The sequence below is a fragment of the Parabacteroides goldsteinii genome (assembly GCF_020091425.1).
Classification (GTDB): domain Bacteria; phylum Bacteroidota; class Bacteroidia; order Bacteroidales; family Tannerellaceae; genus Parabacteroides; species Parabacteroides goldsteinii.
In genome coordinates this window covers 346030-403700 of the sequence record NZ_CP081906.1, presented here as the reverse complement: position 1 = coordinate 403700, position 57671 = coordinate 346030, and the positions used below count along the sequence as shown (strand labels likewise).

Sequence of the window (57671 nt, the reverse complement as noted above, 5' to 3'; positions counted from 1 at the left end):
GCGGCTTTCAGCCACATACAGGGCGGGCATATCCGGCGACCAGAGGGTCGGGGTGTGAACAATGAATTCCTGGTCGACCGTACCATTATTATATATGATATCGTTCAGCGGGAGCATTGTTTCAACCAGCATTTGTCCGTTCGGGTTACGCAGGCTGGTTTTCACGGCATATTGTTTCGGATCGGCACCTTCAGGAAGGTTAACCTTTGTGTTGACATTCACTTTGGCAAACTCTTTCTTAACGATAGGTGTTGTAACAAAAGTCCCCCATATCGGAATATGGGCATCTTCCGTAACAATCACATGTACATTTCGGTACAAGCCGGCACCCGGATACCAGCGGGAGGACTCCGGCAGGTTTTCCAGACGGACAGCCAGCGTGTTCTTCTGTCCCGGTTTCAAGTACTTCGTAATGTCAAAATGGAATGAGTTATAGCCATAAGGCCAGTAACCAACCTCTTCGCCATTGATATAGACTTTAGCGTGGCTCATCGCCCCGTCAAACAGGATTGAAGCTTTTTTCCCTTCAGCGAACTGAGGTACTTCAAACTCGGTACGGTACCAGCCCACACCCACGAAAGGCAGACCGCCCGTACGGCCGGCATGTTCCATCGCCTCCTTTTGGCCGTCTTGCGAAATAGCCACTTCCTGCTTATCGTTCTGGGAACTGAACGGACCGTATATCGCCCAATCGTGCGGAACCGTCACCGATTGCCATTTACTGTCGTCGAAAGCGGGTTTGATAAAGTCGGGGTTATCCTCACGGGTGAACTTCCAGTTTTTCTCCAGAAGGAATTCACAGCGTACTTGTTGTGCCGAAAGTTTAGTCAGCCAACCGAATAACGCGACTAAAATAACAAAATTGAATCTTTTCATGCGCATTTTAAATGTGTTTGTAGTTCTTAGCGCAACAAAAATAACTAAATTTGCGACTTTATCAAACTAAATCTACAATAACAAGTTACAGAATATGTTGATTCAATTAGCCTTCGTTTTAGTTGCAATAATTATCGGAGCCCGTTTAGGTGGTATTGGTTTAGGCGTACTGGGTGGCCTGGGACTGGCAGTACTGACTTTTGTCTTCGGCCTCGAACCAACGTCCCCCCCTATCGACGTGATGTTAATGATCGTAGCGGTCATTGCAGCAGCCAGTTGTATGCAGGCTGCCGGAGGGTTGGACCTGATGGTGAAATGGGCGGAAAAGCTGCTTCGTAAAAATCCTTCCAAGATTACAATATTAAGTCCGCTGGTTACCTATCTCTTTACCTTTATTGCAGGAACCGGACATGTGGCTTATTCTGTTTTACCGGTTATTGCCGAGGTGGCGACCGAAACGAAGATACGCCCGGAGCGCCCGTTGGGTATCGCCGTAATTGCCTCACAGCAAGCGATTACAGCCAGTCCGATCTCTGCAGCGACCGTCGCTCTGTTAAGTATGTTGACCGGACAAGGATTCAATGTCAGCCTGTTCGATATCCTGATGATCTCAGTACCCTGCACATTGGCAGGTGTTCTGGCGGGAGCATTCTATTCCCTGCATGTCGGCAAGGAACTGGAAGATGATCCTGAATTTAAAAGACGTATCGCCGAAGGGGAATTCACAACTCAGAAATATGTACTGAAAGATGTCAAAAACCAGAAAGCGGCCGGCTGGTCGGTCATTATCTTTATCCTGGCGACAATCGGGATTATCCTGTTCGGTTCCATCGAAAGCATCCGTCCGGTATTCAACGGCCAGTCGTTGTCGATGGCTTACATTATCGAAATACTGATGTTATCGGCGGCTGCCATCATTTTGCTGGCTACCCGGACAGACGGGATCAAGGCGGTGCAGGGATCGGTTTTCTCTGCCGGCATGCAGGCGGTTGTCGCGATCTTCGGTATTGCCTGGATGGGCGACACGTTTATCGGTGGGAATATGGCTGAACTGAAAGGTTCTATCGAGCAGATCGTTACGGCTATGCCCTGGTTATTCGGGATTGCCCTCTTCCTGATGTCTATCCTGTTATTCAGCCAGGCGGCAACCGTACGTGCTCTGCTTCCTTTAGGCTTAGCGCTGGGGATCTCTCCGTATATGCTGATCGCCCTCTTCCCTGCCGTGAACGGATACTTTTTCATCCCGAATTATCCGACAGTCGTGGCTGCGATCAATTTCGACCGTACGGGAACTACGCATATTGGTAAATATATCTTAAATCATTCTTTTATGGTTCCCGGACTGATCGCGACCGGTGTTTCTGTATTGCTTGGTTTACTTCTTATCCAACTGTTTTAAGGGCGGCCAGCAGGCTTCCCGTCAGAAAAAAAGAGATTCTAACTACCTCATTCTTATCGTTTTTTTAAAGAAAAGGCTTATCTTTATCTCGAATTTATAGAAAACAGGTGTATATGAAATGGTAGACCTGTTATTATTTTAGTAAGGATTTTATATTATTGATTAAGCTGTAATACACGAAAAAAGAGTCAGAGGCTCAGAGGTATATGATGGTAGTGGAAAACTTTATCTTGCCGGATCTTTTAGAAAGCATGCGCATTTCAACATCTTCTTCTCAGGAAAACACCCGGAATTTCCTGACAGATTATTCTATTGTGTATGCAGTATCCGGTACGTTATGTTTGAAAAACAGCGATTCCAAACAAATCATTGAAGAAGGAGAATTAGCCCTTATCCCACCGGGAGCATACGTTTTTTCCAAATCTTCCAATGATCAGAATCATTCCGGATTTACCTTCTTCTTCAACCAATGGACAGCACAGTGCATTCTCAAACTCCCGGAAGTGATCAGCGCCTTGAGTCTGTACCAACCGCCTGTTACCAGACAAAAAGTATATATCATCCCCCGGCAAAAGGTCTTCCGGAACTTTTTCAACGCCGTCCAGCTATACCATAACCTGGAGAAAAAGCTGAAAAAGGAAATGCTCCCGGTCAAGTTTACCGAGCTTATCTATCTGTTACTGAATAGTCCTCATAGAGACGTTGTTTTATCTTTTCTCTCCGAGGCTACCGGTAATATGCCGGAGAAACGGTAAAGATATACCCCTGGGAAAAATTGACAAAAATATAAGTTATATTGCCATTCCGTTAGTCACCGAAGGAATGTAATTTTGCATTGTCAATTAAAACAATGAATATATGAAACCGATAGAACTAACAAAGACTGAATTCATTCAAAAAATAGGTAACGTCGAAGCTGCCCCGAAAGACTGGAAATATGTAGGAGACAAACCTTGTATCGTAGATTTCCAGGCTCCCTGGTGCGGTTACTGTAAACGTCTCGACCCGATACTGGAAGAGTTCGCCCAAACATATGAAGGACGATTGGATATTTATAAAGTGAATGTAGACAAAGAAGAAGATCTCGAAACGCTCTTTAATATCCGCACCATCCCTACCCTTCTTATCTGTAAAACGGACGGGACCAAAGAACTCATGCTGGGAACTATGCCCAAACACGAGTTGAAGAAGATCATCGAAGAGAAAATTCTGTAAAAAACCCCTATAACAGTTTATTTACGAACTGTAATATGGAAACATCCTTGCTTGCGTTCGTGCTTTATATAACAACGGTCTGCTCTTTTCAGGTCACGAAGCACTGACGCAAGTACCATTTTCAAGCGGTCGTTGTCGATATTCAGGGTATCTTTCTCATTGATCTTGGTATAACGCACCCAGGAAACGTCAAAGGTTGTACCATAACGGTGAGCCGAGTTCATGGAAGCATTGTAATTGCGTTTGCCCAGTTTCTTCACATCATCTACCGTACGGGTAACGCTGGTTACTTTTATTTTATAGAGAGATGCATTCAGATTATAAAGGGAGTCCTGAAAATTACGGCCGATATCTTCCAGTAAGGTTGCCGCTTCCGGAATCAGATAAGGGATAGAGTGTTTCAGTTCTTCCACTTCATAATAATCGCCGGTTTTGATCTCCTGCATCTTTTTGGAAGCATGTTCGGCATCTTCACGGTTACTGATGGGTTCTATCCCGATCTTTTGGGCGACAGCCAGCTGGACGTCATTCAAATCGTTAAAATCGCGATTATAACTTCCGTTATACCAGATGGTTTTCAACTCACCACGTTTTTCTTTACAGGAAGGGAACACACTGGTCGACACCAGTACAAAAAACAATATAATTGCATTAACAGCTATTTTCATCCTTTTCAATTTTACGGAGGACAAAAATAAGAAAATTACAATACTTTGTTGTATGAAGATCAAAAAGAATTACCTATTTTTGTGGTCAACACAATTAATTAATAAGAATATGAGTACTTTAGAACTAAAACTTTCACTGATCGAACAACTCACCAAAATCGACGATGAGCAGTTGCTGAACAAGATCAAAAAGCTGATCAGTCAGCATACAGAAAAGAAGACGGAGAGATATCCGGCACAAATGACGGTTGAGGAACTGAAAGAGGTGCTGAAAAAATCTATCGAAGAATCCAAACAAGGCTTGGGAATGACTACAGAAGAATTACGCAAAAGACATCCATTATGCAAATAAAACTAAAGTGGTTACCACGAGCCATCGCCTTACTTGACGACATTTACGAATATTACAGCGAGAAAAGTGAAAGATCTGCAATCCGCATATATAATAAGCTACTTGATTCTGCTGAACCTTTGAAGACATTTCCCTATGCCGGAATTTCCGAACCTTTATTGGAAGAATTTCCTCAGAATTTCCGCTCCCTGGTTGTCGAAAAACACTTCAAGCTGATTTACACCATCAGTCCAACCCTGATCGAGATACACGCCATATGGGATTGCAGGCAGGATAACTGGCGGCTAAAAGAAATGTTCCATCGGTAATATCAAAAAAAGACAGGAATATATTCATGAGATAAAGAATATTGCTAATTTTGCGTACCTAAATCAAAGGGAATAAAAACATAAAAAATAAGACAAGGAAAAGAACGGATGATAGAACGTATTTATATTCTTGAAAGTGTAGACCCGGTTATTTTTTACGGAGTGAATAATGCGAACATGCAGCTGATTAAAACACTGTTTCCCAAGCTTCGCATCGTTGCCCGCGGAAATGTGATGAAAGTAATCGGAGACGAAGACGAATCCGAACTGTTCCTTAAGAAGATCCGTGAAGTAGAAAAATACTGCGAGGAATTTAACTCCCTGAGCGAAGATGTCATCCTCGACATTATCAAAGGAAAAACTCCGACAGTCGTCAAACAGGAAAACCTGATTATCCACGGAATGAACGGGAAGGCAATCGTTGCCCGTACCGAAAATCAACAAATACTCGTAAAAGCTTTTGAAGAAAACGACCTGGTCTTTGCTACCGGCCCTGCCGGAACAGGTAAGACATTCGTTGCAATAGCTCTTGCAGTGAAAGCGTTAAAGAATAAGGAAATAAGAAAGATTATCCTGAGCCGTCCCGCTGTAGAGGCCGGCGAAAAGCTGGGATTCCTTCCGGGAGAAATGAAAGATAAGCTCGATCCGTACCTGCAACCTCTGTACGATGCATTGCAGGATATGATTCCGGGAGCAAAACTCAAAGAATACATGGAAAATAACGTGATTCAGATCGCCCCGCTGGCTTTTATGCGCGGACGTACGCTGAACGATGCCGTTATTATCCTCGATGAAGCACAAAACACAACGACGCACCAGATCAAAATGTTCCTCACCCGTTTGGGTATGAACGCTAAAATGATCATTACCGGCGACGTGACACAGATCGACCTTCCCCCTACCGCGACCTCCGGCCTTGTGCAGGCGATGCAGATACTGAAAGGTGTCAAAGGAATAGGCAAGGTGGAATTCGACAAGAAAGACATCGTTCGTCATAAGCTGGTACAGCGAATCGTTGAAGCATACGATAAATTCGATGAGAAAAAGAAAGCGGAAACCGCTGCAAAGAAAATAGAAAAGAACAACAAACTATCAGATAAATAATCAAAAATAAATTGGTCATGAAGAAGGCGTTAGTTAGAACAGATTACAATTTTCCGGGACAAAAAAGTGTCTATCATGGTAAAGTACGCGATGTGTACAATATCAATGACGAAGTATTGGTGATGGTCGCAACCGACCGTATTTCAGCTTTCGACGTAGTATTGCCGGAAGGTATTCCTTACAAAGGCCAGATGTTGAACCAGATTGCAGCCAAATTCCTTGACGCGACCACCGACATTTGCCCGAACTGGAAATTAGCTTCACCCGACCCAATGGTTACCGTTGGTGTACAGTGCGAAGGTTTCCCTGTTGAAATGATCGTACGCGGTTACCTTTGCGGTAGTGCATGGCGTGCTTACAAAAGCGGTGTACGCGAAATCTGTGGTGTGAAACTGCCGGAAGGAATGCGCGAAAACCAGCGTTTCCCCGAACCGATCATCACTCCGACAACTAAAGCTGCTATCGGAGCTCACGACGAAGACATCTCCAAAGAAGAAATCCTGAAACAGGGACTTGTTTCTGAAGCAGACTACGCCGTTCTTGAAAAATATACCATGGAGTTGTTCAAACGTGGTACGGAAATCGCTGCACAACGCGGCCTGATCCTGGTAGATACAAAATATGAATTCGGTCACCGCGATGGAAAGATCTACCTGATCGACGAAATCCATACGCCCGACTCTTCACGCTATTTCTACTCGGAAGGGTATGAAGACCGTTTCGCCAAAGGTGAACCGCAGAAACAGCTGTCTAAAGAATTCGTTCGCGAATGGTTGATGGACAACGGTTTCCAGGGCAAAGCCGGACAGCAGGTTCCGGAAATGACTCCGGCTATCGTTGAAGGTATCAGCGAACGTTACATCGAACTGTTCGAACATATCACCGGCGAGAAATTTGAAAAAGGCGACACAGACAATCTGTTGGCCCGCATCGAAAAGAATGTAACCGATTATCTGAACAATAAATAAGCATATATGAAGTACGGTTCGGAACAGATTTTACCTTACAACCAGGAGGAACAGAAGGGCACGCAAGTCAAACGCATGTTCGACTCTATTGCAGGCACTTACGATCTACTGAACCATACGCTCTCGTTCGGTATCGATAAAATATGGCGCAGGAAAGGCATTGCTTTCCTGCGTCCTTTTTCTCCGCAATCCATACTGGATATTGCCACCGGAACGGGCGACCTGGCCATTTCCATGCACCGGAAACTGAAAGCCAACCGGATCATCGGGGCCGATATTTCAGAAGGCATGATGCAGGTCGGACGCGAAAAGGTAGCGAAAGCCGGTTTATCGGAGTATATATCGTTCGAACAACAGGACTGTACGGCACTCACTTATCCGGACAATTCATTCGATGCCGTTACCGCCGCATTCGGAGTACGTAACTTTGAAAATATCGAACAAGGTATTGCCGAGATGTTCCGGGTACTCAAACCCGGCGGCCATCTCATGATTCTGGAACTTTCCACACCGGAACATTTCCCGATGAAACAGCTCTACCCTATTTATTCAAAAACGATCATTCCATTTATTGGCCGGTTATTTTCAAAAGAGAAAGCCGCTTACAGCTATCTTCCGGAATCCATCAAAGTCGTTCCTCAAGGTAAGGTCATGGAAGAATTGCTTGCCCGCCAGGGATTTGCCCAGGCGAAAGCACGCACCTTCACCTTTGGAATTTGTTCATTATACACAGGTTGTAAGGATGGTTCGCGAACCACCCCTACGAAATAAACAAATACTAGAAAAGGTTATGCAGAAATATGGTTTATTGGGATACCCACTCGGACATTCGTTTTCCAAAACTTATTTCAACCAGAAGTTTGAAGCGGAAAAAATAGATGCCCAATATGTGAATTTCGAGATTCCGAATATCAAGGAAATTAAAAATGTACTGAAAGAGAATCCCGAATTGAATGGTCTGAATGTAACGATTCCTTACAAAGAACAGGTCATTCCTTATCTGGACGAACTGGATGAAGACGCCCGCCTGATCGGAGCCGTGAACGTTATCAAATTCACAAAAGGCCTTTTCGGTAAAAAACTGAAAGGATACAACTCTGATATCATTGGCTTCAAACAGTCTATCGATCCTTTATTAAATGAAACACATCGGAAGGCATTGATCCTGGGGACAGGCGGTGCCTCCAAAGCCGTATTCCAGGGACTAAAGCAACTGGGTGTCGGAGCAACCCTGGTTTCACGCAAACCGAAGGAATTTTGTATTACCTATGACGAAATCACTCCGAAAACAATGGAGCAATACACCGTCATCGTCAATACGACCCCATTGGGAATGTTCCCCAATGTCAACAGTTGTCCGGATATTCCATACGATTTGCTCACCCCAAATCATCTGTTATATGATTTGTTGTATAACCCGGATGAAACGCTCTTCATGAAAAAAGGAAAAGAAAAAGGGGCTGTCGTTAAGAACGGACTCGAAATGTTGCTGCTTCAGGCTTTTGCGGCCTGGGAGATCTGGCAAAAATAACCCAACTCCTCTGCCCGGCATTTTCTCACGAGTGAGAAAACAAGCCGAAGCCATTTTCGGACTTTCCTACTGCTTTTCCGTCATATATTTCCAGAAACGAACCGGCAAATGTTGCCGGTGCAGTTTCGGATTGATTCTTTCTTTTATCGCGATCGTTTTAAAATATTCTTTCCACATCTGTTGGAAAAGTTTTTCGTTTTCATCCATCAGCTCCTCACTCAGAAAACCGGAAAGCAGATGTGCCTCCTTCTGTTCAAAGCGAACTTCGATCGTTTCCTTCAGATCATAATAATATCCGTATTCACGGCGCATGTCGTAGATCAGCCATTTCTGGTCACCGAAACGGTCGTTCAGATAAGGAAGTACAAGCGGTAATACATTATATATAGGTTCGACAGCCGAGAAATAGGTACCATCCACCGCCTTCTGGAAACGAAGAAACTGCATGATACGAAGACGCTCATTACTCACCTTCTTCCATATTTTGGACATCTGCAATACATCAGGATCGCCGAAATTCACCTCGATAGACTTGGAATAGTCGATCGCCTTACGGATATAGCGGAATAAAAGCATGTCGATCTCCGGCAGCTCCGACAACCAGGAGACTGTCAGTCCGGAAAGGGACAGTTTGGATATTTTCTTTTCAAGGCCTTTCCAGACACGGTCGGCTTTTTGCTTGTCGGAACAGATTGTCACCGTCTCCTCACAGAACAAAGGCAACGGTTCCCCTTCGGCCAGCAACACATCAGGAAACGACTTCCGGACGTAAGCGTCGAAGACGGCAGTCAGTAATCCCTCGAAAGTTTTGTCATATATAAAAGCAATCATCTTGTTTAGTCCCGGAATTGAAATGTTAGTTGCCGGTCGTCAAATTGTTTTCCCTTCTTTTGAATCAGGATGTGGCGCACATTCTCCGGCATCAGTTCGTTAACCGTCCGCATCGCCAGTTCATGACAGGTAATGAAATATTGCGCTTTCTTCATCACGACCCCAATCTTCTTCAATTGCTCCGACCCAAGACGGGAGTAACGGCGGGAAACGATGATCATTTTCGCCGATTTCACCCCGATACCGGGAACGCGCAGAAGCAACTCGTAATCAGCTTTGTTGATATCGACCGGAAACATATGCGGATTTCGCAACGCCCACGATAATTTCGGATCGACCTCCAGATCGAGTTCCGGATAAGCATCGTTCACGATCTCATCCACTTTAAATTCATAAAAGCGCAACAACCAATCGGCCTGATACAAACGGTTCTCCCGCACCAGAGGCGGCTGTTTCAATGCCGGCAGCCGGTTATCATAATCGTTCACAGGAATGAAACCGGAATAATAAACACGTTTCATCGTCGGACGCTGATACAGGGCCGACGACAGGCGGAGAATATCCTTGTCCGTATCGGCAGTCGCCCCGACAATCATCTGCGTACTTTGTCCGGCGGGAGCAAACCTCGGAGCATGACGGAAACGCTTCCGTTCCTCTGCACTCTGTAATACCCCCTGCTGGATATAACGCATCGGGGCAAAGACGCTTTTAAAGTCTTTTTCCGGTGCAAGCACCTGCAAACTTTTTTCGTTGGGAATCTCGATATTCACACTCAGGCGGTCGGCATACAAACCGGCTTCGTTCACCAATTCCTGGCTGGCACCGGGAATGCTTTTCATATGGATATACCCGTTGAAACGATGAACCAGACGCAGATCTTTTATCACGCGCACCAACCGTTCCATCGTATAATCCGGACTGCGTACCACGCCTGAACTGAGGAAAAGCCCTTCTATATAATTACGCCGGTAAAACTCGATCGTCAGATTGACCAGTTCCGTTACCGAAAGCGTAGCCCGCGGCAAATCATTGCTCCGGCGGTTAATACAGTAGGCACAATCATACATGCAATTGTTGGTCAGCATAATCTTCAACAAAGAAATACACCGTCCGTCCTCCGCAAAACTATGGCAAATACCCCAGCCAGCCGCACTGCCTATCATTCCTTTCTTTCCGGAACGGGATGTGCCGCTTGACGCGCAGGATACATCATATTTAGCTGATTCTGCTAATACTTTCAGTTTTTCAAGTACATTTTCATTCATATTTCACGGGGATATACCACACAAAAATAAGGAATTAAAAACTATCTTTGCGATAAAATAGAGTGAAATGTTCTTAGATAATATTCCCGTACATAACCTGGATGAAAGTGATTTCTTCGTCGCCGAACGCATCGAAAACTGCGCACCATTGAATTTCCGGGGATCACACTGTCACAACTTTTACGAACTTTTATTTTTCATGGAAACCGGGCCGGAGGAAAGTCACAGCATCGACTTCACCGAGCATCCGCTGCAATCCAACCAGATTTTCCTGATCCGTCCGGGACAGGTACACACCATGAAACTGAAAGAACAAAAAGGTTTTCTGTTTGCCATCAATCGCGATTATTTCGAACGGCTCTGCCTGCATATCGAGAGTTATGCCGATTATTCATTCCCGGACATTCTCACCCTTCCCGGTAGCGAAGCTCCTGCCGTCCGCCGGATAGCAGACCTGATTTATGCCGAACACGAAGGGTTGCACCGCAAAAGCCTGCTAAATTCTTATATGCATGCCTTTATCACCCACTTATTACTGCTACATACCGACACCCCGGGCAACCAGGACATCCGCGTCAACAGAGTGCTTTCCCTGATCGACACCCATTTTATCAGTGAACGCACAACCGACTTTTATGCCCGCGAAGTAAACCTCAGTAACAAACGGATGAACGAACTGACAAAAAAAGCCGTCGGTCACACAGTTAAACAACTGATCGACCAACGGCTGTTATTGGAAGCCAAACGCATGATAAGCCATGGCGCTTCGAGTTTCAAAGAAATAGCGTTCGATCTCGGATTCAGCGAAGCATCTTATTTCACCCGTTTTTTCAAGGAACAAAGCGGATACACGCCCAAGCAATTCCGGTCGCTGCTAAAGAAAGACCTGTCATGAACGGACCTTAATCACCGCCAGGCGACGACGCGTATCGACAAACAGCAGCACAAAAGAAGTCAACCCGCAAACAAATAATCCGCACATCATCGGTACAACCGAATCATTTTGTAAGAAACTGACTACTGCCGAAAGAACACCGGTAAAGAACAATTGCAAAAATCCCATCAATGCCGAAGCAGATCCGCTGTCTTCCTTAAAATAAGCCAAACCGAGCGATGTCGTAGCCGGTAACAATAATCCGATCGGGATCAGATTCAGAAATACCAGTACCAACAAAGGAATAACAGAGGTCGAAGCAAAAGCTGTAACAATCAGCAATGTCCCGATCAACAGTTGCACAGCCAGCGTATATCGTACCAGCTTCTTCAACGTCATATATTTCAGCATAAAATTAATAATATAAGTCCCGAACATCAATCCCAACGAATTGATCGCAAAAATGATTGCAAACGTATCACCCGACATACCCCCCTTCTCCATAATCAGAAAAGGTGCATTAGACACATAGACCATCAAACCTCCATAAGCCATACAACCAATAATAGTGTAAACCATGAACGGCCATACTTTCATCACCCTGACATATCCTTTTACCATCTCTTTCACCGAAGGCTTCTTCGCATTCATCTCTCCGGATAATGCCGCCGGTTTACTTTTCGGAAGAAACAACCAGGTCAGCAGAATAGTAAAGGCTCCTAACAGGGCCATTGTATTAAACACCCCGTGCCAATGCCACTGTTTCAATAACAAATTCCCGATAGTCGGCGCAATAACCGGTGCAATTCCGGAAATGATCACCAACAGGGAGAATACCTTCGTCCGCTGTTCATTTACAAACAAATCATTCACAGCAGCACGTCCTACCACCACTCCGGCACAACCGCCAAAGGCTTGCAGAAAGCGGATTACCCACAGTTGTTCGATCGAAGTCACATAGATGGAAGCAAACGAACTGATCGTATACAAAGCCGTAGCTGCCAAGATCGGATTCTTCCGTCCGTAATAATCAGAAAGCGTCCCCCAGAACAGTTGTCCGATAGCAAAACCTGCCAGAAAGATGGATAAGGATATTTGTACTTCACTCAAAGAAACTTGCAGGCTTTCAGCAATATCTGTAAAAGCAGGGAGATAAAGATCTATGCTCAAAGGTTCCAGAGCCGCTAATAAAGAAAGGACCAGAACCACGATTCCCATTTTTCTATTCATCACATTATTCCTATTAAAATTACCGCAGCAAAAGTACTTCCTTCTTTCCGGCCGCCTTTTACATTAATTGCACATTTACTGGTATAAACAGGAACTTCAGGATATTTCTTTTTGAATGTGGTAATTAGGAAGGAAACATGTACATTTGTACGTTTTTTAATTTACATCTTCAAGAATGAACGACTTACTTATTTTCAATCATATAGAAATGATACTGGCAGGCACGACTGCCGGTCTATTCATCATCCAGCTCTTATATTATCTTGTCACTTATGCCCGCCCGTTGAGACAGGCTAAAAGAAGACAAATGCAACTGGGACAGGCAAAGCCTGCCGTTTCCGTGATTGTCTATGCCAAGAACGAATCGGAGAATCTAAAGAAACACCTTCCGGCTTTGTTGAACCAGGACTATCCGGAATACGAAATCGTTGTTGTCAACGACGGTTCCACCGATGAGAGTGACGAAGTTTTAAAAACATTCAAGAACGAATATGATCATCTTTATCACACCTATATCCCGGAAGACGTAAAATACCTGAGCCGTAAAAAACTGGCACTCACTGTCGGTATCAAAGCCGCCAAACACGACATCCTCCTTTTTACGGAAGCCAATTGCGAACCTATGGGTAAAAACTGGATATCAGCCATGGCACGCAACTATACCTCCAGTACAAACATCATTTTAGGCTTTTGTGCATATGGGCATCACAAAGGATTTTTCCATAAGCTGGTCGCTTATGATAACCTGATAACCGGATTGCAATATATCTCGTCCGCCCTCACCGGAAATCCCTATACCGGCAACGGCCGTAACCTCTCATACCGGAAATATTTATTCTTTGCCCATAAAGGGTATTACAAATCGCTCAGCCTGCATGCCGGCGATGACGATTTATTTATCAACGAATCTGCAACTGATCAGAATACCTGGGTGGAATATTCTCCGGAAAGCATCACGGAAATGGCAAAGATAGACCGTTTCAGCATGTGGAAAGAGATGAAAGTATCACGTGCCGCCACCCAACGTTATTATAAAGGCTGGAACCTGACCTTTTTCAGGATGGAAAGCCTGAGTTATTTACTTTTCTTTATCGCGGTAATCACCAGTATCGTCATGGGTATTTTAGGCAACTGGCTGATATCCATACTGGCAGGATTATTATACATCATACGCTTTTCAACCAAAGCGACAATCCTGCACAAATCAGCCAAACTCCTGCAACAGAAACCTGTAACCGGCTGGCTGTTCTTCCTGGAACTGCTGCTGCCCCTGTTCAATCTATACGTAAGAATTTACAGGATATTCAGAGGAAAAAACGATTATACATTCCGCCTGGGAAATAAATGAATTGAAAATTACTCAAATCGTATGCTCTTGGCAGGATCGATCTTCGTGATAAGGTAAGACGGACCGAGCATCATCAGCATCGATGCGCATAAAGTCCCGATATTCAGGAGAATCAAGGAGACTATACTTAAATCAATAGGCACCGCATCCAGATAATAGATGGAAGGATCCAGTTTTATTATACGAAAATGAGACTGGATCAAACAAATAGCGATACCAACCACATTCCCCCAAAGCATCCCCTTCCCGATCAGGAAGAAAGAAATATAAAGAAATATCTTGCGGATACTGACATTGTTCTCACCCAACGCTTTCAGGATACCGATCATATTCGTCCGCTCCAGAATAATAATAAGCAAACCGGAAATCATGGTAAACCCTGCAACCGCAAAGATCAGGATAAGAATAACTACCACATTCACATCCAGCACATCGAGCCAGTTAAATATCATAGGATTCATCTCCTTTATCGAACGGGTAAAATAGGTATTCCCATGACGGTCCTGTTTCTCCACCAGATTGAAATACAGGTCTTCCGCAATCTGGTCCAGCTTATCGTAATCATCTACAAGCAATTCCAGTCCACTGACCTCATCCTTCTCCCAACCGTTCAACCGGCGGATCTGCTTAATGTCAGCCAAAACAAATAGCTTGTCATAATCCATAAAGCCGGTCTCGTAAATCCCTACGATATTGAATTTACGGGCACGAACATCTTCCTGCACAAAATAAGTCAGAATACTGTCGCCCAGCTTCAAACCCAGCAAGTCGGATAAATATCTGGAAATGATTACATCAGTCGAAGTCTTTTTGGGGTCTATCGTCAGCAACTCACCTTCTTTCAGGTTGTTCCGGAAAAAACTCCAGTCATAATCCGTATCGATCCCTTTCAATACGACACCCTGAAAATCACTATCCGTTTTCAAAATGCCCATTTTAGTGGCATATCCTTCTATATGCTTAATACCAGGAAACTCCCGGAGTGCCTGAAGCAAAGAATCGCTCACCGCAATCGGCGTCGTTTCATACGAACTGTTATTATCAAAATTGGTGATCTGAATGTGAGAACCAAAACCAATCACCTTATTACGAACCTCTTTCTTAAAACCAATCACAATAGCGACCGAAAGAATCATCACCGCCAACCCTAGCGCTACACCGACTATGGCAATACGAACAGCAGGAGGAGTAACCTGACGATTCCCCTCCTTACTGAAATGAATTTTTCGTGCTATAAATAGTTCTAAGTTCAATTCGATTCAGTTGATTAAATGACTCTTCCCGGATAAACCTCCAACGCCTTTGCCAGGACCACCAGTGCTTTTGCTAAATCTTCCTTTTTCAGGACATACGCAATACGCACTTCATTTTTCCCCAAACCGGGTGTTGTATAGAAACCGGATGCCGGAGCCATCATAACCGTCTGTCCTTCATATTCGAACTCGTCCAGACACCAGGCACAGAACTTATCGGCATCATCCACCGGCAATTTGGCAACCGTATAGAAGGCCCCCATAGGGATCGGAGAATAACAACCCGGAATACGGTTCAACCCGTCAATCAGGAATTTACGGCGTTCCACATATTCGTTGTAGACATCCAGCATATAATCTTCAGGCGTATCCAGTGAAGCCTCAGCAATGATCTGTCCGACCAAAGGAGGACTCAGACGTGCCTGACACCATTTTATAACATTTTCCTTCACCATCTGGTTCTTCGTAATCAGCGCACCGATACGGATACCGCATTCGCTGTAACGTTTGGAAACCGAATCCACCAGTACCACATTATTCTCGATACCTTTCAAATGGAATGCCGAGATATAAGGAGCCCCCGTATAACAGAATTCACGATATACCTCATCCGAGAACAGGAACAGATCATATTTCTTTACGATATCACGAATCTGATCCATTTCCTTCTGTGTGTACAGATAACCGGTCGGATTATTCGGGTTACAGATCAGGATCGCTTTGGTACGCGGAGTGATCAGCTCTTCAAACCGTTCCACCGAAGGAAGAGCAAAGCCTTCATCGATAGTAGACGGAACTGTTTTGATCACAGCTCCACAGGAAATGGCAAACGCCATATAGTTTGCATACGCAGGTTCGGGAACAATAATTTCATCCCCCGGATCCAGACAAGCCATAAACGAAAAGAATACAGCTTCCGAGCCTCCGGTAGTGATGATTATATCTTCAACATCGACATTGATATTGAATTTCGCATAGTATTTAACCAATTTCTCACGGAAACTACGAATTCCCTCACTCGGAGAATATTCCAATACTTTACGGTCAATACGGCGCATAGCCTCCATCGCGACCTCGGGAGTAGGTAAATCCGGTTGACCGATATTCAGATGGTACACCTTGGTACCCTTTGCTTTAGCCTTGTTGGCTAGCGGAACGAGTTTTCTAATGGGGGAAGCCGGCATATTGACACCCCGCTGTGAGATATTAGGCATTACTTTTTCTATATGTTAGTTTAAAGTTCGGCAAAGATAGGAAATAATTGAAAATTGAAAGTTGAAAATTGAAAATTAATATCGGTTTGCAGTTAATCTCCCCATTTAATTTTCAATTTTAAATTATTAATTTTCAATTCCTCAGATTCCCGGACGAGGCGAATCCTTGCTCGCATGCATAGTAGAAATAAAAGCGTTCGGATCGATCTCCTTAATTTCATCTTTCAGGCGCGGCATATCCTTACGTTCGGCAATGGTAAAGATGATCTCTTTTTCCTTTCCTTCATACATGCCCCGTCCGTGGAGGAAAGTACCCCGCATCCCCATCTTTCCGACAATCAGGTCTTTTATCTCCTGTGTCTTCTTCGATACGATAAAGACGGCACGATTCGGATTCTCCGTCTGGAACATTTCAACAACCTTTCCATACACGAAAATAGCGAACCAGGAATACAATGGAACCGCCCAGTCCTGGAATACGATCAAGCCTAACATCACGATCGCAGAATCCAGTATTATAATCATATTACTTACTTTCAAATTGGAATTATTGGCAATAACACGGGCCAACACATCTGTTCCCGCACTGGTACTTTGCGCCTTAAACACACAAGTCACACCGATACCCAATACCGCCCCTCCATAGAAACAAGCGATAAACGTATCATTTTCCACCAGCGGTTCCGTTCCGCAAAAATAGGATAATGTGTCCGTAAAGACGGAAATAAGCACAAATGTCACGATCGTTTTCGGTCCTGAAGCAAGACCGATCTTTTTCATTGCCAGCAACAACAATGGAACGTTAAAACATAAGGCAGTAGCACCCATCGGCAAACCGTCCGGAAAAATGGAGAAAACACCTTTCGTCACATAATGCAAAACGATGGAAATACCATAAACACCCCCCGGTACAATTTTAAAGGGAGCCAGGAAAAGTACATAACTCAATGCCTGCAAAAAAGCCCCAACCACAATCAGAGAATAATCGACTGCATTACTCTTCAATGTAGCATTAGAAGGAAAACCAAGTTGTTTCATAATTTAGATTCAATCATTATTTGTTTTCAATGCCGCAAAGATAGATAAAAAAAGAAGAGACTACACAAACAAATTGCGTAATCTCTTCCACCTGTTTTCAACAATCGCGATCCGGGGAACAAATCCCCCTCACCTTTTATATTAAAGGTTCAGTGCACGATTATTATTATTTGTCACATTCAACAATGTTACATATTTGCGATACTGATCGGGCGTCAGAACCTTTTTCATCAACTTCAGATTTCCATAAACAGCCTGATGCATCTTTTTTTGTTGCTGGCTTTCGCTGGCACGAAGACTTTCACGTTGTTTATCCAGGAAAAATTCATTTATATTTGCTACTTCACCCGTCTGAGACGGGGTTAATTGTAAATAATAACTCAGTTTCTCAAAGTTAATAGCAAACGGTTCTTTACTCACATTGTTCCGGCTCTCGCGTGCAAAACCTACCGTTGCACATAATAAAATGGCTGCTACAGCCATACCTAAACGTCTCATAATACCTAAACATTAAATTAATAAACCTAAACATGGAGGCCGCTGCCTCCGAATCTATCTCTCTTTTTTCTTTTTGCCTTTGTGTATATAACAATATGTTTTATAACATTGTTCACGAACAGATTTATTACTTCATCCAGACGATCGGATATCCCAAAGCCCTTTTTATTGCCTCCATCTCGGCACTATGCCACATCTCATGCTTGAAACACCAGGACAAGGCTTCGTACTTTATATCGGCAACGGGATGCTTAAACGGGATTGGTTCAAGGGGTTCTTTCAGAGTTTCATCGTTAAGAGTCAGTAGGTTTGCAAGGCAAATATCGTGTACAAAATCCAATTGTTCCTTTAATTCCGAAGCAGGGATAAAGTTCCTTTCAACGGAACGATGCAAAGTCCCCATACCATTAAAGATTTTATTATAACGGGCAATTGGTATCTGCCGTTTAATATCTTCATTTACCCCGGTTATCGTTGTAATGGCATGAAAATTCTGTGAAACCAGCAGATGCCCGATCTGCCAGGCAAAGTTTGAATCCGTACCTTCCGGAATTGTGTACCATAGCTCTTCGGGCATTTCCGAAATCAGACGGTTTACAAAATTCCGTGCTTCAATGATTTGTTCTCTCAAAAATTCAATTTTACTCATCATAATGTTACTTTTTAAGTTATACATTATAATTAGTGAGTAACAGTGTAGAGATTGTGACAACTCAGTCCAAAAATTTTTCCCAATAATTCTTCCGGGGCAAATCTTTTTCAAACTTCTGATACAGGTCGGCCAACCGTATCATTTTGGCAACTGTGGTATATTCTTTATCCAGGTCAATAAAAAAGACCTGTTTACAAATCCTGCATTTACAGGTTCCCGCAGGATTATAAAGCGGACAGGTATCGGTCAGGAAATGGCTGATCTTATCAATGGAACGGGAGTATATCTTACGGACATTCTCCACTGACATTTCCATAATCTCTCCGATCTCTTTATGAGAAAGCCCTATATTCTCCTTAAAAATAAAAATCAGCCGGGCATCATTATTCAGGCAATGATTCAAAGCCGTCAAGCACCAGTCACATCTTTCTTTGACCCACTCTTTCCGTTCCTCATCAGAACCGGTATATTCGATTTCCTGCAAGGCCCTGAATTGCTCCAGCTTCACCAAGGTCGCCACCTTTTCATTTTGAGCATACCGCGAAATAGTCCGCTTCGCAATCGTATAAATCCAGGTCGATAATTCAGAATCTGCATTGAACGAAGGCAGGCTCTTAAACACCTCATACCAGACTTCCTGAGCCGCCTCCTTCGCAATCTCCCTGTTCTGAATCATCCGGTTGGCAATGGTTGCGACCATTGTGCCATAATGCTCAACTATATCCTCTAACTTCATTCAAGCTTATTCAATTAAAATTTCTAACGACCCCAAACTCACATTTCCCTGTACCTAGCAGTCCCATACCATCGACACCCTCCGCTATTCCCACAAATCCGGTATTGATATCGGAACAATAGAAAGAAACTTCTGCCTCCCCTTTTTCATCCGTTATGACGGAAGGTTGCCATAACAAAGTATTACGGGCATCGGGAGTTGACAATTGCATATCTATTTCGTCCGGTTGGTAAAATTCACGGGCAGCGTAGTAGCCTTTGGCACGCCAAAGGTTGTTCCGGCGGAGAAGTTCTTCTTCCGAATAAATAGGACCGTGATAAACGACATATTGTTCGTCTTCCACAATAAACCATTTTCCTCCATCGAAATATTTAGGTTTAATAATTCGATACGTTTTACCCTCTACCGGTTTACTTCGTTCTTCAAGAGGAACGATATTTGCATTGGGACAATAACGGGGGTCATGATGTACCGTATATCCGTCTTTATAATTTTCCAAATGTCCATCCGGGCACACCCAAGGCATACCAATGTCCATCTGTGCCAAACTATCTAAACGTCCCATAAACTTATCCCTGAAAGGTCTACTTGCTTTACGGGTAACAACTACCTCATCCAGTAAAATTGTACTATCATTACTAACGACCGGCATATCGAGAATCTGTTCTTTTACAGACTGAGAAATATCCATAATAGGGTAATATCTCTGTTTCTTTTTCCTTAGACTATCGATTTGCGGAAAATAATCTTCTATTTCAAGTTGAGGCTTATGTTCATTCGACAACATCGGTTTCAAATACACATAACCACCTCGAAGTTCCTTCAATATATCCGTACCGACAGTAAAAGAACCGGTTGAGTCAGCCCATACATACAATGAATTTCCCTCAGCACCGGATATCTGAATAAGTTGTTCCGTCCCCTGCGCCTCTTTCCTCTTTTTCTTACTATGAATAGATTGTATGCCTATTATTTCATCAGACAAAAACAGATTTTCATTATCGGGGGCATATTCTATATTCCAGACATACCGCCTCCATCCCTGAGTCAGCAACAATAAATCCATTGCCTGCATACGATCTTTATTCTTTTCATCGAAATAATAAAGCGGATTATGAATCTTTCCGCGTATCTGAGAGGATAGATAACAATGCGTCAATATGTTTACCGGATCTGCCGGATTAATATATGCCTTATCAAATACACTAAGGCCCAGATTCGTTTTCACTGGTACTCCATTCCCATCCACCAGCTTCTCACTGACATAAACATGTCCGAATACCATACCGTTTTCTACCGGATATTTCTCTTGCCAAACGATACTATCCTTATTATTTATCATTTGCAGATACAATGTCTGACTTTGATTGGAGAATGCAAAAGATTGGGAATTCAACTGATATGCTTTAAACCAAAGGTCTTCTCCTGTCTCATAAATACCCTTGCTGGTTTGGAGATAGATAAGTTCGGAAGGAAAGGCGGCATATTCTTCATTAATAGAAGCAACCCAGGCTTCATCGACTGTTTGCTGGCAAAAACACGGCAAACAGGTATATGTCAGTAAAAAGATGGTTAACAGAATGTTTTTCATGTACCCGACATTTTAATTATCATTGCAGCCCCCAAAACAAGACCACAGCACAAATATAAACAAAAGAAACCAATCTAATCAGGCAAGTATAAAATTCAATCGACCAATTTATGCTTCTCATACGACGGTCTCACCCACCGCAAATAAACCAGGAGCGACACCAGGCAGCATCCGGCACCTACCAGATAGGCTGTTGCCAGATCGGCATGCGAAGCGATGAAGCCGGCTGCCAACATTCCGATTCCCACTCCGAAATCAAAAGAAGTCAGATAAGTGGAAGTTGCCGTTCCACGCATATGATGCGGAGCGACATTTACGAAAAGACACTGGATAGCCGGGACACAAACACCGAATCCGATGCCTATCGCCAGCGCAGAAGCAAAAAAGACAATTTCATTATGAAACAAAGCAAATACAGCAAACGAAAGTGTCAGAAACACCAACGCACTAATCGATACCAGATGTATCTTCCCGTGATCGACCAACCGCCCGGAGATAAGCCTTGCCGTACCGACCCCTATCGCCATAAAAATAAAGAAATAACCGGGATTCGACACATTGATCTCTTTTCCGTACAGCACGACGAAAGAAACAACCATCCCATAAGGTATTGCACTCAACAGGTAAGCCAATGCCGTCGGTAACGCTTTCACCAGAATAAAACGATCCAGCGAAAAAGGAGGCCGTTCCACCTTCTCCCGTTTCGGATAACGAATCAGGCAGACAGAGCCGACACCAACCAACGCTATCGCCAGACCTACCAGCACCAGCGGATGAAAACCATACCTATCATAAACAGCGACCGCCACCAACGGAGCAAGCGACATCGCCAGATTAATCGTCAAGCCATAAAACCCCATTCCTTCGCCTCTTCGCCTGGAAGGAATCACATCTATCGCAATGGTATTACCGGAAACGGAAGTCATCCCCATAAAGCCACCCTGAATGAAACGGACAGCCATTATCGTCAGGACCGTCGTTGCAAACAAATAACCGGCAAACATACAGGCAAAAACCGTAAAGGCAAAGAGATATAACGGTTTGCGTGAAAAGCAATCCACCAAGTATCCGGAAAAGGGACGGACGCACAGCAACCCTATCGAATAACTGGATAATGCCACACCTACCTCCGACGGATTAATCTTCAATACCTCCACCAAATAAACCGGCATAGTCGGCATCAGCATGTAAAAAGAGAAATTCATCAGGAAATAAGAAATACAACACTGGATGAAATTCCGGTTCCAAAGCACAGGTTTCGTTTCGTTCATATCTTTAAGCCAGCTCACTTAACTCCAGCCAGCGCATTGTCTTTTCATCTATTTCTTCAATCACTTTTGCAATGCGTTCCGACTTTGCCATCAACTCGTCGTTGCTCAATGTTCCGCTGCTCATAACCGTTTCAAGTTCAGCTTTTTCAGCTTCAAGCGCAGGTATTTCTTCTTCCAGCGCTTCAAACTCCTTCCGTTCCTTGAAAGATAGTTTCTTTTTCTGTTCATTCTGAGGGCGGTTGTTCTTTTCAGGAGCAGGAGCTTGTTTGGGCTGGCGGGCAGCTTCCGCTTCCTTCTCCAACTGATCCTGTACCTCTTTCCAGTCGCGATATTGAGTATAGTTGCCGGGGAAATCTTTTAGGTCGGCATTGCCACGAAATACCAGTAGATGGTCGACAACCTTATCCATAAAGTAGCGGTCGTGCGAAACAACAATCACGCAACCTTTAAAGTTACGCAGATATTCTTCCAGCACATTCAGCGTTACGATATCCAGGTCGTTGGTCGGCTCATCCAGTACAAGGAAGTTCGGGTTACGCATCAGGACTGTACACAGATAAAGACGCCGCTTCTCTCCCCCACTCAGTTTATAAACATAGCTATGTTGTTTTTCGGGAGTAAACAGGAAATAATTCAGGAACTGAGAAACACCCAGTTTCTTTCCGTCGCCCAGGTCGACATATTCGGCAATATCCTGTACGACATCGATCACCTTCATCTGTTCGTCAAACTTCAAGCCATCCTGACTGTAATAGCCGAAACGAACCGTTTCGCCCACATCGAAGCGTCCGCTATCCGGTTCCACTTCCCCCATCAGCATTTTAATGAAGGTAGATTTCCCGGTACCATTGTTACCGACAATACCCATCTTCTCGAAACGGGCAAAAATATAATTGAAATCTTCTACGATTTTAATATTACCAAAGCTTTTCGTCACATGCTCCGCTTCAAATATCTTCGATCCGATATAGGAAGCTTTCACATCCAGATTCACGTTTCCGTTATCCCGTTGCTGCTTGGCTTTCTTCTCCAGTTCATAAAAAGCATCGATACGATATTTAGCCTTCGTTCCACGGGCCTGCGGCTGCCGGCGCATCCATTCCAGTTCCTTGCGTAACAGGTTGTTAGCACGTTCCACTTCCGTATTCATCGCCTCCATACGTTCCTGACGTTTTTCCAGATAGTAGCTGTAATTACCTTTATATTGATAGATTTGCTGACGATCTATTTCAATAATCTCACTACAAACCCGATCCAGGAAATAACGGTCGTGCGTCACCATCAGGATACTGATATTGGCACGGCTCAGGTATCCTTCCAGCCATTCGGTCATTTCCAGGTCGAGGTGGTTGGTCGGCTCATCGAGGATGATCAGTTCAGGGTCAGTAATCAAAACGTTAGCCAATGCCACGCGTTTCAACTGTCCGCCGGACAGATGTTCCACTTTCTGGTCGAAGTTTGTGATCTTTAGTTGTGAAAGGATTTGCTTGGCCCGTTGTTCATAGTCCCAGGCTTTCAGGTTATCCATACGCATCAGGATATCCTGCAAGTTGGAATGATCGTCACTGGCCATAGCTTCTTCATACTCAGCGATCAGTCGAACCGTCTCATTCGGGGAATAAAAACAGGCTTGAAGAACGGTTAATCCTTCGGGATAAACCGGTGTCTGCTCCAGATAACCGACACGCAGGTCGTTACGGAACACAACCGCCCCATTGTCATAATCCTCCTTCCCGGCAATGATATTCAGTAAAGTTGTTTTACCTGTACCGTTCTTTGCGATAAGGCCCACTTTCTGCCCCTGTGCAATTCCAAACGTAATATCCTCAAAAAGAACCAAATCACCGAAGCTCTTGGTAAGTCCGTCTATCTGTAAATAACTGATCATACTGCCTTTTGTACTTTACTTTGAGGGGCAAAGATACAAAAAATTGGTGGAGAGTCGTTCCCCATAAACGAATGACCAAACTTTAGACAAAAATATTGTCTCCAATAGAATAAAAAGACAGCAGTAAATTCTTTTCACAAAGATATAGAAGAAAATATATCAATATACTTCCTATCCTTTAAAAACCACAATATTCAGCACCTGAGACTTTGACCTTTTTTATAATAAACATACGATCTAGGCCTTCAGAAGAACCTATAGTTATAACTTTTTTCTTAATATGATACCATGTCCCCTGATTAGGAGCCCCAGGTAATCTACTTATACGATTCTGGATATATTTCAAATGAATCAAATTCAGATTCTGATTATTCTCAGACAAATATTGTTCTTCAAAACGCAAATAAGCCGAATAAGGTTTATGCCCCTTATTCAAAGCAAAAGATAAGAAAGACTCAAACACCAACAAATCTTCAGCTTCCTGAGTCAGTTCAATTAATTCCATTCCTTCAACCTGTTGGGGAATATGAGCTTCCCGAATTATTCCATCCTGATCCATCACGACAAACACTGGTTCTAGAGATTCACGACGCTTACGTTTTTTCTTTCCTTTAAGTGTCCGTATTCTGTCTTGTTGACAAAATCCATACTCTAGCCAAAGCCCTGCATTATCCAAAACAAAACCTTCCTCTTTACCTGGAGACGGACGCATACAACGACCGACTTGTTGTAAAAAAATACTCTCACATCATTTCCTTTTTTTCAATATTAACCTTATCTTTGTCAAATCATAAAATTCAACACATGGAACCTGAATCTAAATACGAATCCGTCCCTTATGGTTTTGCTTACTGCCTGAATGAACAATGCAAGCACTCTACGGAGTGCCTGCGTTATCTCGTTTCGAAACAGCTTACGCCGGAACGGACTGTTTTCTCGATCGTAAACCCCGATTGCACGACGCCACAAGCAGATAGCTGCCCCTTTTTCAAAGCAGATCAAAAGGACAGGTACGCTTTGGGGATCACTCAATTATTAGAAGATCTGCCTCATAACAAAGCTGTTGCCATTAAGCGGGCAATGAATACTAAATTCAGTAAAGGAACCCTTTACCGCATCCAGAAAAAAGAACGATTGATTACCCCTGAAGAACAAAATATCATTCGTTTAATCTTTATTCGTCAGGGTATCCATACCGATCCGCTTTTCGACCAATATGTAGAGCAATACGATTGGTAAGAAATTGTAAACTTTTTAGGCCTTTATTACTTATAATCCCCACTTAAATGGGTGATATTCCCCACACAAGTGGGTAGTATTCCCCATAGTAGTGGGGGAAATTCCCCACATGAATAAAAATTGTGGGGAAAAAGCTCTATAACGAACTCTCAATAAATACTGAAATCCTGCGGCTTTATCACAAACCCGATCCGCAGCATACTCTTAAAGTGATTATATTCCAGCAGGTTCTCACCGTAACCGTTATAATATTGAAGGAAAAAATATTGGTTCTCGTTATTGTTAAACTTATAACTTAACTCGACCTGTGTATTAAAACTAAACCAGGTTTTACGTTTCGTCAGGATCACTCCGCAGTTAAACCGCTTATTGTCTGTCCGGAAATTGGCCGCCATCTGGAAAATACCGTTATACTTTAACAGGTCTTTATTATATTTTCCGTCGACGATCGGTATCCAGGTCTTGAACTGAGCCTCCCAGTTTTTGTTTAAAACAATGGCTGTTGCAAATGTCACCTTGTTCCAACTGCGCGAAGCCGTACTGTCTTTTCCGTTCGATTCATGTTCGAGCATCAGATAGCCTTTTCCGATGAATTTATTATGATGGATAATCAGATGCCCCAGTCCGATTCCCGGGTTGAAGTTCAGGTCGCGCATGGGCAGAGATTTCTGGAAAACATTCCAAAAGGCTTTCTGGGTGTACTGGATAAAAAGATAAGTGTCGAAAGGCAGCTTACTTTTCGTCAGGCGTTGGGCAATACTCAACTGGAACTTCACATCCGAATTGGCTGCGGTCGGTTTATGCCCGATCGTCGTTCCGCCGATGAAATAATTATCTTTGAATAAAGTGAAATAAGGCGCTTTGTCCAATACCGCACGCACACTGTCCGCGTTATATTCCAACTTCGGATCCTGCACCAGAACCTGGGCAGATACTGAAACAAAACAGGAAATGAATAAAACGTATAGAAATACTGCTGTCCTTTTCATAAAACATGAATATATAAACCTTATAAAAATAGAACAAAGGTAATATCCATCAAGGTTTAACAATTCTCCCCGATTTCATGAATTATGGTCAATTCAGTTACCTCTTCTTTATTATAACCAAATCTTAACTGGTATGTTCATTTTTTATATCTTTGCCCGCATGGAAAAAGTATATCAATATTACAGGGATACAATAGCCGCTTACACACGCCGCTCGGACAGTCTGAGAAAAAAAATGCATTTGATAGGAACAATACGCCTGCTGCTGGTCGCCGGGCTTATTGCTGCGATATGGTTTCTGAAAGCCGAAAACTGGATGGTGTTAGGCGGAGCAATCCTCTTATTCATCATTCCTTTCATCGGGTTAATGGTTTATCATACATTTTTATCATCGCAAAAGTCGTATGCCGATGCACTATCCGCCCTGTGTAACAACGAACTGAAAGGACTGGATTACGATTTCAGCGCTTTCGACGGGGCACCGGAGAAAAGTTCGGCCGACCATTCATTCAGCCTGGACCTGGATCTTTTCGGAAACCGTTCCATCTTCCAGTCCATCAACCGGACAGTTACTTCGATGGGAAAAGAAAGGCTTGCCAACTGGTTTATCAACCCGCTTACCGATAAAGAAAAGATACTCAAACACCAGGAAGCGATCCGTGAACTGAGCGAAATGACGCAATTAAGGCAACACTTCTATGTAACTGGTGTATTAAGTCCGGGAAATAAAGGAGATGTGAATACCCTAAACACACTAACAGATCATAAACCGGCCTTCATTAACAGCCAGCTCTGGAAAATACTGATATGGCTCATTCCTGCCATATGGGTGATACTGATCGCAGGAGCATCAAGCGGAATAATCAGTTTCACCGGCATAAGCATATTCTTCGCCATCTCGTTCCTAATTTCCTACATACGGGGAAAACAAATCACAGAACTTCATAACTCCGTGAACAAGATGGAGAAAATCCTGTATACGTATTCTTCACTGATCAAAAGCATTGAAGGCGACCTTTTCAAGTCAACCGAACTGGCAGCGATCAGCAACCAGTTTAACGGGACAGACGGAACAGCCTCGAAGGCTCTGAAAAAGCTATCCCGCAGCATTGGTGCGCTGGACCAGCGGGGCAGTATGATGGGATTCATTATGAACATCTTTATTCTCCGCGACACCCGGACAGCCATCCGTCTGGAACGTTGGATACAGATACACGCCGAGGATATTCCCCGATGGTTCGATGCCCTTGCCGAGTTTGATGCCTACAGTTCGTTGGGAGGATTTGCATTCAATCATACCGGCTATATCTATCCGGAAATAGCCGACTCTTATTTCAAGATGAGTGGTAAAGCACTTGGGCACCCCCTACTCCGCCGTGATGCTTGCGTACGGAATGATATTTCGATAGAAAAAAGTCCGTGGTTCCTGATTATCACCGGGGCAAATATGGCTGGGAAAAGCACCTACCTCCGTACAGTCGGAGTCAACTATCTGCTGGCCTGTATCGGTGCTCCGGTCTATGCAGACTCCCTGACTGTCTATCCGGCAAAGATGGTGACCAGCCTGCGTACTTCCGATTCGCTGGTCAGCAATGAATCTTATTTCTTCGCAGAATTGAAACGGCTGAAAATGATTATCGACCGTCTGCAACAGGGAGAAAAACTATTTATCATACTGGATGAAATCCTGAAAGGAACTAACTCGATCGACAAGCAAAAAGGTTCGATCGCCCTGATGAAACAGTTGGTAGCTTACCAGACTTGCGGTATCATCGCCACACACGACCTGGCACTGGGCGAACTGGAAAACGAATTCCCCAACCAGATAAAGAACTACCGCTTTGAAGCCGATATTACAAATGAAGAACTAACCTTCTCCTATCTGCTTCGTGAAGGGGTAGCACAAAATATGAATGCATGTTTCCTGATGAAGAAGATGGGGATAACGGTTTAAATACTTATATTTGCACGTAAATTAATAGAAAGGAGTCACTTATGACAACAATAGAACTTGAAGCCAGCAAAGCGGAATTGGTTCGTGAGATATTAAATATCGAAAATAGTGAAACCATCGGAAAACTTCGCAAATATCTAAGTAAGCTCCGGAGTAACAAAGAAGAGGCAAGTCCGTGTGAATATACCCTCGAAGAGGTTCGTCAGCGATTGGCTATCACTGGTAAGGATGCTATTGCCGGAATAGGTATCAGCGGTGAAGAGATGGAACAGCGAATGAAAGATATTATATAATAGTATGAAAATCATATGGCATCCGTTTGCATCAAACGATTTTGATCAGATTATATACTATTACCGGGATGCTTTTGGAGTTAAAACAGCTCAAAAAGTCCGCGACACACTTCATCATGACATATATCATTTGCTCTGTTTACATCCTTTTCTGGGATTCTGTGAAACCTGTCTGAGTGACGTCGATCAACTCTCTTACCGTTCACTAGTCTCGGGGCACATTAAAATAATTTATACCGTTCACGATAAATATATTTATATCCACATGCTTTGGGATTGCCGACGTAATCCCAAACAACTTCAAAGCGAAATAAAAGAACGTAAATAAAACTTATCAAATGGAGTTGTATCAAAATTCGGTTTTAATACAACTCCATTTATTATCATTTTCCTGTTTTATACTTCGCCTTAATCTCCGGCAACGCCCGCTGTATCTCTGCGATACGGGTGGCATCACTTGGGTGAGTGCTCATGAACTCCGGAGTCGAGCCGCTTTTTCCGGCAGACATCTTTTGCCAGAAATTTACCGCTACATCGGGATTATATCCAGCCATCGTCATAAATACCAATCCCATATAATCCGCTTCCGATTCATGTTTGCGTGAGAAAGGAAGCATGACACCATACTGCGCACCCACACCATAAACCGTATTGGCAACCGTCTGGACTGCCGCACTCTTATTGCTTACAGCCTGTCCCAAGATGGCGGCTCCGTATTGTGCCATCAGCTGCTGGCTCATTCGTTCGTTACTATGTTTTGCCACCGCATGCGCTACTTCGTGACCAACCACTACGGCCAGTTCGTCATCCGACGATACCAGCGACATCAAACCTTCGTAAACCACAATCTTTCCGCCCGGCATACAAAAAGCATTTATCTGGTTATCTTTCACCAGATTGAACTCCCACTGGAAATTCTTAATCTCGCTTTCCATTCCGTTCGCTTTCAGATAAGCCTCTGTGGCTGCGGCAATCTTCTTCCCCACACGGGTCACCATCGCACTCTCATTCTTATCCGACGACTTTGTGGCTGATTTCATATAATCGCTATATTGCGTTAAGCTGGAGGACAATACCTCCTGGTCGGAAACCAGCAACACCTGCTTTCTCCCTGTCAAAGGCACACTCCCGCACGCACTCAGCATCAGAAGCATCGCCATCAATAAACCTGTAATCTTTTTCATCTCTCTCATTTAGTTTTTACGAATACAAAATTATCATTTCTTTATGAGAATAGAACAATTCAAAAGGCATTTTTGCTCAACAGATATATAACGAAACCTGTTTATCCGGCGGAATCGGTATGAGGCGTAACACTTTCTGTATATTATTACATTTGTTCTCGTCAATTAAGAGACCAACTCTATTCCAATATACTCCCGACACATAATATTTTACCAATCAATACCTCATATTTATTTAGTTCTTCAATATTCATTTTTTTCTCTGTTTGCAAAATATCCATTTTATCAAAAGGGGTACAGTCCGCTTCTATTATAACAGAATGCTCACCATACGGTAGTTCAGGCATCCAAAAATAGTTCATCCTGTTATAGGTACAATATTTATCAAATCTACGCGTGTCTTTTATTAGCTTTCCATCAATATAAACTTTTATACGAGCTCCTCTAAGACCCATAATATCAAACAATCCGACTCTTGTACCTTTAAAACGAAATTGAAGAGTCTCTCCACTTTTCTCAGTTGAAGCGACATAAGAGAAATGTTCCCTAAAAGGCTTGACAAAAGGATCACTTCCGTCTTTTTTCTCCCATCCTTCTGAAAGCCATTCCTTTTTTACATCATACATTTTAGCTTTTTCATAATTCGTTTCGCAAAACGGGACTTTCATTTTCTGAACCATTGGGGTCCCTTTCACCATTTGCTGAAACGAATTGCATAGAGTTTCCGTATAAACAGCATGTCCGTCTGAACCTGGATGTGTACCATCCTCCGTAAAACGTATTTTCTCTCCATAATCCATATCCCGTAAAGCATGCATCACTAACTTATTATCTCTTAGTAGTTTTGCAACAGCGAAATCAAAAGAAACAGATGGAATACCATAATATTGAGCTATCTGCTCCATTATGCGGGATGAACGCCAATGATCTCCATTTAAAATCACATTTTCCTGTGGCTTATTTGTCGTATACAAAAAACAAATATCTACGTGATCTGAATGATTTCGGATTTTCCTTACTATCCCTTCCATAGAACGTACAATCTCTAATGAATCAGTTTGTGAATCATTCACTGCAAATTCGACAAAAACCAAGTCTGGATTTTTAGCTAAGACATCACTGTCCATTCTAACAACTCCCAAATCTGAACCTGTACCACCGATACCTGCATTTATAGTCGATAAAAGGACATCCGGGTAAGATTTTTTAAACCAATCTTCAAATTGTACCCGATAGCCAGAAGCTTGTGTTATGCTTCCTCCCAAAAAGGCTATCGTCAGCGGTTTTTTCTCTTGTATCTTTTTATTAGTCCAATATAACCCATTCCTTAACGCTAAACAATCCGGAAGTTGCTTTCTCAACAAAAGGCACGCACCACCACCTGCAGCAAGTCTGACTTTAATTTTATCGTTAGTTGTCGCAATTTGATTAGACACCTGATAAGATTCTCTATTGTTCAAATAATGCGCATCAACACCATCCTGAACTAACATTAGCTCATATTGTCCACGTGGTAAAAAAGACAAGGGGATCTCCAATTCTCTTGCCGATTCATTCGTCACAGCCCCAACCAGATAAACATTATCAGTCTGACGCATCATAACAATATATTCACCGACTTTACCATCCAACGTCCTACTCTCTTTCCAGGGCATCTGCTGAGCAGAGATAAAGGAAAGTAACTCCGGATACTTTTCATAATATTCCGGAATGTCAGGAAGAATCGTTGCTCCTGAAAAAGTCACCAATGTCCGGGCTGCTTCCGACACGACAGTCGAGGGGACCGGCTGGTTTTCATCTACTCTTGTTGTCGGCCCTTGTCTTAAATCAAACATGCCATTATTCATGTCGATCGGACCGGCCAACATATTCACAAAAACAGATGTTACGAATGTAGACGGAACAAAAACCCGATGGGCATCCAACTGAGCATGACAATATTCCCTCGTAATAGCATTAGGCCAAGTCCGCATTTGTCCATAAGGATGAACAGGCCCATCATGGAAGTCTACCAATAACTGATTTCGGGCACACAGTTCAGTAATCATTCTGGTACGAATATTTTTCTCCTGCTCGGAGCCTTTCATAAATCCATATTTTACCCCCACGGCGCCCCAATCGTGATACAACTTTAATGTCTCACTGATCGGGAAATTACGTCCTCCAACATCATTCAAGTATAACCAGATGCCTACACCTCTACTTTTCGCATACTGAATAATTTTTCGGACATCCTGCGCCTGGCCTCCTTTCATCGGATCTGATTCACTCTCATGCTCCGGTCCATACCAGTTCGCATCCAATACCAACCCTTTAAAACCTTGCTTCGAAGCAAAATCAACCATACGTACCCAGGAAGGATATGTCATCGAATAAGTAAAATCTTCAACAATCGCACCATCAATACGCCAATCCCAAACATAAACACCCGGTTTGACCCATGAGAAGTCCATCTGAGGTTCAGGATTTAACAATTCAATAATGTGCGAATCGACTAAAGTACCTAATTTATCACCAGCCATTACAACACGCCAGGGAGAACAATTTTCCTCGGACAAAGTCACAGGAGACGATTCTATCATAAAACTCTGATCCCCTTTTCCGGAGATTAACCGCAAAGGATTTCCCGCCCGTAAATCAGCTTCATGAATAGCCACATAGCATTTCGGATCAACTTCCAAAAGCACAACCGGACGTCTTATACCATCAATATCCGAGAGTTTTTCCGGACCAATATTGGCATTTTCCCCATTATAGGACCAGGCTGTATAATCAGCTGCAAAACAAAACCCTGTCAATTCAGACTGGATATCTACTTGTTTTTCCGGAAATTCATAACGGAAAGCAAGTCCGTCATTATATAACCGAACGACAAACGATAGTTTAGTTTTTTCGCTCCCCGACTGTGGCGCCAATTCTAATGACAATTCATTAAAAACATCCGGCACCACCTCTCTTTTTCCCCATACTGGTTTCCAGACAGATTTAGACATTCTTTTGCTATGATTTGCTATTACCCAGTCATTTCCAGGTATTTTGTTTCCATTTGTCATGTAATATCCGATTGTAGAAGAGTCTATAACCAACTTATTCCCCATCGAAAACTTATATTCAAAAGTTCCCTTATCCGTCCGAACAAACCGGACTTCCAACTTTCCATCCGGAGACAAAAGGGAATACTCCACCCCCTTCATATGTCCAATGTTTATCAAAGCGAACATCAATACTCCCAAAACACGAATCCAAACTTTACTTTGTAAAAACATATCCTATGTACTATAAATTGTCATAAATAATCTTTGCTATTATATCATACCCGTTTGAAGTCGGATGAATACCGTCCGGGTAATAATTAACGCTATCTCTCATCTCCTCCCGATACAAATTAATCACCGGCAATTGTTCCTCTTCTGAAACCCGCTTAATCAGCTTCATTACTTTATTGCGCAAAATGTCATCACGCTGTTGCCATTTAAATCCATACGGCAATATCGGATAACAAAGATATACTTGATCTGAAATACTTTTCATTCTCCGGACCAACCTGAGATAATCTGCATAAAAAAAATCTTCATTTACCCATTCATCCGGTCTCGAATCATTAGTTCCCAATTTCACAATGATTACTTCCGGTCTGAATAATTTCAAATCTTTGTATGCCTCCGTCTTCAAATAAGTAGTAAATTTATCAAACTGCACAGCTGCACCCGGTACTCCGAAGTTGCGTACCTCAACACTATCTCCCAGCATTTTCTGCAATTTATAAGGATATGTTTCTTCAACCGAATTTGTTAAATACCCGTATGTGATGCTATTCCCCACACAAGCAATCCGCTTACGGGAAAATATATCCTTACAAAAAGTGTACATATCGTCAGAAACACGATTAAACAATGTTTCGTTTGTCCGGGAATTTATTCCATGATCGACATTCTCATATAATTTAGTTTCCACTATCCCGCCTTTACTTTCCAACGCTGTCGCAAAATTTACCGATTGATTATAATCAATAACATTATCTTTCATCCCATGCATCAAGAGACTAGCAGGAATATTCCTATCCGGAATATTAAACATAGCAGAAGCCTGACGCAAGTCCAGCGAGTCTATCGCCTGAATAAACCTTTTTTGTACTACAGGTACAGGAAAATCACCCTCTCTCGTTTCCAACAAATTATAAGTCCCGGCCATACCTACCCAAAGTCTGCATCCAGGTATTTTCATGGCTGCCAATGCCGCTAAATGCGCACCGGCCGAAGCGCCGCAAAAACCGTAGCAAGATGAGTCCAACTTCCATTCTTCCTCATGCTTTCTGATAAATAATACAGACTTTTCAATCAAATCCATTACACGTCCTAGTGTACCGCCCTGATCCATCAAAGGATAAGAGATCCGAACACCTGCAATGCCTCTTTCCGCCATATAAATGGAATGCTTTTTAAAAACCCCCATATCTCCATGCTGCCATCCGCCACCATGTATATAAATCATATATGGACTTTGCTTTTTATCGCACCGGGGCAGATCAATTTCCAGATCAAATCTACCCAACGCTCCGGAGTAATATGTATATCTCTGAGTCGAGACTTCATACAACTTTTCTTCAGCTACGACGGAAAAAGAAAACAAACACAAAAGGATCACCCATAATGTCTTCATCTTGTTCTATTTTTTCGGACCCAATGTTTCCCCTTGATTGTACATTTGATTATTAGGAAGCTCCGATTTAGAAATACCTTTTTCCATCAGCACCTTCAACTTGTCAAAATACGACGGATAGATAGCGCGAGGAGAAACCCCATTCTGTTTACATAAAGAGGCCGCCATTCCGATCACTTCTCCTAATATACCGGTAGTTCTCATCACCCGAACCGTTCCCAGCGCGACATGAGTAACACTGATGTTACGCCCCGCCATAAACAAATTATCAATATTCCTCGAATAAAGACAACGATAGGGAACCGGATAAGGGTGTATCTTTTTCATTTCACAAATAGATTTAAACTCCTTTCCCGGAAAATGGGCTGTATTATCCGGATCCGGATAATGCAAATCAATCGTCCAGGTAGTAGATCCTGTTGCGTCCGGATATTTCACAAAATCAACCAAATCATTCTCCGTTAAAATATGATCACCGATCAAACGACGTGACTCTCTTTTTCCGGCAATATAAGCAACCCATTTCAATGAACGGTTAGTATACTTTTCCTTTAATGAATAGGAATTTTTAAGGAAAGACCAGTTTGAGTATACAACCAATAACCCATAATCGCGAATATATTCCGCGTCATTTACCTGATCCTTATTCATTCCGGTTTCCCAGGTCCATTCTCCCATCATCACCTTTTCGGCACTCTTTTCATTAAATTCCACACCATAATTAAAATCAGGGAAAATCGAACTCTGTGAATCTTCTTCTGAATACCATTGTACCGATGCCCCCATCGTCATTTTATCAGCCTGCACAGGAGCGGTCGGTTCATTATATTCAGACCTAGCCTCCCGACCGGAACGATATTCTGCAGAAGCCATAAATCCGAGGTTGGCATCTCCCGTACAATCTGCAAATAGCGGAGCAGTAAGAACCATTTCCTGATTCGTTTCAATATTACGTATGAAAACTTTGGTAATCCGGCTATCTTTCGTCTCCACATCAAATGCCCTGCAAGAAGCATACAAAGTTATATTCTTTTCCTGCTTAATCGCATTCATTTTTTTTTCATCTTCATAATAATTCCCAGGTTGGGCATTACCTCCTTTCAAAGGGCCAAACTCTTTTTGCAAACTACCTAAAGCCGTATAAGGACCCGCCTCTATACGACCTCCCAGATGAACTCTGACTTCCGAACTATTATTTCCCCCCAAAACCGGGCGATCATGGACCAAAGCGACCTTACATCCTAAGCGAGCAGCAGAAATGGCTGCGCTCATACCTGCAATTCCTCCTCCTACAACCACAAAATCAAACTTTTCCGCAGAAGGTGTTTTCTTTGTCAAATTCAATTTCCGATACCGCATTTCAGATAAAGTTTTTACATCTGCCGCCGGAATATCATTCTCATCCATTGTAAAATAGATGGCATCACAACGTCCATTGAAACCACTCAAATCGTGCAAGGCTAGTCTATTCTTCTTCTGTTTTACTTCTACAATGCCGGCTTTCTGCCACATCCATCGGTTACCCGTAACTCCTAATACGGCAGAAAAGGTTTCTCCGTTCAATTTCAACCGAAATTTGCCCGGTCCCTCTCCATTATACCAGGGCGATGTCCAATTATATGTGCGTACATATACATGATAGACTCCTGTCTTATCAAAATTAATTTCAGTCTCCGCATCTTCAACCGGTTGTCCCATACCATGAGCCATCAAATAACTGGATCCCATCTGATCCATAAACTGCTGGTCAACAACCCAACCACCTTTATTATCGAATCCTTCAGCCTCGACCCACAAATCCGCCGAATAAATGTATTCCGGAATAAAAGCAAATAATGCCACTAATAAAATATATGTTATTCTATTCATCTAATTTAATTTTTAAAAGATACATACTGTATGGCCTGATATCCAATGGAACAACAAGCTTTTTCCCATTTACTGTCAACATTCTTTTTTCTACCGGAATCGAATTTAATATTTTAGCTTCTTCATCCGTGAAATCTATATAATAACGATCAGCTCCCCGGGTTAATGGCAAAGTCTGACATTTCTCCTGCCGTAAAATTTCCAGCGACTTTTTTTCCTCCGGATCAATCGATTCTATTTCCACAAGGACATTTTTTCCTTCAAACATTTCCGGAACATCTTTCAACACGATCTTTGCATCCGGAAAAGCCAAAGGAACAGCCTTCTCATAAAAGATAGAAGGTGAAGCAGTCCAAACCAGAATGCGATATTCATTTTTATCTGCTGTCGCTTGACTATACAACCCATATCCATCTTTATCACAAGGATATGAAACAGATGGTATCATCTTATCGAATAAGGAGTTGCGAAGAATCATCCCCTTTGCATAAGGAGAAATCACATTCTGATTTCCATAAGTAAGTAATCCAAAGTGGAATCCTCCTCCTGTTATCGGTAAAAAGTTCCCCTCTTCTTTTAAGTACCAATAGTGTACAGTAGAAGCAAAGCAAGCCATCGCCGCTTCCTTTCTGCAAGCTCCCTCCATATCCGACAGGTCTTCGATCGTAGAAGGTTCCGCAAGCCCGGATTCATCCACAAGAATTTTCAAATCAGGCAAAATATCATATTTCGCTAATATTTCATTGATTTTTGATTTGAAACCTTGTGCTATATTGGGAGCTGTCCCCGGAAACAAATAATTATGCCAGGTAATGTAGTCCAATCGTTTATCCGGATTTGTATCCGCCCGATAACGTTTCAGAAAACCATCGATAAAATCCCAATGATAAGGAGTATTGGAACCCAACCCTGCGACTTCCACCTGTTCCTTCTTTTCCAATCCTTTGTTAACATTATTTACTGCTTTGTACAAGCATTTAAAAATATTATAATGTGCATCCATATGGCATTCACTGCCACTAATATTATCATATTCATAAGGCATCTGCACAATTTTTAGTTGCGGACAGACTTTTTTTGCGTGAGCTATCGCAGTTTGATACCCTAATGTTAAATCCTCCCAGGAATACCCGGGAATACCTTCTTCCGGCAATGGGATCGTCCCCATTTTAGATGCTACTTTATATGCCTTTGTAACAGGAGATATCTGCATATCCAACACCACTTCATCCGCAGTCAAAGCCGCAACTTTCAGCCATTGGTCCATATAAACAATATCAGCACTGTCAAGTAAAGCCGGATTGTCCTCTTTCCAGGGCAACTGATGGTGTTGATACCGAAAAAGGGAGAAATTACCCTTCATTTGCCCCGTCACAGACAAGGCCATTTTTTCAATTTTGTCTGTAACTTCACCATATTGGTAGTCTTTAACCGGATTTCCGGAATAAGCCTGTACACGCCTTTCTCCCCGATCCCATGAAAAAACTTTCGCATTACAGGATACTTCTATCGTTCCCTCTTTATCCAAACCGGCAGATACACGCTTAACCTTTTCATCCCACTTTTCCAGGTTCTCTATATGCCGCCTGTATCCCTCTTCCAACTTCGTTTCCGTTAAACCGGATTCTTTCCATGCATTATCAGCATCCGTCTTACTCAAATCCTCCCATAAAGATCCGATGCACATACTTGATTCAATATCCATATGATGTGTCAACGAATTAAACTCAAAAACCATACGATTCCCATATTTCAATAAAGTCGGATAAACCCTGACATACAATAACCCCATGACCTTCGTCACAGGACGTTCATTCGGAGAAGTATCAATCCGTAATGCCTTAAACGAGACTTTCAAATTACCACTGGTCGCCTCCACGACCTTTTTAGGGTACAAATTCATTACGATTGTCTCGCTTTCCTGTCCCGTCACAGTTAAAGAAAAAGACAGACGTTCTTCAGAACCAATCCCATAACTCAATGGTATGACAAATGTCTTTGCATAACCGGAATGGCTGAATGGTACTAAATCGCTTATACAACGTATAGTCCGGGCATAAGGTGATCCTCCTCTAAACAAGAGACTCACTCCATGAATCGTCCTGTCTTGCCAGTCTTTATAAGCTCCAGACCACAAAAGACCATCATACCAGGCGTATCTTCCTTTTGTGACATCTTCCAGATCTGTACGGGAAGACCTGTTAATCGGATATTCACTGTAACCGAATCTCCATCGAAATTGAACATTAGCATCTCCTCTCAGATATGAACTTTCCAAATTTTGAGACTGCATAGCAATATTTATAAAAAGCAGAAAACCGGAGAGAAAAATGAATTTATAGAAATATCCCATTCTGTTATATTAAATGTTATCAAATAAAATATTTAAGTGAACACAGAAAATTGAGCATTAATCTGCAATTTTCTGTGTTCCTTGAATCAAAACCTATTATCAATAACCCGGATTCTGACCGAGTGTTATGCCAAAACGGGCATAGGTATCTATTTCCTGCTGAGGAATCGGGCACAAATAATCCCGTGAAGAATTGAATACACGAACTGCATTCGGGAAACGAGCATCAGTATTCAAATCATATTGGCTTGCTATTCCGCTATAGGAAACGAAACCGTCTTCATCAATTTGAGGTATGCCAGTAGCTGTTTCAGTATCCAATATTCGACCGTAAATAGTAACCGGCATTACTTTCTCTGCGATCTTCCACCGTCGGATATCAAACAAACGGAAACCTTCATCTGCTAACTCTACTTTTCTTTCACGCTGGATAATCGTTTTCAACTTTGCCACATCCATAGTCGTAATAGCCGGATAATCAGCTGTTGCAGAAACATCTACTCCATAAGCACGGGCACGAACTCTATTTATGGCAGTCAACACTGACTCATCAACCTCTCCTTGCATGATTTTTGCTTCCGCGTAGGTCAATAAAATCTCGGCATATCTCATCAGGATAAAGTTATGATCATCCCAGGATTGAATTTTTACCTGCGTTTCTTCTATCGTATTTTTCTTCCATAAATAGCCACAGAAAGCTGCCGGCCAGGAAACTGTACGACAATCACTGTTAGATCCGCCGATTGCCCCATTTACCAAACGATAAGTCGTACTGTCCGGATGGCTTTCAAAAATCATACCAGCCCATTCACTTTGCGGAGTAATTATAGAGGCTTTTAAACGAGGATCCCTGTTCTCAAAGGGGCGTTTCGGACTATACACTTTCGACTTGTCGATTGTTTCACCATCAATACATTCGTAAGAATCGACCATAGACTGAGTAGGTACCATTACACTGACAGCCCCTTTATTACGTGATCCCTGAGTTACAGAAAACTGCGTAATATAATATTCATATTTAAACGGCATGATAAACATAATCTCTGCAGATGCTTGTCCGGCTAATTGGAACAATTCTCCGTAATTTGCATGAAGGCTATACCCAAAAGCCTGTTCATTATCCATAATCTCTTTAGTCGATACCGCAGCCTCTGCATAATATCCATTATACAACGAAATACGGGCATGTAACCCTAGAGCAGCTCCCTTTGTAATACGTTCCGGCTCACCTTTCCATGAATAAGGAAGCACTTCTGCCGCTTTTTTCAAATCTGCGAGGATTTGATCAATTATAACCTTTTTCGATTCACGTGGAATTAGTCCTTCTGTCGGAACTTTTATTACTTTATTCAAAAATGGGACATCACCAAAAAGCTCAGTGAGATACATATAATGAAACGCCCTTATAAACAAAGCCTGCGCTTCAATCTGCTTATATATGGTTTCAGACACGACATCCTTGGATCGTACCATATTTTCCAACAATGCATTTGCTCGGGCAATACCTTTATAATGGTCCGAGTAAATTGTGAGAAAACCTCCGTTAGTCGAACTTTGTGTTCCTTGTCCTTGATTCATCATAGCAGAACAAACACCCCTGGACACACCGATATCCGTCGCTCCATTATCCATCGCAACCATAAGAGGTATCTTATAATCAGTTGTCAAACGCAATGAATTATAAGTTCCATTAAGTGCCAGGTTCAATTCTTCTTCATTTTTATAAAAAACATCGTCAACCGGCTCTGTCAGAGATTCCAAATCCAAAATATTATTTTCACAAGAAGAAAATCCGACAACCAACAATAATAACAGCTTATATATTTTCATAATATTCTTCATTTAAAAGGATAAATCAATACCAAATGTATAACTCTTAGCAACAGGATAGATCGCTCCCTGCGAATCATTCGGAACAACCGGATCGATCCCCTGCGGAAGGCTATCAAAGGTCAATAAATTCTGCCCGGAGAAATATACTCTTAAGTTCTTGATAAATACTTTGCTCAAGAGCTGTTTCGGCAACGTATAACCCAATGTTACATTTCTCACTCTCAGGTAAGAAGCATTGAACAACCATGTGTTACTTGCCTGCACATCATTACTACCAAAGCTCGTTGCCTCCAGAATAGGGAACTTTGCATTTGAGTTTTCAGGAGTCCAACATTCTTTGACATGCCATTCCTGAAGTTTACCAGCATTAAACAAAGGATAAACAAGATCGCCACCTAAAAGGACATCACGTTTACCTACTCCCTGCAATGCAATCGCAAGGTCAAATCCCTTATAACCGGCAGTCAAATCAATTCCAAAAGTATATCTTGGAAACGGATCGCCTAATATAACTCTGTCATCCGCATTGATCACGCCGTCGCTTGCATCCATCACACCATCTCCATCGGTATCGACGGTCAATTGGTCTTTATAACGGAGATTACCAGGTTTTAAAGTACCAAATTGGCTGGGCGCCCCATTTATTTCTTCCTGCGATTGGAAAATACCTTCAGTTTCATAACCATAAATGGAATTGATCGGTGCTCCTAACCGGATAATAGAATTTCCCGTAATAATCATCTCGCTTCCACCCAGATTGGTAACCTCATTTTTCACATCTGATAAATTAATTTTTATGCCATAGTCAAAAGCCGAAACCCGATCTTGCCATCCGACCGTTACATCCCATCCACGGTTTTCTACATTTCCGATATTTTGGATCGGTGCTTCAAGACCCGTTACTACAGGTACCGGTATATTCAACAAAATATCTTTTGTTTTACGAACATAATAATCAGCGGTCAGAGTCAATCTCTGATCCAGCAATCCTGCATCTACTCCAATATTGGTCGTTGCTGTCGTTTCCCACTTGATATTCTTGTTCGCCAGTACTTTCTGGGCTGCTCCGTTTACAATTTGTCCTCCCATCAGATAATTGGCACTACCCAATGCAATAGAAGATGTATAAGGAAAATCACTACCAATTTCTTGGTTACCCAATTTACCCCATGAGGCACGTAATTTCAAATTAGACAAAAACGAAAGATCCTTCATAAAGTTCTCCTCAGAAAGTCTCCACCCCGCAGCAAAAGATGGGAAAATACCCACCCGATTATCCTTCGCAAACCGGGAAGAAGCATCTCGTCTCAGATTTGCTTCAAACAGGTAACGGTCCTTATAGGAATAATTGACACGTCCGAAATATGAGACTAACGCATTATGAGTCGCTGTTCCGGAGTTTGAATCATATTCTTCCGAACCGGCATTAAGCACTTCATAATCCTGCAAAACATAATATTGCCGCCCGGCAGAAAACATCTCATAGTTATACTTGATAAACTCATATCCTCCCAACACAGAAAAACTATGATCTTTAAGCGTCTTTGTATAAGAAACTACAGCGTTGAAACTCTGACTGAACGGACGCTCGTTTGTCTGCGTAAAGCTATTAGGATCTCCCTTTTTCCGGATCGTCTTAGTATCCCAGTCCATCACTTGCTCGTATGTCTTAGATGCTCTTTTTACATAAATATCTTCATAGGAGGGTGCATATAAGACTGAGATATTCATCCCATCGAAAGGCCGGTAGTTCGCTTTCAACAAACCTCTGAATTCATTATAAAGTCTTTTGTTATAACCGCCAGCCCGTACCTGCGCTATCGGGTTTCCTCCGGAGAAACCATCCCCCCAGGTACCATCTGAATAGACTGCAGGATAATTAGGCGCAATTCTGAACGCATCCCGTACAACAGCCGTCAATGTAGCATTAGATGCATTTTGCTCTGACCGGCTAAAAGCCAAATCAAAATTAATATCAAATTTGTCCGATAACTTCAAATCTGAATTAAATCGTCCATTGTAACGCTTAAAACCATAATTGACAATATCAGCTCCCTGATCCGTAAAAGAGACTGAAGCCAAAACCTTCGCCTTATCAGAACCTCCGCTAACATTCAGGTTATGATATTGTTGAAAGTTCGTTTCACTAAACAGCAAGCCAACCCAATCAGTATCCGGATATCGGTCCGGGTCTGTCTTCATACCCGCCCGATAAGCATCAATTGTCGCCTGATCGGAACCTGTATACTTCAAATAATCAAGAGCACCTAAGAACGAAGGAAGATTCGTCGGGTTCTGCCACCCCAGATAGTTCTTATAATTTACCGAAACACCTCCTTCTTTTGCTCTCTTCGTGGTAACTAATATAACTCCATTTGAAGCACGTGAGCCATAAATCGCAGCAGATGCAGCATCTTTCAATACCGAAATATTTTCGATATCATTTCCATCTATCGTATTAATATCTCCTTCCACGCCGTCAATCAAAATTAAAGGATCATTAGACGCACTGATCGAGCCCATACCGCGAATACGCAAAATCGCCTTATCTTCTCCCGGCTGTCCGCTCTCCTGAATAGCAGTCAAACCTGGAGCAAGTCCAACTAATGCCTGCGAAGCTTGTGCTACCGGTTGTTTTGCCAATCGATCACCACTCACAGATTCTACGGCCCCAGTCAAGTTTACCTTCTTCTGTGTACCATAACCGACCACCACGACTTCATCCAGCAACTCGGTATCTTCCGTCAGGACAACATCATACGTTGACTTATCCGTAAGTTTGAATTCTTTCGAAGCATATCCGATATAGGATACTTCAAGAATATTATGGCTTGAAACATCTATGGAAAAACGTCCGTCAAAGTCCGTAACTGTTCCATTTGTCGTGCCTTTTTCCACCACGTTTGCTCCTATAATCGGTTCGCCGGTTACATCTTTTACCACACCTGTAACACGCCGGCCCTGTTGTAATACTACGGGCGAAACATTCCCCTTCTTTTCCATCGGATTGATCAGGATAAAATTATTCTCCGTAATTTCATATTGGATTCCTTCCTGTTCAAAAAGACGTTTTAAAACCGTTTCGACAGATTGGTCTTTCACACGGACAGATACTATTTTGTCCAAATTAATTTTCCCACTTTCATATATAAAACGAAAATCAGATTGATTTTCGATCAGGAAAAGAACTTCCTTTATCGATTGGTTCTTAACATCCAACGATAACTTCGTGTTTTGAGAATAAACAGTTGCAGATATATTAAGTGAGAATACAATCAAAAGTAATGTCGTTAATCTCATAATAGATAATATCTTTTTAAGGGTCGGATAAAAAACCGACTCTAACTTATTGAAAAAATTCATATATTTGTAAATTGATTATTAGTTAACTATTAGTGTTGCAAGCACTAATTTTATGATCAGACTTATAACGGGAGATGTTTCCAGCATTTCCCGTTTTGTGTATTCATGGTTTTCTACTTCATAGGCAATTCTATTTAGAGGTTATACTTATATTTTTTCCTGTCACATGATAGCGTATCTTACTCAGGCGAGACAATGCATTCATTACATCCGTTACGGTTTCTTCCTGTATGACTCCATTATAACGAATATTTTCCCCTAGCCCCGGTTGGAGCATAATCTTAACATCATACCATCTTTCCAGATATTTACAAACAACCGATAACGGCATATCCTCCATATATAACTTATTATCCAACCATCCATAAGAATGAGATAATATACCTTCCACTTGTTTGATCTTATTTGCTTGTTTATCAAAAACAGCCATTTCTCCCGGCTTCATGACCAACTTATCGCTTCCACTATCCAGTTCAATGCACCCTTCCACCAATGAAGCCTGAATAACCGGATCGTCCACATAAGCCTGTAGGTTGAAAGAAGTCCCCCAAACTTTCACACTCAATCCACCTGCCATTTTTATGACAAACGGGGATTTACTTTTAGATACATCAAAAAAACCTTCTCCCTGGAAACTTACTTCCCGTATTTTCTCCTTCGGATCATATAAATAAGTAATCTCCGACCCGGAATTCAGTTTTACCACCGATCCGTCCGGTAAAACAATTTCCGAACGATTTCCGTAATCAGCATTCATGCTTACCAGCACCTCCGTATTCTTTTCAAAAACACCCATAAAAGAAAGGGCAAACATAATCAGCAAAGAAGCAGCCACTCCGGAAATTACATAAGATATATTCTTTAAATACGTCCGGGTATTCATCTGCTGCCCGTTTATCATATTAATTTTCTCCCATGCCAGATCAGAGTCATAGGCATTGGGTTCTGTATAAGAGCCCGATGCCTTCCATATTTTCTTATATTGCTCAAATTCTTTTTGATTAGATACATCTTCAGCTAACCATTCCGACAATACAGGAGATATGGCTTTTTCTTCTCCATCATCCAGTAAATAGTCTATGATGTGATCTTTTATATTTTTTTGCTCTTCCATAAATCATGCTTTTAATATATGACACAACAAATAAAAAAAGGTCCTATTCAGGACCCGAAAAAAATTATATTCCTTTTAACTCCAAGCATCTCTTTAGTTTCTGAAGCGACGACCATATCTGATTTTTGATTGTTTTTACCGAGATTTGGAGTTTTTCTGATATTTCCTTCTGTTTCAGTCCTTTTATACGGTGAAGCAACAACACTTCCCTGCTACGATCCGGGAGGCGATCTATACAATCGTAGACTGCTATCCGAAATTCTTCGATTTCAACTCTGTTTTCTTCATAAGATAATTGGTCCTTGCTTTCCGATAAGTTATTAAAATAAACTTTTGACCTGAGTTGATTCAATGCCAGGTGTTTAGCCATACGATAGAGATAGCCGCTTACATTTTCTTTAATTTCAATCTTTTCCCGATTCTTCCATATCTTCAGAAAAAGTTCCTGCACAACATCTTCCGCATCACTTTTATCCATGAGCAGACTATACACATATTGACAGAGGCGAGCATAATAACGTTCGAACAGTTTATTATAACTAACGTAATCACCTCTCCCAATTGCTTCAATCAGCTTTTCATCTGTGGTAGTTGTATCCGACATTTCTTCCGGTTTATTTCCTTTGCGCCCAAATATACGATAAATTTTGGAAATCAATTTTTTATAACTAAGAAAAGCAGCAACTACGAATTACCTTCACTTTATTCATACAATCCTCAAAAATATTTCACCCTAACGGAACAGTTGTTTTTACGAATACAAAATTATCATTTCTTTATAAGAATAGAACAATTCCAAAGGCATTTTTGCTCAACAGATATACAGTATAAATAATTATGCAAAAAAACCGTCCCCACATGTATATTTATTCAATTATTCGCTTTATATTTGCAACCGTTTTGCATAAATATACAAACATGAGTACAAAAAAGGAACGATTGGATGCTATTTGCCGTATCATACAAACAAAGGCTATATGTAACCAGGAAGAGCTGCTGAAAGAATTGGAAGCCAGCGGATTTCAGGTGACACAAGCTACTTTGTCGCGCGACATAAAGCAGCTGAAAGTGGCCAAAGTACATGATGCGAACGGCGATTATGTATATTGTCTGCCCGATTATTCAGCTTTGATACAGCCGAACAAGGTGCAGACAGAACATCATCCGAACATCGAATTTTCCGGAAACCTGGCAGTAGTCAAGACACGTCCGGGATATGCGATGGGGATCGCATCCGACATCGACACCCATGCCCCGCACGAGATACTGGGTACGATTGCCGGAGACGACACCATCCTGATCATCCCCCGCGAAGGGATCAGCAGGGACCGGATAGTAAAAGCATTATCACATTATATATAAGGGCGATTAAGGGAGACAACGGTTCTTCCGTTTATAAACAAAAGAAGACAAAGAACAATCGGAAAAATGAAACAAGAAACAGAAATCGATGTAATGATTGCTGACGCCTCTCACGAAATATACGTAGACAAGATATTGACTACCATTGAAGAGGCGGCCAAAGTGCGTGGAACAGGTATCGCTAAGCGTACGCATGAATATGTGGCCCAGAAAATGATTGAAGGGAAAGCGGTCATTGCGCTGGCCGGGGATCAGTTTGCAGGTTTCAGCTATATAGAATCGTGGGGTAACAAGCAGTATGTGACGACCTCCGGTTTAATTGTTCATCCGGATTTCCGTGGTTTGGGTATTGCCAAACGGATCAAGGATATGACGTTTCAACTGGCCCGCATGCGTTGGCCGAAGGCTAAGATTTTCAGTCTTACGTCCGGCGCGGCAGTAATGAAAATGAATACGGAACTGGGATACGTGCCGGTTACCTTTTCCGATCTGACGGACGACGAATCGTTCTGGCGCGGTTGCAACGGTTGCATAAACCATGATATTCTGGAACGCACGAACCGGAAATATTGCATCTGTACGGCGATGTTGTTCGACCCTGCCGACCCGCACCGTGCGAAACGGGAAGCAGACGAAAGAGAAAAAAATAATAATAAATAATAAAGGAGGCCCGTAGGGGCGTTTCGCGAAACGCCCTTACCCCCCCACAAAAACAGACAGACAATGAAAAAGAAAGTAGTAGTTGCATTCAGCGGAGGTTTGGATACCTCATTTACCGTTATGTACCTTGCCAAAGAAAAAGGGTATGAAGTATATGCCGCTTGCGCTAATACAGGCGGATTCAGCGAAGAACAACTGAAACAGAACGAAGAAAACGCCTACAAACTGGGCGCAACCAAATATGTAACTATCGACGTTACAAAGGAATACTACGAAAAGAGTTTGAAGTATATGGTATTCGGTAACGTTTTGCGTAACGGAACCTACCCTATCTCAGTAAGCTCCGAACGTATCTTCCAGGCTTTGGCCATCGCACGTTATGCCAATGAGATCGGTGCAGACGCTATCGCTCACGGTTCGACCGGTGCCGGTAACGACCAGATACGTTTCGACATGACATTCCTGGTGCTGGCTCCAAACGTAGAAATCATCACATTGACACGCGACATGGCGCTGACCCGCGACTACGAAATCAATTACCTGAAAGAACATGGTTTCGTTGCTGACTTCACCAAACTGAAATACTCTTATAACGTAGGTTTGTGGGGAACTTCCATCTGCGGCGGTGAAATTCTGGATTCTGCCCAGGGATTACCCGAAAGTGCTTACCTGAAACAGGTGGAAAAGACCGGTAGCGAAGAACTGCGTATCGAATTTAAAAAGGGTGAAATCCATGCTGTCAACGGTGAAGTCTTCGAAGATAAGATCGCTGCTATCCAGAAGGTGGAAGAGATCGGAGCAGCTTACGGCATCGGCCGCGATATGCACGTCGGCGACACAATCATCGGTATTAAGGGTCGTGTAGGTTTCGAAGCTGCTGCCCCCATGCTGATCATCGGTGCACACCGTTTCCTTGAAAAATATACATTAAGCAAATGGCAGCAGTACTGGAAAGACCAGGTTGCTAACTGGTACGGCATGTTCCTGCACGAAAGCCAGTATCTGGAACCGGTTATGCGCGACATCGAAGCCATGTTGCAGGAATCACAGCGTAACGTAAACGGTACAGCTATCCTCGAACTGCGTCCACTATCTTTCTCTACCGTAGGCGTCGAGTCGGAAGACGACCTGGTGAAGACTAAATTCGGTGAATACGGTGAAATGCAGAAAGGCTGGACAGCAGAAGATGCCAAAGGCTTTATCAAAGTAACTTCTACACCGCTGCGTGTTTATTATAACAACCATAAGGACGAAGAAATATGATTAAGATCGGAATTATAGGTGGTGCGGGATATACGGCAGGCGAATTGATTCGTCTGCTGCTTAATCACCCGGACGCCGAGATTACATTTGTGAATAGTACCAGCAACGCCGGCAACCTGATCACTGACGTTCACGGCGGACTGTTCGGAGAAACCGATATGCGTTTCACCGACCAACTTCCGCTGGACAGCATCGACCTTCTGTTCTTCTGTACCGCTCATGGCGATACAAAAAAATTCATGGAAAGCCATACTGTTCCCGACAACGTGAAGATCATCGACCTCAGCATGGATTACCGTATCGAAAGCGATGAACACGATTTCGTTTACGGCCTGCCCGAACTGAACCGACGACGTATCTGCAAGTCCCGACACATTGCAAACCCCGGTTGTTTTGCCACTTGTATCCAGTTAGCCGTTTTGCCGCTGGCCAAACATCTGATGTTAAACTCGGAGTTGCATGTGAATGCGATCACCGGTTCCACGGGAGCCGGCGTAAAGCCTTCGTCAACATCCCATTTCAGCTGGCGAAACGATAACATTTCGATCTATAAACCGTTCACACACCAGCATTTGGCAGAGATAGGCCAGAGCCTGCGTCAGTTACAGAATAGTTTCGAAAGCAATATCAACTTTATTCCGGTGCGTGGTAATTTCTCCCGTGGTATTTTTGCAACGACTTACATCGACTGCAAGGTGGGACTGGATGAAATCCGCCGTATTTACAAAGAGTATTACGATGATCATTCATTCACGTTCATCACCGACAAGAACCCGGATCTGAAACAGGTAGTCAACACCAACAAGTGCCTCCTGTATCTTCAGAAATACGACAACAAACTGCTGATCATTTCCATGATCGACAACTTGTTGAAAGGCGCCAGCGGACAAGCGGTGCATAATATGAACCTGCTGTTCGGTTTGGAAGAGACTGTAGGATTACATCTCAAACCGTCAGCGTTTTAAATAAGAAATCATGAAACTATTCGACGTATATCCTTTATTTAATATAGAGATTGTAAAAGGCAAAGGATGCCATGTATGGGATACGGAAGGTACTGAATACCTCGACCTGTACGGCGGACATGCCGTTATCTCCGTCGGTCACAGCCACCCTACTTATGTAGCTGCTATCACCGACCAGGTAAACAAACTGGGATTCTATTCCAACTCGGTCATCAACAGCCTGCAACAAAAACTGGCTGACAAACTCGGTAAAGCATCCGGTTATGATGACTACTCACTGTTCCTGATCAACTCAGGTGCCGAAGCAAATGAAAATGCGCTGAAACTGGCTTCTTTCCATAATGGCAAGAAACGGGTGATCGCTTTCAAGCATGCTTTCCACGGACGTACTTCGGCTGCGGTTCGCGTAACGGACAATCCGAAAATCATTGCTCCGGTCAATGAAGACCTGGCAGTGACCTATCTGCCACTGAACGATTCGGCAGCCGTTGAAGCTGAATTGCAGAAAGGAGATGTATCTTCCGTAATCATTGAAGGTATCCAGGGTGTCGGCGGTATCCAGCTTCCGACAGACGACTTTATGAAGGAACTGCGTGCCCTGTGTACAAAATATGAGGCTTGCCTGATTCTGGACGAAATCCAATCCGGTTACGGACGTAGCGGTAAATTCTTCGCCCACCAGTATGCCGGTATCAAACCGGACCTGATCACAGTGGCTAAAGGCATCGGCAACGGTTTCCCGATGAGCGGATTGCTGATCAGCCCGATGTTCAAACCCGTTTACGGTATGTTGGGAACCACTTTCGGTGGTAACCATCTGGCTTGTGCGGCTGCTATCGCCGTTCTGGAAATCATGGAAAATGAAAAGCTGATCGACAATGCCGCACAGGTTGGTAATTTCCTGATTGAAGAATTACACAAACTGCCAGGAATCAAAGAGATCAGAGGACGCGGTTTGATGATCGGTATCGAGTTTGAAGAGTCTATCAAAGAAGTGCGCAGCAAACTGCTCTTCGAAGAAAAGGTATTCACCGGAGTGGCCGGCACCAATACGATCCGTCTGCTTCCGCCGCTTTGCCTGACAATGGACGAAGCGAAAGAATTCCTTACCCGTTTCAAAAAAGTACTCAATGCTTAATTAGTTCTTTATTATAAAGAAGGCCGCCAACGGAATTTCCGAAGGCGGCCTTCTTGCTTTATTTTATCTCCTGTACTTTCGCGGCAGCAACGACACCACTTTCGAGGATACCGCGAAAGTTGTTTCGAGGGTGGCGCGAAAGGCTTGTTGCGGCATCAGCAACCGTTCCTTTCGCGCCACCCGCAACCTCTTTTGAAGCCGCAAAGATAATAATAAAGAGTTTCCCCTTTGTTATCTCAAAGAACTTTACGTTATTTGTATGTTCAGAAACAAATACAATAAATACAAATGAAACTAAATAAGCTGATTGTTGCCGCTGCTATTACTATTTTTTGCAGTAATCTGTGTACCGCACAAAAATCATTGGATTTAGAAGATGTACTGAGTGGAAAACTTATCCGGACAAAAGGCGTTGGTGCCATGAACTGGATGAAAGACGGGGAACGCTACAGCCGCCTCGAACCAAACAAGGAAGAAGGAGGAATGGATGTCGTAGCTTACCGTGCCAAAGACAATGCCCGCGAAGTAATTATCCCCTCTACTATGTTTACAGATAAATCGACCGGCAAGAAAATTGCCATGGGAAGAATATCGTGGAGTGATGACAATGATAAAGTACTGATCTACAACAATACGCAGCGTGTATGGCGCTACGATACCCGTGGTGATTACTGGGTACTTTCTTTACATGACGGCAACCTGCGCCAACTGGGAAAAGGACTACCCGAATCGTCCATGATGTTCGCCAAATTTTCACCCGACGGAACAAGGGTGGCTTATGTTTCCAACAATAATATATATGTGGAAGACATAAACTCCGGCAAAATCACCCAACTGACCAGCGACGGAAGCAAGACCATCGTAAACGGTACATTCGACTGGGTATATGAAGAGGAATTCAGTTGCCGCGACGGTTTCCGCTGGAGCCCGGACGGCAAATACATCGCTTACTGGCAAAGCGATACGGAAGGAACCGGCGTATTCGATATCATCAACAACGTCGATTCCATCTATCCTACTATCCTTCATTTCCCCTATCCGAAAGCAGGAACTGCCAACTCGGCCGTAAAAGTCGGATACATCCCGGCAGCAGGAGGAACAACGACCTGGATCGACATACCCGGAGATCCCCGCAACAACTATATCCCGCGTATGGACTTCATCCCCGAAAGCAATGAGCTGTTCATCCAGCAGTTGAACCGGGAACAAAATACCAACAAAGTATGGATCGCCCAAATCGGCAGCGCAACCCCTAAGAACATCTTTACAGACAAAGATGCGGCATGGCTGGACACGAACGATAATATTCAGTGGCTGAAAAACAATCAGTATTTCACCTGGGAAAGCGAACGGAGCGGATGGCGCCACCTGTACCGTGTGAGCCGCGACGGAAAAGAGATCGTCCCCGTTACCAAAGGCGACTTCGACTATATCCAACCCGTCGGGACCGACCTGCAAAAGGGACTGGTCTATTTTATTGCTTCACCGGAAAACTATACGCAACGTTACCTGTACAGCGCCAACCTGTTCGGCAAAGGCGAAGTGAAACGGCTGAGTCCGGAAAACCAACCGGGACAGCACCGCTACAACATGTCCCCGACCGGTAAATGGGCCGTACATACCTACAGCAACTCGGTAACCCCTCCGGTGATCGACATGGTTTCATTCCCTAAAAATCAATCCGTACGCATCCTCGAAGATAATGCAGAGGCCAAGAAACAATACGATGCCCTGGGACTGAACCCGAAAGAGTTTGTCAAAGCCAGATCGGGCGACCTGCTACTGGACGTCTGCATGATCAAGCCCGTCAATTTCGACCCTTCAAAGAAATATCCGGTCATCATCGAAGTCTACGGCGAACCTGCCGGCTCGACCGTACAAGACTCATGGGGAGGCGGCGACCTGTGGAATCAATATCTGGTGAACCTGGGATATATCTATGTCAGCATCGAAAACCGCGGGGCCAATGCTCCACGCGGCCGGGAATGGCGCAAGTGCATCTATGGCGAAGTCGGCACCTTTGCATCGGAAGACCAGGCACGGGGCATACAAGACCTGGCACGCCAGTATCCGTTCATCGACCTGTCACGCATCGGCATCAACGGATGGAGCGGCGGTGGTAGCCAGACATTAAACTGCATGTTCCGCTATCCGGAAATATTCCATACGGGCATTGCGATCGCCGCCGTTGCCGACCAGCGTTTATACGATACCGTTTATCAGGAACGATATATGAACACACCACAGAATAACCCGGAAGGATATCGTAAGGGTTCCCCTATCTCCTACGCCGAAGGCTTGCAGGGCAACCTGTTGCTGATACACGGAACGGGTGACGATAACGTGCACTACCAAAGTTGCGAAATGCTGGTGGACGAACTGGTTAAACATGGCAAAGTATTCAGCCAGATCAGTTATCCGATGCGTAGCCACGGTATCTACGAGCGTGAAGGAACAAGCCTGCACCTACGGAAAAGCATGGCTAAATACTGGCTGGACCATCTGCCGGCAGGAGGCAAATAAAACAATTACTAAAAGGGTAGAAACACAATGAAACAGTTGATTTTGTGCATTGCCACTCTATCGGCATTATTCCTTATGCCTTCCCGGGCAACGTCCCAGATCAGGGAAAAGGCGGAAGGATTACTGAATGCCGTTATTACAGAGAATAAAACAAATGACATTCCTGCTGATTCATCGGCAGCGATTGAAGATAAACTCCGCCTGGATTCCATCAGGATGCAGGAGCTCGAACTTCAACTACAGGAGATGAAGTTGAACGAAATCGTACTCCGGAGCGAGTTGAGTGACGCGCTGAACAAGCATATCACCACCGACTCGTTGAAAAAAGAAGAACAGCGCCGCAGCATCGACTCGCTACGGACGCTGACTCCCGGTGTTCATCTGATCATTGACAATGACACTCTCCTCACTTTCTATGCCAAACGAGGAGGTGTCTCGGCCTATGACCGGGCAGAAAATGCCGTCAACATGATCCAGAAAATAGGTAAAAACCTAAGCCTGAAAGCAGATTCAGTCTACCTGTTTAACAGTGAATACCAGACAGATATCATGTACGGTGAAAAAGTGATCCTCAGTGTGACGGATCAGGACGCCCTTTGGCTGAATACGGAAAGGGAAAAGCTAGCCAAAGAGTATCAGTCTGTTGTCAATAATAAGATCCTGGAGTTAAAAAAGGAACACAGTATACTTCAGATTGCCAAACGGGTTACCTTGTTCATCCTGGTACTGGTCGTCCAGTATTTCCTGTTCAAACTGACCAACTATCTGTTCAGGAAACTCCGCCGCCGGATTATCTGGCTGAAACAAAACAAGCTCAAATCCATTACCATACGGGATTATGAGTTTCTGAATACCCACCGGCAAGGCAGGATACTCATCTTTCTGAATAATATCCTGCGTTATATTGTCCTGCTGATACAGCTTATGTTCAGTGTACCGATATTGTTCGCCATATTCCCACAGACGGAACACCTGGCAATGAGACTGTTCACTTATATCATAGAACCGATCAAGATGGTCCTTAAATCGGTTATTGAATATATTCCAAACCTGTTCATTATCATTGTCATTTATTACTGCGTAAAATACATCATCAAGGGTATTCAGTATATAGCCAATGAGATTGAAAGCGAAAAACTCAAGATCACCGGTTTCTATCCGGACTGGGCGCAACCTTCTTTCAATATCATACGTTTCCTGTTGTACGCGTTTATGATCGCGATGATCTACCCTTATCTGCCCGGCTCCGACTCCGGTGTGTTCCAGGGCATATCCGTCTTCGTCGGGCTGATCGTTTCTTTAGGATCGAGCACGGTCATCGGAAATATCATAGCAGGACTGGTCATCACTTACATGCGACCATTCAAACTGGGCGACCGTATCAAACTGAACGAAACGACCGGAAACGTAATAGAGAAAACCCCGTTCGTCACCCGTATCCGCACACCTAAAAACGAAGTGGTCACGATCCCGAACTCGTTCATCATGTCGTCACATACGGTTAATTACAGTGCCTCTGCCCGCCAGTTCGGCCTGATCATCCACTCGACAGTCAGCATCGGCTACGATGTCCCCTGGCGTCAGGTCCATCAGTTACTGGTCAACGCTGCGCGATCCACGCCGGGAGTCATGTCACACCCGAAACCCTTCGTTCTGGAAACGGAGTTGCAGGATTACTACCCCTGTTACCAGATAAATGCATATATAAAGGAAGCCGACCAGCTTTCGCAGATCTATTCGGACCTGCATCAGAACATACAGGATGTGTTTAACGAAGCCGGCATCGAGATCATGTCGCCCCACTATTACGCTGAGCGCGACGGAAGTGCCGTTACTATCCCGGCTGAATATCAGCAAAAGCCGGATTCCGCTGATAAAAAGTAAGAAACAGCACATTATATAGTTAAAAAAGTCCTCCTGCAAAACAAAATGCAGGGGGACTTTTGTTATAAGGCAAAGTCACTAATAAAAAATGCAGAATAATGAAAAAGTATTTTATCGCAGTAGCAGCTCTGGCTTTATTGGCTGCATGTAGCGGGAAGAAAACAGCCGAACCCGCTCTTATAGAAGAAGATGTTTATGCAATAGACGAGGCTGCGCCAGGCGCACCGGCTTTGCCTACCGTAACAGGAAAAGCTGCCAAACCGGTCAATATGCGTGATTCGCTGAAAGTAGATCCTAAAAAAGGAAGTGTCATTCAGAAAAAATATAAGGGCACATTCCCGGCAGCAGACGGTCCCGGCATCGTTTATGACCTGACTTTATATTATCAGCAGGATAGCGACGACGGCGTTTACGAAATGGACGCCACTTACCTGGAAGCTGAAAACGGAAAGGATAAAACATTCTCTTCCACCGGTAAACGCAAAGTAAAACATGGAACACCGTCCAACTCCGAAGCAATCGTTTACGAACTGATCCCCAGCGACGGCGACATGGCATTTTACTTCCAGGCAGAAGGCGACAGCCTGACACTATTAAACCAGGAATTACAGAAAGCAGCATCAGATCTGAATTATACGCTGATACTGGTTCCATAAAAAAGCACATCTTTGTATAAATAGAAAAGAGGCGCCCCAACTCCTACCGGGAAACGCCTCTTTTTGCTTTTATTTTCAGATAATTGAATTATTTAATTCCTAACTTAGCCTTGATCGCTTTAGGAAGTGCATCTTTATGAACGACAATGTTCATTGTTTTGTAACGTACGAATGCTTTTGATGCATACCAAATACCGTTATATTTGTTGGCTGTACCCCAAGAGTTTTTCACCATGTAATATTCGTTTCCTTCCTGATCTTTGGCAATACCATAAATCTGCATACCGTGGTCGTCAGTAGTTTCCCAGTTATCATAAGCCAACTGGCGTTCTGCCTGCGTACACCATTTCTGCGGTTGCGGTTTCGTATTCAATTTCTTTTCTTCCGGTTTCATCTTCAACCAATGAGCCATGTCAGATCCGCTCAGTTCCTGTACCTTTTCGTTGTCAGGCATAACAGCTACACCGTCGCGGGTAAAGCCGGACTCACTTACGTCGGATCCCCAGGCAATCGTATAACCTGTATTGATCGCATTGTCGAACACTTCCATAAACTCGTCGATCGGCAGGTTGTAAGACAATGCGTGACGCCAGTTATCCTGGATTTCCAGCGAGAACTGCGTATAGAACGGATGATGCGTATAAGAAGTCAACGATACATAATCCGACGGTTTTAATCCTGTAGATTCATAAAATGACTTCGGAGTGTATTCTTTTCCTTTATAAGTAAACTTTTCCGGAGCTTTTCCCAGATAGATTTCATGTACGGCAGCTACAGCCTTTTTCCACAACAGGTTATAATCCTCGTCATACTGGAATTTTTTTACTTTACCGCCAGCCATGGCACCCACCATAGCATCTGTGAGGGCAGACAACTCTCCGTGGTTACTCAATGTATCGCTATACATCACCCCGGGGCGCATTTCTTCTTCCGGCACCAAACCGAAAGCTTCCATTCCGTAAATCACATCATAGAAAGACCCACCCTGCGAGAACGAAGCATCGCCATGAGTGCGGACAGCCATATCGGCACGATCCTGATAAGTATGGTAAACGGTAAACATCTCCGAAAGATCATATTCTCCCTTTCCCATACGAAGCAATTCAGATTCCAGGAAAGCCATGGTAGAGTAGCACCAGCAAGTACCTGCCCGGTTCTGATTCTTAATGGATGTAATCGGGTTTTCCTTTACTGTTGTAAAAATGAAACCTTCTTCTTTTTCTCCCTCTTTTTCTTGTGCTCCAACATTTGTTGCAGAGAACGCACAAGCCAGCATCAAGCCGGCAACAACAAGTTTCTTCATCTTTTGTTTTCGATTATATTAGCAATTATACATTTTGACGCAAATGTACGGGTTTTATTCCTTTTTTCCATACTTTTGCAACTCATGATTTTACAATTATAAATTAACGGAGACATGAAAATTACGATTATCGGAGCCGGAAATATCGGTGGCGCCATCGCCCGCGGACTGGCAAAAGGAAATATGTTTAAAGCATCGGACATCACCTGTACGGCACAGTCGCAAGCCACATTGGACAAAATGAAAGCGGCCAATCCAGACTTTGTGTTGTCACTCAACAACATAGAAGCTGTAAAGGGAGCAGACATCATCGTCATAGCAGTAAAGCCCTGGCGGGTGGAAGAGATCATCGACCAGATAAAAGGAGTACTCGATTACGACAAACAGATCATCGTTTCGGTAGCTGCCGGAATCACCTTCGATACGCTGAATTCTTATCTCACTAAAAACACCAGTTATGAGGACTGGGTTACTCCGGCTCTTTTCCGTATTATGCCCAACACCGCTATCGAGGTATTGAGCAGTATGACTTTCGTCTCCGCCCATAACGCAACACCGGAGCAATCCGACCTGATAATAAATATATTCAATGAGCTTGGCAATGCGATGTTGGTAGAAGAACGCCTGATGGGTGCCGGTACTGCACTGGCTTCCAGCGGTATCGCTTTCGCCCTACGTTATATCCGTGCTGCTATTGAAGGCGGTGTCGAATTGGGTTTCTATCCAAAGCAGGCACAGGAGATCGTTGTCCATACCGTAAAGGGGGCTACCGACCTGTTATTGGAAAACAAGAGCAATCCGGAAATGGAGATCGACAAGGTTACCACTCCCGGCGGTATTACCATCAAGGGGTTGAATGAAATGGAACTGTCCGGTTTCACCTCTTCTGTCATCAGGGGATTGAAAGCCAGTAAATAAAAAGAGAATTATAAATTGATTCAGAATTTATCAGAAGTG

General features: G+C 43.2%; 50 protein-coding genes (2 of these 50 only partly in view). 23 read left to right on the top strand and 27 right to left on the bottom strand.

Features of this window, described 5'->3' with window-relative positions:
• Positions 1-876 carry the beginning of a beta-galactosidase GalB gene (gene galB / locus K6V26_RS02575; RefSeq protein ID WP_224264525.1) on the bottom strand. Its footprint begins 1635 nt before the window's first position, so 876 of the gene's 2511 nt are visible here — the first part of the coding sequence; the start codon lies at positions 874-876; its stop codon lies off the left edge, out of view.
• A gap of 94 nt (positions 877-970) precedes the next feature.
• Between galB and K6V26_RS02570 the strand changes: the two genes are divergently transcribed.
• The 3 genes from K6V26_RS02570 (at position 971) to K6V26_RS02560 (ending at position 3490) form a co-directional block, all read left to right on the top strand.
• Complete coding sequence (locus K6V26_RS02570; RefSeq protein ID WP_224264524.1) at positions 971-2275, top strand: anaerobic C4-dicarboxylate transporter family protein; 1305 nt, start codon at positions 971-973, stop codon at positions 2273-2275.
• 206 nt (positions 2276-2481) lie between these two features.
• The gene (locus K6V26_RS02565; RefSeq protein ID WP_224264523.1) at positions 2482-3030 is read left to right on the top strand and encodes a hypothetical protein; all 549 of its coding nucleotides are present in this window, start codon (positions 2482-2484) and stop codon (positions 3028-3030) included.
• A 103-nt stretch (positions 3031-3133) separates the two neighbouring features.
• Positions 3134-3490 carry a thioredoxin family protein gene (locus K6V26_RS02560; protein ID WP_010800274.1) on the top strand — a complete coding sequence of 119 codons (357 nt, stop codon included), beginning with the start codon at positions 3134-3136 and terminating at the stop codon, positions 3488-3490.
• Positions 3491-3507: 17 nt separating this feature from the next.
• Here the strand turns inward: K6V26_RS02560 and K6V26_RS02555 are convergent, their stop codons facing one another.
• Positions 3508-4158 carry a DUF5715 family protein gene (locus K6V26_RS02555; RefSeq protein WP_007653656.1) on the bottom strand — a complete coding sequence of 217 codons (651 nt, stop codon included), beginning with the start codon at positions 4156-4158 and terminating at the stop codon, positions 3508-3510.
• Positions 4159-4267: 109 nt separating this feature from the next.
• Here K6V26_RS02555 and K6V26_RS02550 point away from each other — a divergent pair, with 109 nt between their 5' ends.
• The 6 genes from K6V26_RS02550 (at position 4268) to K6V26_RS02525 (ending at position 8421) form a co-directional block, all read left to right on the top strand.
• On the top strand, positions 4268-4510 hold the full coding sequence (locus K6V26_RS02550) for a hypothetical protein (protein WP_010800275.1): 243 nt from the start codon (positions 4268-4270) through the stop codon (positions 4508-4510).
• Positions 4501-4818: a type II toxin-antitoxin system RelE/ParE family toxin gene (locus tag K6V26_RS02545; RefSeq protein WP_046147804.1), complete on the top strand. Its 318-nt coding sequence runs from the start codon at positions 4501-4503 to the stop codon at positions 4816-4818. The genes K6V26_RS02550 and K6V26_RS02545 overlap by 10 nt, the downstream gene beginning before the upstream one ends.
• A gap of 108 nt (positions 4819-4926) precedes the next feature.
• A complete protein-coding gene (locus K6V26_RS02540; RefSeq protein ID WP_007653659.1) occupies positions 4927-5922 on the top strand; it encodes a PhoH family protein in 996 nt (331 codons plus the stop codon).
• A gap of 17 nt (positions 5923-5939) precedes the next feature.
• Positions 5940-6890, top strand: coding sequence for a phosphoribosylaminoimidazolesuccinocarboxamide synthase (locus tag K6V26_RS02535; protein WP_010800277.1), 951 nt, complete (start codon positions 5940-5942; stop codon positions 6888-6890).
• 6 nt (positions 6891-6896) lie between these two features.
• The gene (gene ubiE / locus K6V26_RS02530) at positions 6897-7661 is read left to right on the top strand and encodes a bifunctional demethylmenaquinone methyltransferase/2-methoxy-6-polyprenyl-1,4-benzoquinol methylase UbiE (RefSeq protein ID WP_010800278.1); all 765 of its coding nucleotides are present in this window, start codon (positions 6897-6899) and stop codon (positions 7659-7661) included.
• A 19-nt stretch (positions 7662-7680) separates the two neighbouring features.
• A complete protein-coding gene (locus tag K6V26_RS02525; RefSeq protein ID WP_007653662.1) occupies positions 7681-8421 on the top strand; it encodes a shikimate dehydrogenase family protein in 741 nt (246 codons plus the stop codon).
• Between the two features lie 66 nt (positions 8422-8487).
• On the opposite strand, the gene K6V26_RS02520 is transcribed toward K6V26_RS02525, so the two are convergent.
• Positions 8488-9252, bottom strand: coding sequence for a TIGR03915 family putative DNA repair protein (locus K6V26_RS02520; protein WP_007653663.1), 765 nt, complete (start codon positions 9250-9252; stop codon positions 8488-8490).
• A 5-nt stretch (positions 9253-9257) separates the two neighbouring features.
• A complete protein-coding gene (locus K6V26_RS02515; protein ID WP_224264522.1) occupies positions 9258-10517 on the bottom strand; it encodes a putative DNA modification/repair radical SAM protein in 1260 nt (419 codons plus the stop codon).
• Positions 10518-10584: 67 nt separating this feature from the next.
• Between K6V26_RS02515 and K6V26_RS02510 the strand changes: the two genes are divergently transcribed.
• Complete coding sequence (locus tag K6V26_RS02510; RefSeq protein WP_224264521.1) at positions 10585-11412, top strand: helix-turn-helix domain-containing protein; 828 nt, start codon at positions 10585-10587, stop codon at positions 11410-11412.
• On the opposite strand, the gene K6V26_RS02505 is transcribed toward K6V26_RS02510, so the two are convergent.
• Positions 11407-12621: a multidrug effflux MFS transporter gene (locus tag K6V26_RS02505; protein WP_122328455.1), complete on the bottom strand. Its 1215-nt coding sequence runs from the start codon at positions 12619-12621 to the stop codon at positions 11407-11409. The genes K6V26_RS02510 and K6V26_RS02505 overlap by 6 nt on opposite strands.
• Before the next feature lie 175 nt (positions 12622-12796).
• Between K6V26_RS02505 and K6V26_RS02500 the strand changes: the two genes are divergently transcribed.
• Positions 12797-13969, top strand: coding sequence for a glycosyltransferase (locus K6V26_RS02500; RefSeq protein ID WP_224264520.1), 1173 nt, complete (start codon positions 12797-12799; stop codon positions 13967-13969).
• Positions 13970-13977: 8 nt separating this feature from the next.
• Here the strand turns inward: K6V26_RS02500 and K6V26_RS02495 are convergent, their stop codons facing one another.
• The 10 genes from K6V26_RS02495 to K6V26_RS02450 all read right to left on the bottom strand — a co-directional run bounded on the left by K6V26_RS02495 (position 13978) and on the right by K6V26_RS02450 (position 24822).
• Positions 13978-15222 carry an ABC transporter permease gene (locus tag K6V26_RS02495; protein ID WP_129697962.1) on the bottom strand — a complete coding sequence of 415 codons (1245 nt, stop codon included), beginning with the start codon at positions 15220-15222 and terminating at the stop codon, positions 13978-13980.
• A 14-nt stretch (positions 15223-15236) separates the two neighbouring features.
• Positions 15237-16436: a pyridoxal phosphate-dependent aminotransferase gene (locus K6V26_RS02490; RefSeq protein ID WP_224264519.1), complete on the bottom strand. Its 1200-nt coding sequence runs from the start codon at positions 16434-16436 to the stop codon at positions 15237-15239.
• A gap of 141 nt (positions 16437-16577) precedes the next feature.
• Positions 16578-17474: a YitT family protein gene (locus tag K6V26_RS02485; RefSeq protein ID WP_224264518.1), complete on the bottom strand. Its 897-nt coding sequence runs from the start codon at positions 17472-17474 to the stop codon at positions 16578-16580.
• Positions 17475-17615: 141 nt separating this feature from the next.
• Positions 17616-17972 carry a hypothetical protein gene (locus tag K6V26_RS02480; RefSeq protein ID WP_224264517.1) on the bottom strand — a complete coding sequence of 119 codons (357 nt, stop codon included), beginning with the start codon at positions 17970-17972 and terminating at the stop codon, positions 17616-17618.
• A gap of 127 nt (positions 17973-18099) precedes the next feature.
• A complete protein-coding gene (locus tag K6V26_RS02475) occupies positions 18100-18621 on the bottom strand; it encodes a DinB family protein (protein WP_010800288.1) in 522 nt (173 codons plus the stop codon).
• A gap of 64 nt (positions 18622-18685) precedes the next feature.
• Positions 18686-19360: an RNA polymerase sigma factor gene (locus K6V26_RS02470; protein ID WP_122328452.1), complete on the bottom strand. Its 675-nt coding sequence runs from the start codon at positions 19358-19360 to the stop codon at positions 18686-18688.
• A 10-nt stretch (positions 19361-19370) separates the two neighbouring features.
• Positions 19371-20951, bottom strand: coding sequence for a hypothetical protein (locus tag K6V26_RS02465; protein ID WP_007653683.1), 1581 nt, complete (start codon positions 20949-20951; stop codon positions 19371-19373).
• Between the two features lie 95 nt (positions 20952-21046).
• Positions 21047-22222 carry an MFS transporter gene (locus tag K6V26_RS02460; RefSeq protein ID WP_007653684.1) on the bottom strand — a complete coding sequence of 392 codons (1176 nt, stop codon included), beginning with the start codon at positions 22220-22222 and terminating at the stop codon, positions 21047-21049.
• A gap of 4 nt (positions 22223-22226) precedes the next feature.
• Entirely contained in the window at positions 22227-24110 is a 1884-nt protein-coding gene (locus K6V26_RS02455; protein WP_007653685.1) for an ABC-F family ATP-binding cassette domain-containing protein, read from the bottom strand.
• 178 nt (positions 24111-24288) lie between these two features.
• Complete coding sequence (locus K6V26_RS02450) at positions 24289-24822, bottom strand: hypothetical protein (protein WP_007653687.1); 534 nt, start codon at positions 24820-24822, stop codon at positions 24289-24291.
• A gap of 92 nt (positions 24823-24914) precedes the next feature.
• Between K6V26_RS02450 and K6V26_RS02445 the strand changes: the two genes are divergently transcribed.
• Positions 24915-25349 carry a DUF6078 family protein gene (locus tag K6V26_RS02445; RefSeq protein WP_007653689.1) on the top strand — a complete coding sequence of 145 codons (435 nt, stop codon included), beginning with the start codon at positions 24915-24917 and terminating at the stop codon, positions 25347-25349.
• 149 nt (positions 25350-25498) lie between these two features.
• Here K6V26_RS02445 and K6V26_RS02440 read toward each other — a convergent pair whose 3' ends face one another.
• Complete coding sequence (locus tag K6V26_RS02440; RefSeq protein WP_007653691.1) at positions 25499-26338, bottom strand: phospholipase A; 840 nt, start codon at positions 26336-26338, stop codon at positions 25499-25501.
• Between the two features lie 160 nt (positions 26339-26498).
• Here K6V26_RS02440 and K6V26_RS02435 point away from each other — a divergent pair, with 160 nt between their 5' ends.
• Positions 26499-28292: a MutS family DNA mismatch repair protein gene (locus tag K6V26_RS02435; RefSeq protein ID WP_224264516.1), complete on the top strand. Its 1794-nt coding sequence runs from the start codon at positions 26499-26501 to the stop codon at positions 28290-28292.
• A 41-nt stretch (positions 28293-28333) separates the two neighbouring features.
• Complete coding sequence (locus K6V26_RS02430; RefSeq protein WP_010800294.1) at positions 28334-28585, top strand: hypothetical protein; 252 nt, start codon at positions 28334-28336, stop codon at positions 28583-28585.
• A 383-nt stretch (positions 28586-28968) separates the two neighbouring features.
• Here the strand turns inward: K6V26_RS02430 and K6V26_RS02425 are convergent, their stop codons facing one another.
• The 9 genes from K6V26_RS02425 to K6V26_RS02385 form a co-directional block, all read right to left on the bottom strand.
• Positions 28969-29769, bottom strand: a complete 801-nt coding sequence (locus tag K6V26_RS02425) for a M48 family metallopeptidase (RefSeq protein WP_010800296.1) — start codon at positions 29767-29769, stop codon at positions 28969-28971.
• A 179-nt stretch (positions 29770-29948) separates the two neighbouring features.
• Positions 29949-32963: a glycoside hydrolase family 97 catalytic domain-containing protein gene (locus tag K6V26_RS02420; RefSeq protein ID WP_224264515.1), complete on the bottom strand. Its 3015-nt coding sequence runs from the start codon at positions 32961-32963 to the stop codon at positions 29949-29951.
• An 82-nt stretch (positions 32964-33045) separates the two neighbouring features.
• The gene (locus K6V26_RS02415; RefSeq protein WP_195437716.1) at positions 33046-34428 is read right to left on the bottom strand and encodes a GDSL-type esterase/lipase family protein; all 1383 of its coding nucleotides are present in this window, start codon (positions 34426-34428) and stop codon (positions 33046-33048) included.
• 6 nt (positions 34429-34434) lie between these two features.
• Positions 34435-36297, bottom strand: coding sequence for an FAD-dependent oxidoreductase (locus K6V26_RS02410; RefSeq protein ID WP_224264514.1), 1863 nt, complete (start codon positions 36295-36297; stop codon positions 34435-34437).
• Entirely contained in the window at positions 36290-38590 is a 2301-nt protein-coding gene (locus tag K6V26_RS02405; RefSeq protein WP_224264513.1) for a hypothetical protein, read from the bottom strand. Before K6V26_RS02405 ends, K6V26_RS02410 begins: the two co-directional genes overlap by 8 nt.
• A gap of 159 nt (positions 38591-38749) precedes the next feature.
• The gene (locus tag K6V26_RS02400) at positions 38750-40480 is read right to left on the bottom strand and encodes a RagB/SusD family nutrient uptake outer membrane protein (RefSeq protein WP_129697974.1); all 1731 of its coding nucleotides are present in this window, start codon (positions 40478-40480) and stop codon (positions 38750-38752) included.
• A 12-nt stretch (positions 40481-40492) separates the two neighbouring features.
• On the bottom strand, positions 40493-43783 hold the full coding sequence (locus tag K6V26_RS02395; protein WP_224264512.1) for a TonB-dependent receptor: 3291 nt from the start codon (positions 43781-43783) through the stop codon (positions 40493-40495).
• A 193-nt stretch (positions 43784-43976) separates the two neighbouring features.
• Entirely contained in the window at positions 43977-44960 is a 984-nt protein-coding gene (locus K6V26_RS02390) for a FecR family protein (RefSeq protein ID WP_224264511.1), read from the bottom strand.
• A gap of 64 nt (positions 44961-45024) precedes the next feature.
• Entirely contained in the window at positions 45025-45564 is a 540-nt protein-coding gene (locus tag K6V26_RS02385) for an RNA polymerase sigma factor (protein WP_046147878.1), read from the bottom strand.
• Between the two features lie 314 nt (positions 45565-45878).
• On the opposite strand from K6V26_RS02385, the gene argR reads away from it, so the two are divergent.
• The 8 genes from argR to K6V26_RS02345 all read left to right on the top strand — a co-directional run bounded on the left by argR (position 45879) and on the right by K6V26_RS02345 (position 55411).
• Positions 45879-46322 (top strand): arginine repressor, encoded by a 444-nt coding sequence (gene argR / locus K6V26_RS02380; RefSeq protein WP_224264510.1) that lies wholly within the window; start codon positions 45879-45881, stop codon positions 46320-46322.
• Between the two features lie 66 nt (positions 46323-46388).
• Positions 46389-46982: a GNAT family N-acetyltransferase gene (locus K6V26_RS02375; protein ID WP_007653699.1), complete on the top strand. Its 594-nt coding sequence runs from the start codon at positions 46389-46391 to the stop codon at positions 46980-46982.
• A gap of 63 nt (positions 46983-47045) precedes the next feature.
• Positions 47046-48245, top strand: a complete 1200-nt coding sequence (locus K6V26_RS02370; protein ID WP_007653701.1) for an argininosuccinate synthase — start codon at positions 47046-47048, stop codon at positions 48243-48245.
• Positions 48242-49210: an N-acetyl-gamma-glutamyl-phosphate reductase gene (gene argC, locus K6V26_RS02365; protein ID WP_224264509.1), complete on the top strand. Its 969-nt coding sequence runs from the start codon at positions 48242-48244 to the stop codon at positions 49208-49210. The genes K6V26_RS02370 and argC overlap by 4 nt, the downstream gene beginning before the upstream one ends.
• 10 nt (positions 49211-49220) lie before the next feature.
• A complete protein-coding gene (locus K6V26_RS02360; protein WP_048317916.1) occupies positions 49221-50348 on the top strand; it encodes an aspartate aminotransferase family protein in 1128 nt (375 codons plus the stop codon).
• 288 nt (positions 50349-50636) lie between these two features.
• Positions 50637-52871, top strand: coding sequence for a S9 family peptidase (locus tag K6V26_RS02355; RefSeq protein WP_224264508.1), 2235 nt, complete (start codon positions 50637-50639; stop codon positions 52869-52871).
• A 75-nt stretch (positions 52872-52946) separates the two neighbouring features.
• Entirely contained in the window at positions 52947-54755 is a 1809-nt protein-coding gene (locus K6V26_RS02350; protein WP_394373141.1) for a mechanosensitive ion channel family protein, read from the top strand.
• Positions 54756-54853: 98 nt separating this feature from the next.
• A complete protein-coding gene (locus K6V26_RS02345) occupies positions 54854-55411 on the top strand; it encodes a copper resistance protein NlpE N-terminal domain-containing protein (RefSeq protein ID WP_010800309.1) in 558 nt (185 codons plus the stop codon).
• Between the two features lie 88 nt (positions 55412-55499).
• Here K6V26_RS02345 and K6V26_RS02340 read toward each other — a convergent pair whose 3' ends face one another.
• Positions 55500-56687: a C1 family peptidase gene (locus K6V26_RS02340; RefSeq protein WP_370449595.1), complete on the bottom strand. Its 1188-nt coding sequence runs from the start codon at positions 56685-56687 to the stop codon at positions 55500-55502.
• Between the two features lie 141 nt (positions 56688-56828).
• Between K6V26_RS02340 and proC the strand changes: the two genes are divergently transcribed.
• Complete coding sequence (gene proC, locus K6V26_RS02335) at positions 56829-57632, top strand: pyrroline-5-carboxylate reductase (protein WP_048317921.1); 804 nt, start codon at positions 56829-56831, stop codon at positions 57630-57632.
• 30 nt (positions 57633-57662) lie between these two features.
• Here the strand turns inward: proC and K6V26_RS02330 are convergent, their stop codons facing one another.
• Positions 57663-57671 carry the 3' portion of a hypothetical protein gene (locus tag K6V26_RS02330; protein WP_154278159.1) on the bottom strand. It continues 156 nt past the right edge of the window, so only the last 9 of its 165 coding nucleotides appear in the window; its start codon lies beyond the right edge, outside the window; it ends in the stop codon at positions 57663-57665.

Coding starts and splice junctions, on each gene's coding strand:
- K6V26_RS02455 (WP_007653685.1), bottom strand. CDS start 24,110: ATGATCAGTTATTTACAGATAGACGGACTTACCAAGAGCTTCGGTGAT.
- K6V26_RS02525 (WP_007653662.1), top strand. CDS start 7,681: ATGCAGAAATATGGTTTATTGGGATACCCACTCGGACATTCGTTTTCC.
- argC (WP_224264509.1), top strand. CDS start 48,242: ATGATTAAGATCGGAATTATAGGTGGTGCGGGATATACGGCAGGCGAA.
- K6V26_RS02515 (WP_224264522.1), bottom strand. CDS start 10,517: ATGAATGAAAATGTACTTGAAAAACTGAAAGTATTAGCAGAATCAGCT.
- K6V26_RS02470 (WP_122328452.1), bottom strand. CDS start 19,360: ATGAAGTTAGAGGATATAGTTGAGCATTATGGCACAATGGTCGCAACC.
- K6V26_RS02535 (WP_010800277.1), top strand. CDS start 5,940: ATGAAGAAGGCGTTAGTTAGAACAGATTACAATTTTCCGGGACAAAAA.
- K6V26_RS02435 (WP_224264516.1), top strand. CDS start 26,499: ATGGAAAAAGTATATCAATATTACAGGGATACAATAGCCGCTTACACA.
- K6V26_RS02540 (WP_007653659.1), top strand. CDS start 4,927: ATGATAGAACGTATTTATATTCTTGAAAGTGTAGACCCGGTTATTTTT.
- K6V26_RS02500 (WP_224264520.1), top strand. CDS start 12,797: ATGAACGACTTACTTATTTTCAATCATATAGAAATGATACTGGCAGGC.
- K6V26_RS02360 (WP_048317916.1), top strand. CDS start 49,221: ATGAAACTATTCGACGTATATCCTTTATTTAATATAGAGATTGTAAAA.
- argR (WP_224264510.1), top strand. CDS start 45,879: ATGAGTACAAAAAAGGAACGATTGGATGCTATTTGCCGTATCATACAA.
- K6V26_RS02405 (WP_224264513.1), bottom strand. CDS start 38,590: ATGCAGTCTCAAAATTTGGAAAGTTCATATCTGAGAGGAGATGCTAAT.
- K6V26_RS02395 (WP_224264512.1), bottom strand. CDS start 43,783: ATGAGATTAACGACATTACTTTTGATTGTATTCTCACTTAATATATCT.
- K6V26_RS02345 (WP_010800309.1), top strand. CDS start 54,854: ATGAAAAAGTATTTTATCGCAGTAGCAGCTCTGGCTTTATTGGCTGCA.
- K6V26_RS02355 (WP_224264508.1), top strand. CDS start 50,637: ATGAAACTAAATAAGCTGATTGTTGCCGCTGCTATTACTATTTTTTGC.
- K6V26_RS02420 (WP_224264515.1), bottom strand. CDS start 32,963: ATGAAGGGGGTGGAGTATTCCCTTTTGTCTCCGGATGGAAAGTTGGAA.
- K6V26_RS02430 (WP_010800294.1), top strand. CDS start 28,334: ATGACAACAATAGAACTTGAAGCCAGCAAAGCGGAATTGGTTCGTGAG.
- K6V26_RS02505 (WP_122328455.1), bottom strand. CDS start 12,621: ATGAATAGAAAAATGGGAATCGTGGTTCTGGTCCTTTCTTTATTAGCG.
- K6V26_RS02465 (WP_007653683.1), bottom strand. CDS start 20,951: ATGAAAAACATTCTGTTAACCATCTTTTTACTGACATATACCTGTTTG.
- K6V26_RS02490 (WP_224264519.1), bottom strand. CDS start 16,436: ATGCCTAATATCTCACAGCGGGGTGTCAATATGCCGGCTTCCCCCATT.
- K6V26_RS02440 (WP_007653691.1), bottom strand. CDS start 26,338: ATGAAAAGGACAGCAGTATTTCTATACGTTTTATTCATTTCCTGTTTT.
- K6V26_RS02425 (WP_010800296.1), bottom strand. CDS start 29,769: ATGAAAAAGATTACAGGTTTATTGATGGCGATGCTTCTGATGCTGAGT.
- K6V26_RS02565 (WP_224264523.1), top strand. CDS start 2,482: ATGATGGTAGTGGAAAACTTTATCTTGCCGGATCTTTTAGAAAGCATG.
- ubiE (WP_010800278.1), top strand. CDS start 6,897: ATGAAGTACGGTTCGGAACAGATTTTACCTTACAACCAGGAGGAACAG.
- K6V26_RS02560 (WP_010800274.1), top strand. CDS start 3,134: ATGAAACCGATAGAACTAACAAAGACTGAATTCATTCAAAAAATAGGT.
- K6V26_RS02545 (WP_046147804.1), top strand. CDS start 4,501: ATGCAAATAAAACTAAAGTGGTTACCACGAGCCATCGCCTTACTTGAC.
- K6V26_RS02555 (WP_007653656.1), bottom strand. CDS start 4,158: ATGAAAATAGCTGTTAATGCAATTATATTGTTTTTTGTACTGGTGTCG.
- K6V26_RS02475 (WP_010800288.1), bottom strand. CDS start 18,621: ATGAGTAAAATTGAATTTTTGAGAGAACAAATCATTGAAGCACGGAAT.
- K6V26_RS02510 (WP_224264521.1), top strand. CDS start 10,585: ATGTTCTTAGATAATATTCCCGTACATAACCTGGATGAAAGTGATTTC.
- K6V26_RS02400 (WP_129697974.1), bottom strand. CDS start 40,480: ATGAAAATATATAAGCTGTTATTATTGTTGGTTGTCGGATTTTCTTCT.
- K6V26_RS02485 (WP_224264518.1), bottom strand. CDS start 17,474: ATGAAACAACTTGGTTTTCCTTCTAATGCTACATTGAAGAGTAATGCA.
- K6V26_RS02390 (WP_224264511.1), bottom strand. CDS start 44,960: ATGGAAGAGCAAAAAAATATAAAAGATCACATCATAGACTATTTACTG.
- K6V26_RS02450 (WP_007653687.1), bottom strand. CDS start 24,822: ATGCGTCCGTCTCCAGGTAAAGAGGAAGGTTTTGTTTTGGATAATGCA.
- K6V26_RS02410 (WP_224264514.1), bottom strand. CDS start 36,297: ATGAATAGAATAACATATATTTTATTAGTGGCATTATTTGCTTTTATT.
- K6V26_RS02445 (WP_007653689.1), top strand. CDS start 24,915: ATGGAACCTGAATCTAAATACGAATCCGTCCCTTATGGTTTTGCTTAC.
- K6V26_RS02385 (WP_046147878.1), bottom strand. CDS start 45,564: ATGTCGGATACAACTACCACAGATGAAAAGCTGATTGAAGCAATTGGG.
- K6V26_RS02550 (WP_010800275.1), top strand. CDS start 4,268: ATGAGTACTTTAGAACTAAAACTTTCACTGATCGAACAACTCACCAAA.
- proC (WP_048317921.1), top strand. CDS start 56,829: ATGAAAATTACGATTATCGGAGCCGGAAATATCGGTGGCGCCATCGCC.
- K6V26_RS02350 (WP_394373141.1), top strand. CDS start 52,947: ATGCCTTCCCGGGCAACGTCCCAGATCAGGGAAAAGGCGGAAGGATTA.
- K6V26_RS02340 (WP_370449595.1), bottom strand. CDS start 56,687: ATGCTGGCTTGTGCGTTCTCTGCAACAAATGTTGGAGCACAAGAAAAA.
- K6V26_RS02480 (WP_224264517.1), bottom strand. CDS start 17,972: ATGAGACGTTTAGGTATGGCTGTAGCAGCCATTTTATTATGTGCAACG.
- K6V26_RS02520 (WP_007653663.1), bottom strand. CDS start 9,252: ATGATTGCTTTTATATATGACAAAACTTTCGAGGGATTACTGACTGCC.
- K6V26_RS02460 (WP_007653684.1), bottom strand. CDS start 22,222: ATGAACGAAACGAAACCTGTGCTTTGGAACCGGAATTTCATCCAGTGT.
- K6V26_RS02570 (WP_224264524.1), top strand. CDS start 971: ATGTTGATTCAATTAGCCTTCGTTTTAGTTGCAATAATTATCGGAGCC.
- K6V26_RS02375 (WP_007653699.1), top strand. CDS start 46,389: ATGAAACAAGAAACAGAAATCGATGTAATGATTGCTGACGCCTCTCAC.
- K6V26_RS02370 (WP_007653701.1), top strand. CDS start 47,046: ATGAAAAAGAAAGTAGTAGTTGCATTCAGCGGAGGTTTGGATACCTCA.
- K6V26_RS02415 (WP_195437716.1), bottom strand. CDS start 34,428: ATGAAGACATTATGGGTGATCCTTTTGTGTTTGTTTTCTTTTTCCGTC.